Below are 53,740 nucleotides of genomic sequence, written 5' to 3'. Positions count from 1 at the left end.
GCGGCTATGTCGGGCACCGGGGTCCAGCGATCCTCGGGCGTGGCGCGCCAGGGTTCGCGCTCCAGTGCCAGCAGGGGCAGGCCGGCCAGACTTGCGGCCTCCACCGCGTGGCGGCTCATCTGGGCGGCGAAGGGATGGGTCGCGTCGATGACATGGGTGATCGCCTCGGCCTGCAGCCAGGTCACGAGGCCGCTGACGCCGCCGAAACCACCGATGCGGGCGGGCAGGGGCTGGGCCTTGGGCGCCTCGGTTCGACCGGCGTAAGAGAAGATGGCCGGAACCCCTTGATCCGCCAAGGCTTTCGCCATGGCCGAGGCTTCGGTGGTGCCGCCAAGCAGAAGGACGCGGGTCATGGCTGAGCCTTGGGTTTCGATCATCGGTGTCAACGAGGATGGACCGTCCGGCCTGACCTCCGCAAGCCGTCAGGCGCTGGACAGCGCGGAAATCGTCTTTGGCGCGCCGCGGCATCTGGCGCTTTTGGGGATCGAGGGGCAGGTCTGGCCGGTGCCGTTTTCGGTGGCTCCGGTGCTGGCGGCGCGGGGCAAACGGGTGGCGGTGCTCGCTTCGGGCGACCCGTTCTGGTACGGGGCGGGCGGGTCTTTGACCGGGCATTTGCGGGCGGATGAATGGGTCAGCTATCCTGCTCCTTCGACCTTTCAGCTGGCTGCCAACGCCTTGGGCTGGCGGCTGGAGGAGGTGCTGTGCCTGGGCCTTCATGCAGCACCGCTGACCCGGCTCCGTCCGGTTCTGGCGCGGGGGCAGCAGGTGATCTGCCTCTTGCGCGATGGGGCGGCGGTGGGAGAACTCGGCGCTTATCTTGTGGCGCAGGGCTTTGGTCAATCGACGCTTTGGGTGATGGAAGCCTTGGGGGGCGGGCGCGAGCGGATCATCAAGATCACGGTCCAAGAGGTTGGACAACAAGAATTTTTCGCCCCGGTTGCAGTGGCGGTGGATTGCGTGGGGCAGGGAATGCCCCGCGCCTCTGGCCTGCCGGACGACCTTTTTGACCATGACGGCCAGATCACCAAACGTCCGGTCCGGGCGCTGACGCTTTCGGCGCTGGCGCCGCGTGGGGGCGAGGTGCTGTGGGATCTGGGCACGGGTTCGGGCAGCGTTTCGATCGAGTTTCTGCTCGCCGCGCCGGGCAGCGTCGCCCATGCGGTCGAGGCGGACGCGACGCGGGGTGCCCGTGCCGCCGCCAATGCCGCCGCCTTTGGTCTGGCGCATCGCTGGACCCTGCACCCGGGCGCGGCCGCCGAGGTTTTGTCTGGCCTGCCCACGCCGGATGTGGTCTTCGTGGGCGGCGGCGCCTCGGAGTCGCTGCTGCAGGCGCTTTGGGCCCTGCTGCCCAGCGGCGCCCGGTTGGTGATGAACGCGGTGACGCTGGAGACGGAGGCCCTGCTTTACGCCTGGCATGGCGCGAAGGGCGGGCATCTGATGCGGATCGATCTGGCGGAAGCCGGCGCGCTGGGGGCAAAGCGCGGCTGGGAGGCGTCCCGCCTTGTGGTGCAGTGGAGTGTGGTCAGATGAGAGTTGCGGGCTTGGGCTTTCGGCGCGGCGTCTCGGCGGAGAGCCTGCGGGCGGTGCTGGCTTTGGCGGGCAAGTTCGACGTGCTGGCCACGGCCGAGGACAAACTGCGTGAACCGGGATTAATGAGGCTGGCGCAGGAGTTGGGCGTGAAAGTTCATGGCGTTTCGCGGGCCGCTTTGGCCGCGCAGGGCATCGAGGGATCGCCCCGGGTGATGACGGAATATGGCACCGGCTCGGTCTCGGAGGCTTCTGCGCTGGCGGTGGCGGGTCCGGGCGCCCGGCTGGTGATGACGCGGCGGACCGGGCCGGATGGCATGGCGGTGGTCGCGGTTGCAGAGGGTGCGGCATGACGGTGCATTTCATTGGCGCGGGGCCGGGGGCGGCGGATCTGCTGACCCTGCGCGGACGCGATCTGATCGCCGCTTCGCCGGTTTGTCTTTATGCCGGGTCTTTGGTGCCCGAGGGGGTACTGGCGCATTGCCCGCCGGGGTGCCGGATCGTCAACACGGCGGCGATGTCGCTCGATGCGATCGTGGCCGAGATTGCCGCCGCTGATGCTGCGGGGCTGGACGTTGCGCGACTCCATTCCGGGGATCTGTCGGTCTGGTCGGCGATGGGCGAGCAGCTGCGGCGCCTGCGTGCTTTGGGGATTTCTTATGACGTGACGCCGGGGGTGCCGTCTTTTGCGGCTTCGGCGGCGGCCTTGGGGGTGGAGTTGACGCTGCCTGGCCTTGCGCAAAGCGTGATCCTGACCCGGACTTCGGGCCGCGCCTCGGCGATGCCGGAGCGTGAGACTCTGGCCGCCTTTGCCGCGACCGGGGCGACGCTGGCCATACACCTGTCGGTGCATGCTTTGGCGCAGGTGGTGGCGGAACTTACACCGTACTATGGCGCGGAATGCCCGGTGGCGGTGGTCTGGCGCGCGACCTGGCCGGATCAGCGGATCGTGCGGGGGAGTTTGGCCTCGATCGAAGCCGATGTCGGGCCGGAGATCGACCGCACCGCCCTCATTCTGGTCGGCAAGGCCTTGGCGGCAGAGGGTTTTGACGAAAGCCGGCTTTACGCCGACGACTACGACCGCCGGTACCGCCCGCGCGGCACCGCACCCCGGTTTCCTGAATGACCGGCGGAGTGATCATCTCGGCCCCGGCCTCGGGCAGCGGGAAGACCTTGCTGACCTTGGGTCTGGCGCGGGCCTTCACGGCGCAGGGGTTGAAGGTGCAGTGCTTCAAGTCGGGGCCTGACTATATCGACCCGGCCTTTCATCGGGCGGCGACGGGGCGGGAGTCCTTCAACCTTGATTCCTGGGCCATGGGTTTGGGGATGGTGGCGGGGCTGCTGGGCAAGGCGGAGGGCGCGGATCTGGTCATTGCCGAGGGCTCGATGGGGCTGCATGACGGGGTGGCTTTGCCGGGTGAATGGGGGCGCGGGGCGAGTGCGGATCTGGCCTTGCATCTGGATTGGCCGGTGGTTCTGGTGATCGACGCGTCGGGGCAGGCGCAGACGGCGGGGGCGGTGGCGCTGGGGCTGCTGACCTATCGCCCGGGGTTGCGGCTGGCGGGGGTGGTCCTGAACAAGGTCGCCTCGCCGCGGCATGAGAAGCTTCTCCGCGCCGGGATCGAGGCGGCGGGCATCCGCGTGCTGGGCGCGCTGCCGCGTCTCGCCTCGGTCGAGCTGCCGGAGCGGCATCTGGGGCTGGTCCAGGCCGAGGAATTGCCGGAGCTGGATCATCTGCTGGACGAGGCGGCGCGGTTGGTCGCGGCGCATGTCGATCTGGCCGCGCTGCGGGAGGCGGCGGGTGTGATGCCCGCGCCTGCCGCACCTTTGCGCCTCACCCCGCCGGGGCAAAGGATCGCGTTGGCGCGGGATGAGGCGTTTTCCTTTATTTATCCGCATCTTGTCGATGGCTGGCGCAGGGCAGGGGCCGAGGTTCTGCCCTTTTCCCCCCTCGCCGACGAGGCCCCGCCGGAGGCTGACGTTTGCTGGCTGCCGGGTGGCTATCCGGAGCTGCATGGCGCGACCTTGGCCCATGCGGAGCGGTTTCGCGCCGGCTTGCAAGGCTTCGCAGGCCCGATCCACGGCGAATGCGGCGGCTATATGGTGCTGGGCGAGGCCTTGTTCGACAAGTCCGGGCAGCGGCACCGGATGGCGGGGCTTTTGGGCCTCGTCACCAGCTTTGAAAAGCGGCGGATGCATCTGGGGTATCGCTTGGCCACCTTGCTTGCGCCGATGCCAGGGCAGGGTACGGGGGCGCGGCTCAGGGGGCATGAGTTCCATTACTCGACCATCCTCGCCCAACCCGACGCGGCTTTGGCGCATGTGCAGGACGCCGAAGGCACCGAAGTGGCTGAAACCGGGTCGTACCGGGGCCTGGTCTCGGGGTCGTATTTCCATCTGATTGCCGGGGCATCATGAACGGGTTCGTGTCTTTCGTCTCTTCCGGCCCGGGCGACCCCGAGCTTCTGACCATCAAGGCGCTGCGCCGGATCGAGGCCGCGGATGCGGTGCTGTTCGACGATCTGTCCTCGGGGCCGATCCTGTCGCATGCCCGCGCGGGGGCCGATCTGGTGGCGGTGGGAAAAAGGGCAGGGCGCGTCTCGCCGAAGCAGGATCAGGTCAGCCGCCTGCTGGTCGATTACGCGCTGTCGGGGCAAAAGGTGGTGCGGCTGAAATCGGGTGACAGCGGGCTGTTCGGCCGGCTGGAGGAAGAGATCGAGGCCTGCCGGGCGGCGGGCGTCGGGTTCGAGATCGTGCCGGGCGTCACCTCCGCCTCGGCGGCGGCGGCGGCGGCGGGGATACCGCTTACGCGCAGGCTGACGGCGCGGCGGGTGCAGTTTGTCACCGGGCATGATGTCTCGGGCGGCTTGCCTGCGGATCTGAACCTGGCGGCCCTGGCCGATCCGCAGGCGACCACGGTAATTTTCATGGGAAAACGGACCTTTGCGGCCTTGTCTTCAAAGCTGATCGCAGCGGGTTTGCCGGGGGATACGCCAGCCCTTCTGGCCGAAAGCGTCTCGACCCCCGAGCAACGGTTGAGCCGGGCGACGGTGGAAACCCTCGGCGCGGCCTTGGCGGGGGCGAGCGATGGTCCGGCGCTGATTCTGATCGGCCCCCTGATGGAGGGGATCTGATCCCCTACCGAGGTTGGGCGCATCCCTACCAAAGATGTCGCGCAAGGGACGGATCTGCCGCTTTCGGCGCTTGACCCAAGGGGAGATTCCCTGCCAAATGAAGGGGCAAGGTGTCCCATGCACAAAGTGCCGGGACTGAAACGGGAATGCGGAAGGATGGACCCGAAGGGGCATCCCAAACCGCAACCGCCCCCGCGACTGTATGCGGCGAGCGGCCTCCAGATGCCACTGACGGGAAACCGTTGGGAAGGCGGAAGGCTGCTGTGACCCGCGAGTCAGGAGACCGGCCCTGCGTGGATGAAACAAGGGCCGTCGGGTGTGACGGCTACAGGAGATGAAGATGATGTTGACCCAAACCGCTGCCCGCTCTTCCGTGCTGATGCAGTCGATTTTCGTGGCGCTGGTTGGCGCGACGCTGGTGTTCGCGGCGGGCTTTGCCCACAGCCAGACCCTGCATGACGCCGCCCATGACGCGCGCCACTCGACCGGGTTTCCCTGCCACTGAGGCAGGCACCTTCCTGATATGAAACATTTGTTGTCCAGCGCGTTGGTCGCTGGCTTTGCGGCGGGGTTGCTTTGCGCCCTGCTGCAATATCTTTTGGTCGAACCTAAAATCCTGCTGGCCGAGCGCTATGAATCGGGCGAGCTTGTGCATTTTCAAGGTGTTGCGACTGACTCCTCACATGACCATGCCGTAAGCCCTACCGAAGCGGAACCGACGTTGCCCGCAACCGAAGAGGCTGGGCATGATCATGCGGCTGGGCACGACCATGGGGCAGGGGAAGAGACTTCTCCTGTCCAGCGCCACCTTCTGACGGTGCTTTTCACGGTGCTGGTCTATTGCGGTTATGGGCTGATCCTGGTGGCTGGTATTCAGCTGGCCGAAGGTTTGGGCCTGACACTTGGCCCGACACAGGGCCTGCTTTGGGGTCTTGCGGGCTTCATGGCCTTCCAGCTGATGCCGGCGCTTGGGCTTGAACCGGAACTGCCGGGCACGCCCGCCGCCGATCTGGATTCGCGCCAGATCTGGTGGGCCGCCACGGCCATCTGCACGCTCATCGGCCTGTGGTTCATGGCCTATGGCAGCGCTGTCTGGCAAAGGGCGCTTGGGCTTGTGGTGCTGGCGGCACCGCATGTCTGGGGCGCACCGGAGATGGAGGGCTTTGGCGGCGTGGTGCCGCCCGAACTCGCCTCGTCCTTCGCCGCGCGCTCGCTGGGCGTGGGTCTGGTGACCTGGGCGGTGCTGGGCAGTCTGGTGTTGAAATTCTGGCATCAGGAGCCGGCCAAGTGAGACATCTGACCCTGATCGGCATCGGCACCGGCAACCCTGACCATCTGACGCTTCAGGCGGTCAAGGCGCTCAATGCCGTCGATCTGGTGATGATCCCGAGAAAAGGCGACAGCAAGGCCGATCTGGCCGAGCTGCGCCGCGCGATCTGCGCCGAGGTGGTGACGAACCCCGCGGTGCAGATCGTCGAGTTTGACCTGCCGGTGCGCGATGCCGCAAACCCGAGCTATCAGACCGGCGTCAACGACTGGCACGACGCGATCGCCGCGGTCTGGCAAGCGACGATGGCCGCGCATCCGGCTGGATCGGTGGCGCTGCTGGTCTGGGGCGATCCGTCGCTTTACGACAGCACGCTGCGCATCGCGGCGCGTCTGAGCGATGTGACGGTCACCGTGGTGCCCGGCATCACCTCGATCCAGGCGCTGACCGCGGCCCATGCGATGCCGTTGAACGAGATTGGCGAGGCCGTCACCATCACCACCGGTCGCCAGCTGCTGGAGGGTTGGCCCGATGGCGCTGACACGCTGGTCATCATGCTGGATGGCAAGTGCTCCTTCCAGGCGCTTGATCCGAAAGGCATTTCCATCTGGTGGGGCGCCTATGTCGGGATGAAGGAAGAGATCATCCTTGCCGGCGATCTGGCCGAAGTCGGCCCCAGGATCATCGAAACCCGCGCTGCGGCCCGGGCATCGCATGGCTGGATCATGGATATCTATATCCTTCGCCGCAACCGCTCCTAGTTACATATTTTACATAATATAGATTATCGGATATTTACCCATAGGCGACCGACGCGCTCCCGTCCGGCACTGCATGCTGGTTTTTATCGCTATTGCGCCCCGTCGTCGCCAAGGGCTGCAGCCTCGCGCAGGAGCTGCTGGATATGGGCCCCCGCGGGTCGGTCGGCCTGCGCTTCGGACAGGATGCGCAAGGCGGCGGTGCGTTGGTTGGCGGCGACCAGCATTTGGCCGATGTCACGCAACAGATCGGCGCGCCGGTCGGCGGCATAATCGCGGCCTGCCGGGAAAAGCTGGGCGACCAGAGGCTTGCCGCCCGCGCTTGGCACCGGCGCTGCCTTGCCAAGACGCTCTGCCAGCAGCCGTTCGGCACCGGACAGCAGCACGGGCGGGATCGGCTGCGGGTTGGCGGCAAAGGGAAACGCCTCGACCGCGGGACCCTCACGCAGGATCAGGCCCTCGAACTCCAACTCGGCGGCATTGAGTGCGCTGTTCTTGGCATGGGCCAGCAGGATCGGCGCCGCGGGGCTTTCGTCGCGGCGACAGACCCGCAAGGTGATCCGCCGGGCGGTGAAAGGCTGGGGATTGGGCGCGAGCGAGTGAAAGAAGGACAGGATCTGGTTTTCCGGGATACCGGCGAAGCGAAAGTCGAAATGGCGCGTCTCGCCGGTATCACTGGTGACCTCGACCAGGGCCGAACAGGCGGTGACATTGACGGCAAAGCCGATCAGTTCCTGTGGCGTGTCAAAATCGAAGGCAATCGACTGATCCTCGGTCAGCCGGACATAGGTTTTCTGGAAGAGCGAGTTCTGCCGGGCGACCGGGCTGCCCCCTTCCGCAGGCAGGAATCGGTACGGATAGGCCCGGGTGCGCTTGAGGCTGCGCGTCTCGGGCGTGACGGTTTCCAGCACGGATTGCAGGCGGCAGGCGATGATCTCGGCCAGATCGGGGGCGACGTGGCTGGCATCGGCGAACAGCGCCCCGGCGGGACAGGTGGCGATCTGGCGCAGGGTATCAAGCACCGCATAACCGTCGAGCAGCGGGATCTTCTGCTCGGCGGCGATCTGGCGCAGCATCTGGCGCAGAAGCGCAATCTCGGGGACCTCGCTGTTGACCGGGAGGATCAGGATCACCGGGCGGATGCCGCGCTCCTTGAGGTACACCACCGCGTCGATCAGATAGCGCGCCACCCGGTCCTGCGAGATGGCGCCGGAGCGGATCAGCCAGACATCGTTCACGCTGGTTTCCAGCAAGGCCAGGCCATAGGAGGACAGGTCGTGCTGGCTCAGCACATAGGGCAGAAGGATGTTCGGGCTGCCGCCGACCGAGAAATTGTCAAAGGCGGCGATATGAGAGATCTTGCGCAGCGCCAGCAGATAGTTCTGCTTCATCAGGCTGTTGGACGTCCCAATCACCGCACATTTCATCGCTTTCCTCCAAGACCCCAGATCCTGCCCAGCGGACCCGACACAGGCCAGACCTGACAAGACGACACTGTCTGGCAAGTTGCGGGTGGGGTCAATCCGGCTGCCCTGCCCCATTGCACAGCGTCGGGGGAAGGTTTCATAATGCCGCATGGAAAATCTGGACATCTTCATGCGGCTGGGCGTCAGCCTTGGCATCGGGCTTCTGACCGGGATCGAGCGCGGCTGGGATTTGCGGGCTGGTGGTCCGGAACGGGATGCCTCGGGGATCAGGAGCTATGCGCTGGCCGGGCTGATGGGCGGGGTCAGCGGCGTTCTGGGGCAAAGTCTGGGTCCGACGGCCGGCGTGGTGCTGGTCTCTGCGGTGTTCCTGGCCTTTGCCGCGGTCTTTGCCGGGTTTGAATGGCGCGAGAGTGCGGCGAGCGGCAGCACCAGCGTGACATCGACCCTCGCCGGGCTTCTGACCTTCCTTTTGGGCGTGCTGTCAGCACTTGGCGAGATGCAGGTGTCGGTGGCGGTGGCGATCGTGGCGGCCGGGCTGATGGCGCTGCGCGAGGTGCTGCATGCTTGGGTCAAGGCACTGACCGCGGCCGAGATCCGCGGCGGTCTGATCCTGCTGGCGATGGCCTTCCTTCTGTTGCCCCTGTTGCCGGAAAAGCCGGTCGACCCCTGGGATCTGCTCAACCTGCGCGAAATCTGGGTGATGGCCACGATGATCGCCGGGGTCTCGTTCCTCGGCTATATCGCGGTGCGGGGGCTGGGGCCGCGCTGGGGCGTGCTGGTGACGGCGGCGGCGGGCGGGCTGGCCTCCTCGACTGCGACGACGGCGAGTCTGGCGCGGATGGCGGTGTCGTCCGGCACCCCTGCCCGGCTTTTGGTGGCCGGCATGCTGGTGGCGGGGATCGTCATGCAGCTGCGGGTTCTGGTGCTGGCTCTGGTGCTGCGGGCCGGGCTTTTGCCCATTCTGCTGCCGCCGATGCTGGCCGGGGTTCTAACCTCGCTGGCGATTGCGGTCTGGATGGCGCGCGCCTCTGCCGATCACCCTCCGGGCGACCAGGCCACGCCCGAGCTGGGGATCCGCAGCCCGCTGGACCTGATGGGTGCCTTGCGGATGGCCGGGGTGATTGCGGTGGTCATTCTGGTGGCAGGCCTCGTGCAGCGCCAGTTCGGCACGGCGGGGTTGTACATCGTGGCGGCGGTGTCCGGGATTGCCGATGTTGATGCGATCACCATCTCTTCGGCGCGGATGGCGGGCGACCCGCAGGCCTCGGCCACGGCGATCCTGATCGCGGTGGCGGTCAATTCCTGCTCCAAGGCGCTGATCGCGGCCTGGATCGGGCGGCCGGTGATCGGGATGCGCTTTCTGATCCCGACGCTGTTCGGCATCGCGGTGGCGGCAGGGGTCTACGTCTTCTTGCCATGAAAAAGGGCCGGAGGAGACCTCCGACCCTTCTGTCGCCTTGGCGGGGGCGAGGCCCCTGCCCGGCTTCAAGCCCTTGAAACTTAAGCCTGAACCATCTTCGCCACTTCGGCGGCGAAGTCTTCTTTCTCTTTTTCCACGCCTTCGCCGACCATCACGCGGGCGTAGCCGGTGATTTCAACGCCAGCGTCCTTGGCAGCCTGTTCCACGGTCACGTCGGGGTTGATCACGAACTGCTGACCCAGCAGGGTGTTCTCCGACAGGAAGCGCTTCATGCGGCCCGGGATGATGTTGTTGTGGATCACGGCATCGGGCTTCGGCTTGGCGGAAGAGGCGTTTTCTTCCAGCGCCTTGGCGGTTTGCACGGCCAGTTCGCGTTCAACCACGACCGGGTCGAGCGTCGCTTCCGACAGGGACAGCGGCGAGGTCGCGGCGATGTGCATCGCGAATTGCTTGCCGATTTCCTGCGCCTTGGCAGCGTCGCCCTTCAGAGCGACCAGAACGCCGATCTTGCCCATGCCGTCGGTGGCCGAGTTGTGGACATAGGACACAACCGTGTCGCCTTCCAGAACGTGCATGCGGCGCAGGGTCATGTTCTCGCCGATGCGGGCGATGGCGCCGTTGATCGCGGTCTCGACCGGCTCGCCGTTGAGGTGCGAGGCGCGCAGGACTTCGATGTTCTCACCGGTTTCCAGCGCGACGCGGGTCACTTCGCGGACCAGAGCCTGGAAGTCGGGGTTCTTGGCGACGAAGTCGGTTTCCGAGTTGATCTCGACAGCCACGCCGCGGCCATCGGACACGGCCACGCCGACAAGGCCTTCGGCGGCGACGCGGTCGGCCTTCTTGGCGGCTTTCGCCAGGCCCTTGGTGCGCAGCCAGTCGACGGCGGCTTCCATGTTGCCTTCGGTTTCAACCAGCGCCTTCTTGGCGTCCATCATGCCTGCGCCGGTGGTTTCGCGCAGCTCTTTCACCATTTGTGCGGTGACGGTCATGTTAGTCTCCATGTTCCTGAAATGGCAGCGAGCGGGATTTACCCCCGCCCGATACCAGAATTATGAAGCTGGCCCCGCAATGGCTCGCGGAGCCAAGGAAGATCAGGCTTCGGCCACGGCTTCTTCAACCGGAGCTTCGTCCAGCGCGCCGAGGTCGACACCGGCCGCACCCATCTGGGCGGTCATGCCGTCCAGCGCAGCGCGGGACACGAGGTCGCAGTACAGCGCGATGGCGCGGCTGGCGTCGTCGTTGCCGGGGATGATGAAATCCACGTCTTTGGGCGAGTTGTTGGTGTCAACGATGCCGACGACCGGGATGCCCAGCTTCTTGGCTTCGGTGATGGCCAGGGCCTCTTTGCCAACGTCGATGACGAAGAGCAGGTCCGGCGTGCCGCCCATTTCACGGATGCCGCCGAGCGAAGCTTGCAGCTTGCCCTGTTCGCGTTCCATGTTCAGACGCTCTTTCTTGGTGAGGCCTTCGGCCCCGCCAGCCAGGATCTCGTCCAGCGCCTTGAGGCGGGCGATCGAGTTCTGGATGGTTTTCCAGTTGGTCAGCGTGCCGCCGAGCCAGCGGTGGTTCATGTAGTACTGCGCGCACTTTTCAGCCGATTCAGCGATCGACTTCTGAGCTTGACGCTTGGTGCCCACGAACAGGATCCGGCCGCCCTTGGCGACGGTGTCGCGCACGGCTTTCAGCGCCGCGTCGAGCATCGGCACGGTCTGGGTCAGATCGAGGATGTGAATGCCATTGCGATCGCCGTAGATGAACTCGCCCATGCGGGGGTTCCAACGGGCGGTCTGGTGACCATAGTGAACGCCAGCTTCCAAAAGCTGACGCATGGTGAAATCGGGAAGCGCCATGTCCATTTCCTTTTCCGGTTTGCGCCGCAGCAGATGATTCAGGGTTTCCCCAACCGGTGGACCGTGAGGGATTTCTCCCCCCAAGGCCCGCATCTGCCTGTGAAGTGAGGGGCTGTTACTGCACCCTCCCCCGAGATGCAAGCGCCATGTTAGGCGGAAAACCGGGCCAGCCACAGGGCAAAGGGCGCAAGATCGGCCACGATGGCGATGAGGCTCGGCACGCAATCGGCCGTGAACAGCCAGTCCGGATGGGGCCGGTGGTCCGGCGTGCGGGCTACCAGATGCTTGCGGCACAGAAGATGGTCCCAGTCCGCGCCGGAGGGCAGGCCCTTGGGCACCTTGGCAAGATCGGGCGGGGTCAGCTCGGCCCCCTGCCCCGCGACCCTGGCCAGAAGGCGCAGGAAAGCCTCCCGTTCCTCCGGCTCGCAGAAGGCCGCGCGGATCCGGGCCAGGGCATCGGGCGGGATGCCGTAATGGCCGGCGCCAAAGCCAAAGCCGCGCTCCGACACGATCAGGTGGACGCCGGGCCCCTTGTTGAAGGTGGGTCCGGTGGACAGGATCAGATGCAGTCTTGTGTGATAGGGCGCCTTGTCCGTTGAGAACCGCACATCCCGGTTGATCCGCCGCACCGAGGCGTTGAGCTTGGGCACCGCCGTCAGCCCCAGCGCCGCCGCTGGCCCCGAAAGGGCCGCGGCAAGGTCGAGCGCGGGGCGCAGCCAGAGCGTCTCATAGGACTCGCGGTGCGCCTCGAACCAGTCACGCGCGTTGTGGGCGTGCAGGTCGGCCAGATAGGACGGCAAGGCTTTGGGCAAGGCGGGGGGCACGGCAATTCCGGTCGACACTTGCGCTCCTGTCTGCCTAGGCTGCGCGCGGCGCGGGGTGATGCAGGCAGGCGGCCCCGATGGCCGCGACGTGGCGCAGGTCGGTGCCGCAGCAGCCGCCCAGCACATGCAGGCCCGGCATCAGGTCCAGAAGGCTGCGGTAATCCTCCGCAAGGCCGGCCGGGTCGCCAGCATCGAGCGCCGTGGCGGCATCGAGCTCGGCATGGCTCAGGCGCGAGGCATTGGCGCGCAGCACGCCGATCCGCTGGACCCAGTCGCCTGTCAGAGTAGCGCGGAAATGGTCGGGATGGGCGCAGTTGATGCCGTACCACAGGGGAAAGCCCGCGGTTTCAGCGTCAGTTTCGGCAATCGCCTCGGCCAGGGTCTTGCCCGAGATCAGCCGCCCGTCGGTTTCCACCGTGAAGGAGAGGACGACCGGGCAGCCGATCTCCTGCGCGGCGCGGGCGATGCCGATCGCCTCGCCGGTCGAAGAAATCGTCATGGCCGAAACCAGATCGACGCCCGCGTCATCCAGCACGGCGATCTGGCGGGCGTGGTAATCCTGCGCCTCGTCCGGCGAAAGCACGCGGTCGGGGGCATAGGCATCGCCGTGCGGGCCCAGAACCCCGTTGATCAGGATCGCCTGTTCGGGCCGCGCGCTGCTCAGATCGCTGGCAAAGGCCACGGCGGCGCGGTTGGCGTGGTCGATCTCTTCGGGTGTCAGGCCAAGTGCCGTGGCCCAGCCCTGGCTTGCCCGCCAGGTCGCGGTGTCGAGCACAAAGCCGCTGCCCTGCGCCTTGGCCTCATCCAGCAGGGTGTCGAAATAGCGCCGGATTGCGGCACGGCCGGTGTCTTGCTGCAACAGGGGGAAGGAGGCGAATTGCGGCAGATCCAGCCCTTCCTGAAAGATCAGGACGGTTTCGATGCCGGCGTCGGTCAGCCAGATGCCGTCGCCGAACCGATGCCTGAGGATGGTGCTGCGGGTATGGGTCAAGGCGCGTCCTCCACGTCAGGCCGGCCTTGCCCTTTTGGCGCAGCGGGGCGCCCCCTTGGGCAGGCGCACGGCGGGTGACCGTTTGCAGGTGGGTGATCGCGCCAGTCTAACCGATTTTTGCCGCGGAGTCGCCTGTTCTTGCGCGGCGCAACCTTGCTTTCCGCAGCAAGGCTTGGCACCACGCGGGGATGAACACACCACCTGACATCCTCTGCATCGGCTCGGTCCTGTGGGACATCATCGGGCGCACCCCTGCGGCGCTGCGGCTGGGCGGCGACGTGCCGGGCCGCATCACGCGGCTGCCCGGCGGGGTCGCGATGAACATCGCGATGACGCTGGCCCGCTTTGGCCTGCGCCCTGCCCTGTTGACCGCGATTGGCCGCGATGCCGAGGGCGAGGAGCTTCTGGCCGCCTGCGCCCGTCTGGGGCTGGAGACGGCGCATGCCTACCGCTCCGACGATCTGCCGACCGACCGCTATATGGCGATCGAGGGCGCCAATGGCCTGATCGCCGCCGTGGCCGACGCCCATTCGCTGGAGGCCGCCGGGGCCAAGATCCTGCGGCCCCTGGCGGATGGCAGCCTCGGGTCGGAGGCCGCGCCCTGGGCAGGCCTCATCGCCCTCGACGGCAACCTGACCGAGGCGCTCTTGTCCGATATCGCGGGCTCACCGCTGTTCGCCCGCGCCGATCTGCGCATCGCCCCGGCCTCGCCCGGCAAGGCAGAACGGCTGACCCCCCTGCTGCGCCATCCCGGCGCCACGCTTTACGTCAACCTGGAAGAGGCGCGGCTTCTGTCGCATGCCGATGTGGCCACCGCCCCCGAGGCTGCCGCGGCGCTTCTGGCGCGCGGGGCCAACCGGGTGCTGGTCACCGACGGCGGCAGGCCCTGCGCCGAGGGGCGCGCCGGTTCGGGCGTCATCGCCGCCAGCCCGCCGCAGGTCATGGTCAGCCGTGTGACCGGGGCGGGCGATACCTTCATGGCCGCGCATATCGTGGCCGAAGTCCGGGGCGCGGACCCTGCTGCCGCGCTTGCTGCGGCGCTGAAGGCCGCCGCCGATTATGTCTCCAAGGAGGTCGGTTCATGACCCAACTGAATGCGCTTTTGACCCTGTCGCCCGAAGTGGCCGCAGCCCGCGCCGAGGGGCGCCCGCTGGTGGCGCTCGAATCCACCATCATCACCCATGGCATGCCCTGGCCGCAGAATGTGGAAACCGCCCGCGCGGTCGAGGCGGAGGTCCGCAAGTCCGGCGCCGTCCCCGCCACGATCGCGGTGATGGGCGGCCGTATCCATATCGGTCTGACCGCGGCGGAACTTGAGGCTCTGGGTCAGGCGAAGGATGTGATGAAGCTTTCGCGCGCCGATCTGGCCGCCTGCCTCGCCCTCGGCCGGACCGGCGCCACCACGGTGGCCGCCACGATGATCTGCGCCGAACTGGCCGGGATCGAGGTCTTCGCCACCGGCGGCATCGGCGGCGTGCACCGCGGGGCGGAGGAGAGCTTCGATGTCTCCGCCGACCTTCTGGAGTTTTCCCGCACCGCCGTGACGGTGGTGGCGGCAGGGGCAAAGGCGATCCTCGACCTGCCCAAGACGCTGGAGGTGCTGGAAACCCACGGCGTCCCGGTGATCGCCTATGGCCAGGACGATTTCCCGGCCTTCTGGTCGCGCTCCTCGGGGCTGAAGGCGCCCCTGCGGATGGATACGGCGGCCGGGATCGCCGCCGCCCAGCGGCTGCGCGGTCAACTCGGGGTCGCGGGTGGCCAGCTGGTGACCAATCCGATCCCGGTCGAGGCCGAGATCCCCCGCGCCGAGATCGGTCCGGTGATCGAGCAGGCGCTGCGCGAGGCGCGGGAGCAGGGCATCGCCGCCAAGGCCGTCACGCCATTCCTCTTGCAGCGAATCTTCGAGCTGACGGCGGGCAGATCGCTGGAGTCCAACATCGCCCTTGTGATGAACAACGCCCGCCTTGCGGCCGCTATTGCCCGGGCGCTGGTGGATATGCCTGCAAAATAGGCGCCTGGCCCGGCCCGGGGGGCGCTCGGCGGACCCGGCTGGGAGGGCTGACTGCCCTCCCAGACCCTCCCGTGGATATTTGGGTCGGGTGAAGTGAAAGCGGCGCTTCTATGGGCTGCGAAGTTGCGCTAGCAATGCCGCGGGTGCGAAGTGGCCGGGTCGCGGCCCGAGGGGGATTGCCATGTCCGAAAAGCTGACACTGCGCCGCAAGAGCCTGGTGGCGGGCCTGCGCTCCTCCTTCCTGACCGGGCTGGTCGTGGTGCTGCCGATCGCGCTGACGATCTACCTGATCTGGGCGGTGATCGGCTATCTCGACGGCTGGATCCTGCCGCTGATCCCCGAGGAGTACCATCCGCAGGAACTGACCCAGCGCTTCTTCGGCCCCGGCCATGCCTTTCCGATCCGCGGTGTCGGGGTCGTGGTGTTTCTGGCCTTCACCACCTTCATGGGCTGGGTCGCCAAGGGGCTGATCGGGCGCACCGTGCTGGGGCGGCTTGACCTGCTGGTCGACCGGATGCCCGTGGTGCGCTCGCTCTATTCGGCCCTGAAACAGGTGGCCGAGACGGTGTTCAACAAATCGGAAGCCTCCTTCGACAAGACCTGCCTGGTCGAATTCCCCCGCCCCGGGGTCTGGACGCTGGGACTGATCTCCTCGCGCCCGAAGGGGGAAATCGCCGACAAGCTCGGCCCCGATGTCATCGCCGTCTTCATCGGCCTGACACCCTTCACCTCCGGCTTTGTCGTCTTCGTGCGGCGCGAGGATGTGATCCCGCTGGACCTGCTGCCCGAAGACGCCGCCAAGCTGGTGGCCTCTGGCGGGCTGGTCTACCCGGTCCCCAAGCCCTGAGCCCTTTGCCCTCTGCCGAAATACTCCCGCGGGAGGCATCGCCTGAGCCGGTTGGCCGCAGGCCAGAGGCGAGGATAAAACTTGCGCCGCAGGCGCGCCTCTGGATCAGAGGATGGGGCTCAGAGCGCCGTCCAGCCGCCGTCGATGCTGATCGTCGTACCGGTCACCTGATCGGCTGCGGGTGAACAGAGATAGACCGCCGTGCCGCCAATCTGTTCCACGGTGGCGAACTGGCGCGAGGGTTGGCGCAGCAGCATGACTTCGCGGATCACCGTTTCGCGGTCCATGTGGTGCACTGCCATCTGGTCGGGGATCTGCGCCTCGACCAGCGGGGTCAGCACATAGCCCGGACAGATCGCATTGGCGGTGATCCCCATCCCCGCCACCTCCAGCGCCGTGGTCTTGGACAGGCCCACCACGCCGTGCTTGGCCGTCACATAGGCCGATTTGAAGGGCGAGGCCGTCAGGCCATGCGCCGAGGCCACGTTGATCACCCTTCCCCAGCCGCGCGCCTTCATCCCCGGCAGCGCCGCCGCCGTGGTGTGGAAGGCCGAGGACATGTTGATCGCGATGATGCGGTCCCACATGGCGGCCGGGAAATCCTCGATCGGGGCCACATGCTGGATCCCGGCGTTGTTGACGAGGATATCGACCGCCCCCGCCGCCGCCACCAGATCGCGGCAGGCCTGACCGTTCGACATGTCCGCCGCAATGTAGCGCACCGTCACGCCATGCCGCCGGGCCAGATCGGCGGCCAGGGCGTGATCCTCGGGTCGGTCGGTGAAGGAGTTCAACACCACATCCGCGCCCGCGCCGGCCAGAGCCTCGGCCACGCCAAGGCCGATGCCGGAATTCGAACCCGTGATGACGGCCAGTTTGCCTGCGAGGGTCATGGTCTTCTCCTGTGCTGCATTGCCGGCAGAATGCTGCAAGCGCACAGGAAATGGCAAGGCCCGGCAGCGCCCTGGGCGCGGCCCGCCCTCCCCGACCCCGGGACATAAAAAAACGCCGGCGCGAGGCCGGCGTTAAGTCGTTGAGGCAGGTTTCATACAGGCAAGAAACCTATCGAGCAGTGAGTTTGTTATAGCCCTCTTGCCATCGCGGTTCAAGCTAAAGGTTTGAAAAGGTGGCGGGCGCGCCTTAGGGTCGCGGCAATCCCCCGTCCTCTGACGGTTTGTTGAAGGAATGTCGCCGATGCCCCTCGCTGTCACTCAGGATTTCAAGGCCGCAAGCGTGGTGCGCGCCTTTGCGGCCTGCCTTGGCCTTTGGGCCCTTGCGCTGCCGATTTCGGCCGCAAGCGAGCCGCGCCATGGCATAGCTATGTATGGCGAGCCTGCCCTTCCACCCGATTTTGTGTCCATGCCCCAGGCGAATCCCGCCGCACCGCAGGGTGGAACCATGACTTTCGGCGAGCCGGGCAGTTTCGATTCGCTCAACCCCTTCATCACCAAGGGCAGCGCCCCGGCGGCGATTTCTACCCTTACGGTGGAGACACTTATGGGCCGTTCTTATGACGAGCCCTTCTCGCTGTACGGGCTTCTGGCCGAATCGATCGACACTGATGAGGCCCGCTCATACGCAGAATTTACCTTGCGTGATGGGGCGCGATTCTCGGACGGCAATCCGGTGACGGTGGAGGATGTGCTCTGGTCGATGGAGACGCTCGGCACGATCGGCAATCCGCGCTACGCGGCGGCGTGGAAAAAGGTGGCCAGCGCCACCAAGACCGGCCCGCGCTCGGTCCGCTTCACCTTCACGCAAGCCGATCGCGAGATGCCCTTGCTGCTGGGCCTGCGCCCGATCCTGGAAAAGGCGCAGTGGGAGGGCAAGGATTTCACCGCCTCCTCGCTGACCCCGGTCACCGGCTCCGGCCCCTATGTGGTGGACAAGGTCGAGGCGGGCAATTTCATCACCTTCAAGAAGAACCCCGACTGGTGGGGCAAGGATCTGCCCTTCAACAAGGGGCAGTGGAATTTCGACGGGTTCAAGTACATCTATTTCACCGACCCGACCGTGATCATCGAGGCGCTGAAGTCGGGCGACATCGACCTCTACCGCGAAACCAATGCCGCGAAATGGGCCAGTGGCTATGACTTCCCCGCCGTCCAGTCCGGCGAGGTGGTCAAGGAAGATATCCCCCACAAGCGCCCCTCGGGCATCGACGGGCTGGTCTTCAACACCCGCCGGGCGATCTTTGCCGATTGGCGGGTCCGTGAGGCGCTGATCGACGCCTTCAACTTCGAACTGGTCAACCAGACCCTCAGCGGCGGCGCCAACCCGCGCATCCAGAGCTATTTCGACAACTCCGACCTCTCGGGCCATGTGGCCGATCCCGCCAGCCCCAAGGTCGCGGCCTTGCTGGAACCCTACAAGGACAGTCTCCTGCCCGGCGCGTTGGAGGGCTATGCCCTGCCCGTCTCAGACGGGTCGGAGGCCAACCGTGCCAATCTGCGCAAGGCGACCAAGCTTCTGGAGGCGGCGGGCTGGACCATTCAGGACGGCGTGCTGAAGGATGCCGCGGGCAAGGCCTTCACCTTCGAGATTCTGCTGGCCAATGGCGAAAGCGACACGATCTCGGCCGTGAACATCTATATCGAGGCGCTGAAGAACCTCGGCATCGCGGCTTCGGTCACGCTGGTCGATTCGACCCAGTACAAGCAGCGCACCAACAGCTACAATTTCGACATGACGCATTACATCCGCTCGCTGTCGCTGAGCCCGGGCAATGAGCAGACGCTCTACTGGGGCTCGGCGGGGGTTGCGACGGAAGGTTCGCGCAACTGGATGGGCGTCGCCTCGCCCGCGGTGGACGGGCTGATCGCGACCATGGTCACATCAAAAGACCGCGAGGATTTCACCACGGCCGTCCAGGCTCTTGACCGGGTACTGACCACGGGCAGATATGTGATTCCGTTCTGGTACTCCGATGTCGCCCATCTGGCGCACAAGAAGGACCTGCACCATCCCGCCTATGTGGCCCTCTATGGCGACTGGCTGGGTTTCCTGCCGGATCTCTGGTGGTATCAGAAGTAAGAAACCAAAAAACAAGACCATGAGGCAGACCATGAAGAAACTGATGATCATCGCCCTTCTGACGGCGCTTGCCGGCTGCAACACCATCTCGGGCTTCGGCCAGGATATTTCCTCGGGCGCCAACCGGGTCGGCAGCTGGTTGGGCGGCTGAAGCGCCTTCCCCGTTCCCCCTTCATTGGTCCATAAATATCCCACGGGGTACGCAGCAGTTTGGTGCGTATCACCGAAGAAACTGCGGAGTGGGGGGTGTGAACCCCCCCGCTTCCACGGCGGGTGCAGGGCGGCTCAGGTCAGCGACGTGACCCAGAGGATGGTCGCATCCTCTTCCGACAGGCTGATCACATTATGCCCCATGGTCGCGTCGTAATAGGCGCTGTCGCCGCGGCGCAGGTCGACGGGTTCGTAGAACTCGGTAAAAAGTCGGACGACCCCGGTCAGGACATAGAGGAATTCCTCGCCCTCGTGGCGGACCCAGCCTTCGAAATCCTCCATCGACCGGGCCCGGATCGTGGCGCGGTAGGGCAGCATCTGCTTGCGCGACAACCCTCCCGCCAGCAGTTCATGTTCATAGGTCGCCGTCGCATGGGCCTGGCCGGTGCCCGACTTCGTCACCGCCATCCGGCCCGAGACCTGGGCCTTGGCCGCCGGCGTGAACAGTTGCGGCACCGAGATATTCAACCCCTCGGCCAGTTTGCGCACCGCGTCATAGGTCGGCGACATCTGGCCGTTTTCGATCTTGGACAGGGTGGAGCGCGCGAGGCCGGCCTGGGTTGCGGCCTGATCCAGCGTCCAGCCGCGCGCCTTGCGCAGCTCGCGCACGCGGTGGCCCAGGTTCAAAGGCTCGGGCGGCGGCTCGGCGGATGGCTCGGCGCCACCGGCTTGCCGGGCAATGCGGATCAGGCGTTTGGGGTCAGCATTGGTCATATCCTGACTTAACCCTTGCGCTCTTTCGCCGCAACCGGAACAAAGTCGTCATGTTTTGCGAGTGTTAGCGCAAAACCAATGTTGCCAGCCGCAGCCTCTCCACCGATAAAGACCGCGACATACATTGCGAGGGAGCCCCAGATGCGCACCACCCGGATCGTTCAGAAGATCCTGTCCAATTACGAAGGCGAAACCCCCGGCGTGAAGGCAAACCTTGCCCGCATCCTCAGCGAGGGCAAGCTCGGCGGCACCGGCAAGATGATCATCCTTCCGGTCGATCAGGGCTTTGAACACGGCCCGGCGCGGTCCTTCTCGGTCAATCCGGCGGCCTATGACCCGCATTACCACTATCAGATGGCGATCGACGCGGGCCTGTCGGCCTATGCCGCCCCGATCGGCCCGCTGGAGGCTGGCGCCGATACTTTCGCCGGCCAGATCCCGACGATCCTGAAGGTGAACTCGTCGAACTCGCTGATGCCGGGCAAGGCGCCGAAGACGCAGGCCATCACCGCTTCGGTCGATGACGCCCTGCGTCTGGGCTGTTCGGCCATCGGTTTCACGATCTATCCGGCCTCTTCGGTCAGCCTCGAGATGTTCTCGGACATCGCCGAGATGCGGCGCGAGGCGGCGGCCAAGGGCATCGCCTCGGTGATCTGGTCCTATCCGCGCGGCGAAGACCTCGACAAGGATGGCGAAACCGCCGCTGACGTGACCGCCTATGCCGCCCATATCGCGGCACTGCTGGGTGCGCATATCATCAAGGTCAAGCTTTCGACCGCCGTGCTGAGCCAGCCCGAGGCGAAGAAGGCCTTTGAAGCCGGCAAGATCCCCCTGGCCACCCAGGCCGACCGGGTGCGCGAATGCGTGCGCTCCTCGTTCGACGGGCGCCGGCTGATCGTGTTTTCGGGCGGTGCGGCCAAGGGCACGGACTCGGTGCTGGATGACGCCCGCGCGATCCGCGACGGCGGCGGCAACGGCTCGATCATCGGGCGCAACAGCTTCCAGCGTCCGCGCGCCGAGGCGCTGGCCCTGCTGCAAAGCCTGATCGACATCTACAAGGGCAAGGCCGACTGAAACAGGCTGTGGCCGCTTGACCGCAAGGCGCGGGTCCGGGGAGGATGCTTCCCGGACCCTTTTGATTCTGTGAGAGATTTATGCGGTTTTTTCTGACGGCGCTTTTGCCCCTCTTGGCCCTGCCCTGCCTGGCCGACACGACCAGCCCCCCGATGGAGGCGGAGCAACTGCCGCCCGGCTATCCGCCGAAGATGGGTGAGGTCACCCTGACCGGCCCCGAGGGGACGACGGTTTTTACCACCTATGATTTCTCGGTGGGCGCCTTTGACGCCTCGGCCTGGTTTGACAGCCAGGGCGAGAAGCCGCATTTCACGCTCAGCGCCTATCCCGACGCAAACCCCGATGCCGAGGTGGGCAAGCTGTGGCTGACCACGCTGTTTGACGCGGCGCCCAAATCCGGGTCGAAGGGGCTTTACACGCTGGTCGAGATCCCTGCGACCAAGGACCGCGAGGGCCCGCGCCTGAGTTCGGCCGCGCGCAAGGCCACGGTCACGCTTGACAGCTTCACCAAGGAAGACCCTGCCGCCACCTCCGGCTATGGCCATGTCACGGGGCATTTCACCGCGCGGCTTTGTCCGGTGGACCATAGCCCGGCGGTACGGGTGCCGGGCGGCGCCTGCCATGATGTCAGCGGGACCTTTGACACAAAGGTGCAGTATCAGCCCTGAGCCGGGTGCAGAAATGCCTTGGATTTCCGGCCTCTGCATGGCATTCTGCAGGCAAGCCCCGGCAAAAGGGGCATGAGGCAGCAGATGAACAGCACCATATTCCCCCTGACTTCAAGCCGCCCGCGTCTGGGCAGCATGATGTACTTCGCCCTCGCCGCGACCTTGGGCGCCTATTTCACCTTTGCTGCCGTGCAGGGCGATTATGGCGTGCTGCGGCAGGCGCAGACCGCGGACGAGATGCAGGATCTGACCGCCGAGCGCGACAAGCTGCTGGCCGATCTGAACGGCTACAAGAACCTGACGCTGCGTCTGTCGGACGATTACCTCGACATGACCCTGCTGGATGAGCAGGTCCGCTCGGTGCTGGGCTATGTCCGCGCAGATGAGATCGTGATCCGCTAAACAGTCCCCGATCCGGCCCTTCGCGGGCTGCATGGCAGGCATGCGCCGGGTTTTCCCCCGGGTGCAAAATAGCATTTTGCGTTATTTCACCGATGATGTATAAGTGGTTTAACGCTAAACTATCTTTCGCCTGCGAGGGGGGACCGGCCTTGGCCACAAAGAAAGAACCAGCTAAATCAAATGTCTCGAAGGACGAACTGCTGAAGTTCTACCGCGAGATGCTGTCGATCCGCCGATTCGAGGAAAAGGCGGGCCAGCTTTACGGGATGGGCCTGATTGGCGGCTTCTGCCACCTGTACATCGGCCAGGAAGCCGTCGTGGTGGGCCTTGAGGCCTGCACCAAGGAAGGCGACAAGCGCATCACTTCCTACCGCGACCACGGCCACATGCTGGCCTGCGGCATGGATGCCAAAGGCGTCATGGCCGAACTGACCGGGCGCGAGGGGGGATACTCCAAGGGCAAGGGCGGCTCGATGCACATGTTCTCGAAAGAGAAGCATTTCTACGGCGGCCACGGCATCGTGGGCGCACAGGTGCCGCTGGGCGCCGGTCTGGCCTTGGCCGACAAATATCTCGGCAATGACAATGTGACCTTCACCTATTTCGGTGACGGTGCCGCCAACCAGGGCCAGGTCTACGAGACCTACAACATGGCCGAACTCTGGTCGCTGCCGGTGATCTTCGTCATCGAGAACAACCAGTATGCGATGGGCACGAGCGTCAAGCGTTCGACCAAGTCGGGCACCTTCTTTGGCCGCGGCGCCGCCTACGGCATTCCGGGCGAACAGGTCGACGGCATGGACGTGCTGGCCGTCAAGGCTGCGGGCGAGAAGGCCGTGGCGCACTGCCGCGCCGGCAACGGGCCCTATATCCTTGAGATGATGACCTATCGCTACCGGGGCCACTCGATGTCGGACCCGGCGAAGTATCGGACGCGGGAAGAAGTTGATAAAATCCGCTCGGAAAAAGACGCCATCGAACATGTGCGCGATCTGTTGATCAATGCGGGCCTGGCCTCGGACGAGGATCTGAAGGCGATCGACCGCGAGATCAAGGAAACCATCAACGCGGCGACCGAATTCGCCAAAGACAGCCCCGAGCCGGCCCTGACCGAGCTTTGGACTGACATCTACGCCTGAGGGGGGAACACAATGGCTACTGAAGTATTGATGCCGGCGCTGTCGCCCACGATGGAAGAGGGCACGCTGGCGAAATGGCTGGTCAAGGTGGGCGATGTGGTCAAATCGGGCCAGATCCTCGCCGAGATCGAGACCGACAAGGCGACGATGGAATTCGAAGCCGTCGATGAAGGCCGGGTCGGCGCCCTGCTGGTTGCCGAAGGCACCGCGGGCGTGAAGGTCAACACGCCGATCCTGGTCATGTCCGAAGAGGGCGAGACCGTGGCGGCCAAGGCTGCTCCCGCCGAGGCGCCGGTTGCTGCCGCGCCGGTGGCTGCTGTGGCGGCGCCGGCGGCTGCGGCCCCGGCAGCGCCGGTCGCTGTCGTTTCCAAAGCCTCGGCCGATTGGCCCGAGGGCACGCCGATGAAGACGATGACCGTGCGCGAAGCCTTGCGCGAGGCCATGGCCGAAGAGATGCGCGCCAACCCGACCGTCATGCTGATGGGCGAGGAAGTGGGCGAATATCAGGGCGCCTACAAGATCTCTCAAGGTCTGCTGGACGAGTTCGGCCCGAAGCGCGTGGTTGATACCCCGATCACCGAGATGGGCTTCACCGGCATCGCCGTCGGGGCGTCGTGGGGCGGTCTGAACCCGATCGTGGAGTTCATGACCTGGAACTTCGCGATGCAAGCCATTGACCACATTCTCAATTCCGCGGCGAAGACCAACTACATGTCGGGCGGCCAGATGGGCGCGCCGATCGTGTTCCGCGGAACGAATGGGGCTGCAGCACGGGTCGGTGCACAGCACAGCCAGGATTACGCCGCCTGGTATGCGGCCATTCCGGGCCTGAAAGTCGTGATGCCCTATTCGGCAGCCGATGCGAAGGGTCTGCTGAAAACCGCGATCCGCGACCGCAACCCCGTGGTCTTCCTCGAGAACGAGATCATGTATGGGCAAAGCTTCGAAGTGCCCGACCTGCCCGATTTCACCATCCCCTTCGGCAAGGCGAGGATCTGGCGCGAGGGCACCGATGTGACCATCGTCTCCTTCGGGATCGGGATGAAGTATGCGCTGGAAGCGGCGGATATCCTTGCGAAAGACGGGATTTCGGCTGAGGTGATCGACCTGCGCACCCTGCGTCCGATCGACTATGACACGGTGCTGGCTTCGGTGATGAAGACCAACCGTTGCGTGACGGTGGAGGAAGGTTTCCCGGTGGCTTCCATCGGCGACCACATGGCCTCGACCATCATGCAGCGCGCCTTTGATTATCTGGACGCGCCGGTGGTGACCTGCACGGGGAAAGACGTGCCGATGCCCTATGCGGCCAATCTTGAGAAGCTCGCCCTGGTGACGACCGCCGAAGTGGTCGCCGCTGTCAAATCCGTCTGCTATCGCTGAGGTGCATTATGGCTGTTGAAATCCTGATGCCCGCGCTGTCCCCCACGATGGAGGAGGGCACGCTGGCGAAGTGGTTGGTCAAGGTCGGGGATGTGGTCAAATCGGGCCAGATCCTTGCCGAGATCGAGACCGACAAGGCGACGATGGAGTTTGAAGCCGTCGATGAAGGCATCGTCGGCTCGATCCTCGTGCCCGAGGGCACGGCGGGCGTGAAGGTGAACACCGCGATTGCCGTGATGCTGGACGAGGGCGAAAGCCTGTCCGACAAGCCGAAGGCGGCGGCTGCCCCTGTGGCAGCGGCGGCTCCGGTTGCGGCGGCAGCTCCTGTGGCTGCGGTTGCAGCGGCGGCACCGGCGGCGGCCAAGGTCGAGGGGGCGCGCGTCTTCGCCTCGCCCCTCGCACGTCGTCTGGCGGCGGAAAAGGGTCTGGATCTGACCAAGGTTGCAGGCACTGGCCCGCATGGCCGCATCGTGAAAGTGGATGTCGAGGGCGCGCAAGCGGCTCCGGCAGCGGCGGCAGCCCCTGCCCCGGTTGCGGCAGCAGCAGCGCCCGCCCCGGCCAAGGCGGGCATGCCCACCGGCATGTCGGCGGAAACCGTGATGAAGATGTATGCCGACCGCGAGTATACCGAGGTTCCCTTGGACGGCATGCGCCGCACCATCGCGGCCCGGTTGACCGAGGCCAAGCAGACCATCCCGCATTTCTATCTGCGCCGCGAAGTGCGTCTTGACGCGCTGATGGCCTTCCGCGAGCAACTGAACAAGGGCCTTGAAAGCCGTGGCGTGAAGCTGAGCGTCAACGACTTCATCATCAAGGCTTGTGCTATTGCCCTGCAAGCCGTGCCCAATGCCAATGCGGTCTGGGCCGGCGATCGGATTCTGAAGCTGAAACCCTCGGACGTGGCGGTTGCGGTGGCGATCGAGGGCGGCCTCTTCACCCCGGTCCTGCGCGATGCCGACAAGAAGACCCTGTCGGTGCTTTCGGCCGAGATGAAGGACCTCGCGACGCGCGCGAAGACCAAGAAGCTCGCACCCCATGAATATCAGGGTGGCAGCTTTGCGATCTCGAATCTGGGCATGATGGGGGTCGAGAACTTCGACGCCGTGATCAACCCGCCGCATGGCGCCATTCTGGCGGTGGGCGCGGGGATCAAGAAACCTGTGGTGCTGAAGGATGGCAGCCTTGGTGTGGCGACGGTGATGTCGATGACCTTGTCGGTGGATCACCGGGTGATCGACGGCGCCTTGGGGGCAGAGTTCCTCAAAGTCGTGGTCGAGGCCCTGGAAAACCCGATCACCATGCTGGCCTGATTGGCTTAGGGCGGGACAAACCCGCCCTTTGGCCTCCGGACATTAAAAAACGGCCGGAGCTTGCGCTCCGGCCGTTTGTCAATTCAGAGGGTTTCAGATCGCGGTCGCTTCAGATCTCATCCGCGATCAGCTGGTCCATGGTGATCGAGGGTTGCGAACAGCCCGCCTCGCCGATCACCTTGGCCGGCACACCCGCCACGGTCTTGTTGTGCGGCACGTCATGCAGCACAACGGAACCCGCGGCGATTCGGCTGCAGTAGCCGACGTTGATATTGCCCAGAACCTTGGCCCCGGCCCCGATCAGCACGCCATTGCCGATCTTCGGATGGCGGTCGCCGTCCTCCTTGCCGGTGCCGCCGAGGGTCACCGAATGCAGCATCGAGACATTGTCGCCGACCACCGCCGTCTCGCCGATCACGATGGCATGGGCGTGGTCGATCATGATGCCCTTGCCGATCCGCGCCGCCGGGTGGATGTCGACCGAGAAGACCTCGGACACCCGCATCTGGACGAAATAGGCCATGTCCTCGCGGCCATGGCTCCAGAGCCAATGGCCGATGCGATAGGCCTGAATCGCATGGAACCCCTTGAAGAACAGGATCGGCTGGATGAAGCGATGGCAGGCCGGGTCGCGGTCGAAGACGGCCATGATGTCGGCGCGGGCAGACTGGCCAAGTTCGGGCTCGTCCTCATAGGCCTGATCCGCGATCTCGCGCAGGATCTGCTCGCTCATCTCGCTGGAGGCGAGCTTTTGCGAAAAGCGATAGGCCAAGGCACGTTCCAGGCTGGAATGGTGCAGAAGGCTGGCATGGATCAGCCCACCCAGCAAAGGCTCACATCGGATCGCCTCGGCGGCCTCTTCGCGGACGCGCTGCCAGACCGGGTCGATGGACGTAAATTTCGCTTTGACTTCGGGCATGATCTCACCTCATCGGGGACCCAGATTAGCACAGGAGTTCGCGGCAAGACAGCCCCGAGAAATGCACGGTCGCCAGGGCGTTTCTGGCGACCGAAAGCTGTCTCAAGCCATGGTGACCCGGGCAAAGGGCCCCGGACCGAACCGCATGGAGACCTGCGCCACGGCCAGAGTGACACCGGCGGTCGCCCCGTCTGCGGCCTGCATCGCGGGGGTATAGGCCCAGGCTTGCGTCGTGGCGTATTCCTGGCGCAGCTGCGTGGCGCCTTGCCATACCTCGATCTGATAGAGCTCGCTTTCCTCGCCGAGCGGCACCTCGACGCCGAGCCAGCTGTCGCCGTCGATCCGGGTGCGCCGGATCCAGCGGAGAACGATCGTGCCACCCAGGGCGCCCGAGGATTCGAGGTGCGAGACCGAATAGGGCCGCAGCCCGATGCCGTTGAACGCCAGGGTTTCGGCGACGATGCGCGGGTCGGCATAGCCCCGGTCGGCCTGGCCAACCCGGTAGTTGCGGCTCAAGCCCCGGGCCGAGGCGGAGAGGTCAATCTGCGGCACCGCCCGGTCGAACAGGACGAAATAGCTGCCGACCGGCCAGAAGGCCGGCATCACCCCGTCGCTGCCCGACTGGCCGCGCAAACGCAGGCGGATATCATAGGTGTTCGGGCCCACCAGATCGGCCTGCATGAACTGGAAGACCTCCCAGCTTTCGGTCGAGCCGTCGCCGATCACCGCGACATTGGCGCCGTTCAGCACATCGCTTTCCGAGGCCGAGGACAGCTGCCCGCTCGACAGTTTGACCCGCAGGGCCGGGCCTGCATCCCAGCGGCCCGAGGCATAGGCGGTCAGGGCGGTCTGCGTGACGCCCAGCACCGCCGGGATCTCGATCTCGCGGTTCAGGCTGAAGCCAGCCTCGCTGCTGGAACTCCAGACGCCCACGCGGCCGGGCCAGGGACTGGCGGTGGTGGCGATATGGGGCGATTGCGGATCCTCGCTGCCCGACAGGAGGGGCAAGTCCATGAACAGGGGAAACACCGGCATCGCCACGGCGGGAGAGGCGCGCAGGGTGCGCAGGTCGATGTCATCGGCGAGCAGATAGGCGCCCGGCTCGACCCGGACCGCGTCGACCAGAAGGGCGTCGCCGTTCTCCATCCGGTCGATGCGATAGCTGACCCCCTCCAGATCCACCACATCGCCCGAACCCAGGGCCAGCGCCGATTTTGGCAGGGCAAAGCGCACGGCATCGCGCGCCACCCGCGCCTCGACCAGCCAGCGTTCGGCGACAGCGCGGGCCTCGGCATTGGTCAACTGCAGCGAAACCTCGCTTTGCGAGACAGCGGGCGAGGTTTCATCGGGGAAGACCGCTTCGGCGGTGTGCACCTCGAAGTCGCTTTCCGCCTCGACATAGGTCAGGCGGATGCGGCCAGAGGTCTCGGCCTCGGAACTGCGGGCGGTTTCGATGCCGCCGGCGATCTCGGACACCAGGGCGAATTGGTCGGCCGGCCAGCTGGCATCGGCCACGCCGTCGCGAATTGAAAAGCGCAGGACCCCCTCGCGTTCGGCCGCATCCAAGGCGAAGGAGGTCATCAGGGGCTGCAGGGCGCTGCGGGCGGAGCCGACATCGGTGACGACATAGCCGCGCACCACGCCGTAAGCCCCGGATGTTTCGGTGCCATCGTCCAACCCGGCATCCGCGCAAATGTCGGCAATCACGGCGGCCAGCGGCTGGCTGGAGCTGCGCCCGTTCAGCCAATGGCCGCGGAAGTAGTTGTCGGCGTCGCCCCAGGTCTGTTGGTTGCCGGGAAACTCGGGGAAGGGCCGCGCGTCCCAGGCCCAGACATGGCTGCGCGAAAGGTCGATCATCGCCCCGGAATAGAGCGCGGCCTCCGGGTTATGCGCCGGATCGGACCAGTAGTCATGCATGGCCCGCAGGTACTGCATCTGGATGAAGTCGTCGCGCCGCCCGTTCGAGGCGCGGGGCAGACCGGATTCCGAAGATCGCACGTCAAGAAAGCGGTTCGGTTCGTTGCTGCCCTTGTCCAGCGCGGCACAGCCGTATTCGGTGAAGCGGATCGGCTTGGAGCCCGGCACCCAGGCAGTCGCCACGGCCTGCCGGACGCCCGCGATGCGGTTGTAATGCGCATGGCTCCACCAGCCGGCGAAGTCCTTGCTGCGATAGACCCAAGGCTCGCCATAGCTCAGATCCTGAATCGGGCGACGCAACTGGCTTTGCACGCCGACGGGCGAGTCGTAATACCAGTCATAGCCCTCGCCGCCCGCCACATTGGCCTTGAGGTAGTCAAGGTTGTAGATCGAACCCCAGGAGGCATCGGCATGGCTCGTCCCATCGCGCCAGTCCGACAGCGGCATGTAATTGTCGACACCGACGAAGTCGATATTGGCATCCGCCCATAGGGGATCGAGGTGGAAATAGAGGTTGCCATCCGCCTGATAGCCGAAATATTCCGACCAATCAGCCGCATAGCTGATCTTGGTGGCACTGCCCAGAATGGCGCGGACATCGGCGGCCAGGGTCTTGAGCGCCGCCACCATCGGGAAACTGTCCGCAGCCCCGCGGATTTGCGTCAGGCCGCGCAGCTCGGACCCGATGCAGAAGGCATCGACACCCCCGGCCAGCGCGCAAAGCTTGGCATAGTGCAGAATGAAGCGGCGAAAGCTCCATTCCGTCGGGCCGGAATAGACGACAGCGCCCGAAACCACCGAGAAATGCGCCGGCTGCGCCGTACCCATGAAGGCCGCGACCTCCGCCGCCGCCGCTCCACTGCGATCGGGGCTGCCCGAACGCCCCGGCGCCTTTGACAGGGTGATCCGCCCGCGCCAGGGCAAGGCGGGCTGCGTGGTGGCGTCAGACCAGGGGTCGGGCAAGCTTTTGCCGAGGGTCTGATCCATAAGGATGAAGGGATAAAACATCACCTCCTTGCCCGAGGCGCGGATCGCCGCGATCGCCTCGATCACCGATTGGTCGGTCGGCGTGCCGCCATAGATCGCGCGGCCATCGAACGCAGGCACGACCTGCGCCAGGCTCCGCGTCAGGCCTGAGACCTGCCACGGCATCTCGACCGCTTCGGCAGTGTTCTGATCCACCTTGGGCTGGATGGTGCAGAGCCCGCAGCGCAGATCGCCGCCAAACCAGCTGGTCACGAGGGAGACCGAGCCGACCCGCGGCAGCTCCTCGCCCAGTTGCGTCAGGGACATGGCGAAATCGGCCTTGCCCTCGACCGTATGGACATTGGCCGACCGGCTCACACCCGGCCCGTCGTTGAAGGTCACCGGCGTCGTGGCCAAGGCATATTCGCCAGTGCCCGGGATCAGCGCCACGGCTTGCACCGTGCCCGCGATATCGCCGACACCCAGTGCGTCCGGCACCCGGCGCAGCACCTCGAAGGTGAACTGCGGCACCCGGTTGCCGAAGCGCGACAGGTCCAGATCCTCGATCACCACATAGGCGATGCCACGGTAGCTGGGCGCCTGCCCCGCGACCTCGACCGCCTCGATCTTGGGATCGGGCAGCTGGGTCTCGCTGCCCGGGTAAAAGCGCAGGTCCATGCTGGAGAGTGCGATTTCGATCCCGTCGGCCCAGACCCGGCCCAGCCGCTGCGCCTCACCCTGACAAAGTGCTATGGCAAGGCTGACCGAGTAGCTGAAGCTGGTGACCGAGGGCCGGGGCGAGCCCTTGCCGCCGCCGCTGCGGTTGGCGGTTTCCAGAAAGCGGGTGGCCCAGATGATCTGCCCCGCCACCCGCATCCGGCCCCAGACCCGGGCAACCGGCGCGCCGTCACTGGCGCCGGTCAGCTGAAAGCGCTCGACCCGTCCGGTCTCGATCGGTTCCGATCCGGCACCCAGAATGCGCTGGTCGATCGAGCGGCCAATCGTGGCGCCCACTGCCCGGCCGATCACCGCGCCGGACAAGCCCAGAACCGTGCCGCCAAAACCGGAGCCGATCGCAGCCCCCGCCGCCGACAGAAGGATGGTGGCCATGCGTCATGCTCCTTTGGGAAACTTGAAACGGCCGGCGATCCGCCGGGCCCAGGGCGCCGAAAGGGCGTTTTCCACCACGCCATGCCCGGAATAGGCGTGGATGAAGGTGGGGTGCGCGCCGACTTCGGCCACGATGCCCACATGTTTGGCCACAAAACCCTGCCGCATCCGAAAGACGATGACATCGCCCGAGGCGGCCTCGCTGAGCGGCTTTTCGACCAGCCAGAGCCGCGCCGCCGCCAGCATGGCCTCGCAGGAGGTCGGCTCCGACCAATCCTGCGTATAGGCCGGCACCGCCTGCGGCTCGGCGCCGTAAAGCGCCCGCCAGATGCCGCGAAGCAGCCCCAGACAATCGGTGCCCGCCCCGCAAAGCGAGGCCTGGTGCAGATAGGGCGTCCCGAGCCAGCGCCGCGCCTCGGCCACAGCCTCCAGAGCCTTGGTCATTTGAACAGGCTTCCCCCGTCATTGGCCTGGCCCGAGACTGGATAGGAGGTCATCCAATCCTCACCCGGAATATGAGGAAAGCCGCGGAAATTTGTGAAATTGCTGAACTTTGTCTGGCAGGTCGCTGCAACCTTGTCGCAGCCTGCCTCCAGCCGGATCACATCGCCCACCACGGGGGCCTGCGGGAAGTCCACCCAAAGCTCGATCCGGCGCGTCAGGCCATCCTGGCGGTCGAACTTGATCAGACCGACCAGCCCGGCCGCAGCCCCCGATTGCACCCGGGCACGACCGCGTTGAAACCAGGCATCGGCAATGCCAGTCTGGGTCGCAATCCGGTAGACCCCGGGCGCGTCGATCGCCAGCACCGGCGTGGCCACTGAAAACCCCGTCTGGTTCAGATCGAAGCGACAATGCCCGTCACCCAGCACCGCCGAGCAGGTCTTTTGGTAGGCCTTGCCCTGGACCTGATTCAACGCCTCGGAAAGCCCGCGCAGCTCGGCGCGGAAGGCGCCGGCGGACCGCGTCACTTCGCCGAAAAAGCCGCGAAACTGGACAAGGCGCTGGCTGACATCCTGCCAGTTCACCATCCAGTTCTGCACCTCTGCCCCGTCAAAACGACCGGCCAGCAGATCGGCCTCGCTGACTGAGGCGTCGCTCAAAGCGCCAAGCGCCTCGGTGTTGTCAACCGACAGGCCGGTGCTTTGCTGCAAGGCGCGCGCGGTCATGCCGCTGGCCGCCTTGAAGGTGATCCCGTCAAAGGCCAGATCGCGGTCGTGGTCGGTGAAGCCCAGCAGGGTGCCGTCCCTGCGCGTCACCGACCAGCATTGGCAGACCGTGGTGGTGCCGGTGCCAAGGTGGCTGAGAAGATCCTCGCGTCCCGAGCTCACAGCCGCACCTCGATCACCGGCACGGCGGGAATTTCGCCGGCATGAAAGGTCGCAACCGAGGTGCTGATCCGGTCGGTGTCAAAGCGCACCGGCACGTCGAACTCGCAGCCTGCGGTCACCGAAAGCCCACTCGCCGGGGGCAGGTTGAAAGTGATCAGCCCGGTGGCCGTGTCGACGTTGAAATCGCTGCCCAGAACCCGCGCCACACCGTTGACGGCGACAAGCACCGTGCCCGCCACCGGCTTGACCAGACTGCGGGTGTAAGTCTGGCTGCCCGAACTGTAGGTCTTGATCAGCTGAAAGCTGGTCCTGACCCCATTCCCCACACCAAGCACCTGATCCGTCGCACTGACCGTGGCCGAGGGGCGGCAAGTCTTGTAGTCGCTCCAATCCTTCCAGCGAAAGCCGTAAAGCTGGCCGGAGCGCGCCTCGAAGAAGGCGATCAGCACCTCCAGATCGTCCAGCGAACGCATTCCCGCCCCCGCATCATAGCGGCGGCGCGACTCCTGCCAGGGCGAGTTGCGCTCTTCAAAACCATTGACCAGCGTGACGATCTCGGTCCGCCGCTCCGGCCCGCCAGAGGAGCCAAAGCTTTGTTTGATCGGGTATCTTACCTCGTGAAAGCTCATGTCATGTCCTCAGCGGTTGCGCTGGCCACGGGCAAGCGCCCGCATGGCCTGAGCGGCGATCTGGCTCTGGCTGCGTTGAAAGCCTGCGACATCGGGGGTCGAGATGTTCATCACCACCGTCACCCCCTGCCCGCCTCCTGCGGCGCGCACCCCAAGCTTGCCATCCGGGCCGCGCGTCAGCGGCATGATCGCCTCCGGCCCCGCCTCGCCCATCAGCCCGCTGCCGCCCCGCATCGGGAATTGCGTCGGCGCCGAGACGACGCCGCCTTGGGCAAAGGGCATCACCCTGCCCTGCACAAAGGCCCCGCCATTGGCAAAACCAAGCCCCTTGCCCAGAACCGAGTTGAGCCCGCCCGCCAGGAACCCGCCGAAGGCGTTTGTGACCGGCTTCAGCGCGGTGTTGAAGACGGTATCCGCCATGCTTTTGGCAATGCCCTGCAGGGCATCACTCAGCTTCATCCCGTCAAAGACCACGCCGTCGAACGCCCGACGCAAGCCACCGCTGAAGCCAAGCGCCAGCGAGTTCACCTCGCGCCCGGTGAAAACCAGGCTGTCCTGCATCTTGCTCAGTTCCGATTCAAAGCTGGAAACCAGGCCGACCGTGCCACCCAGCGTGGCTTCAAGGGCGGCGATCTGGTCCGTCAGATCCGCGATATCCGTCATCGGCTTTTGCCTTTCTGCCATCGGGGAAAGCGGCCGCCAGCTCTTCCAGCCGCGCCCGCGTCAGCGCCGGGGCGGTGTTCTCCGCCCCCAGCATGATTTTGAGCTCGATGGGCGTCAGGCGCCAAAAGGCTTCCGGTGTCAGGCGCAGTTCGAAAAGCCCGGCCCGCAGCAGCCCCGGCCAGTCGATCTGGGTCATGCCTCCCCCGGCACCGCGAAGGCCCGCGCCAGAAGCTGGGCTGCGACCTGCGCCGCCATCATCGGCCCGCCGCCGATCTCGACCCGCAGAAGATCCGCCGCCGTGCCCTGCCAGCCGCCGCCGCGCAGACCCGCCACCACCAGCGCCAGCACATCCCGCGTCGAAAAGCGCTGCGCTTCGAACCGGCTGATCAGATCGACCAGCGAGCCGGTCTCCAGCGCCGCCTCCAGCTCGGCCAGAGCGCCGAGCGTCAACTTCGCGACATGCGGCACCCCGTCGAGGCTCAGCGTCACCTCACCGGCATAAGGATTGCCCATCAGATCGCCGTGAAGGTCAGCGACCCGGCCGAGGCGAGCGACATGTCATAGGTCGCCTCGCCGTTGTAGGTGCCCGAATACTCGATCGAGGTGATCTGGAACGCACCCTGGACGATGCCGAAGCTCGGGATGACCACCTGAAACTGCGGCATCTCGGCGTCAAAGAAGATCTGGCGCGCTCGTGCGTCGGTATTGGCATCGCGAAAGACGCCCGAACCCGAGATCGCCGCCGACTTCACCCCGGCCCCGGCCAGCAGCTCGCGCCAGCCGCCCGTGCTTTCCAGCGTCGTCACGTCCACCGTCTCGGCATTGAAGTTCAGCCGCGTGGCACGCAAGCCCGCCACGGTGACAAAGCTTCCGGTGCCGGTCTGATCGACCTTGATCAGCAGGTCCTTGCCGTTTTGCACAGCCATCTCGTCTCTCCATCTGGATAGTGTTGCCAAGGGTCCGGGTGCGGGCCCTCAAAAGTCGATCCGCGCCCGGAAGGTCAGATCAATCCGGCGGTTGTCGCCAACGTTCAGCCGCTTGGCTGCGGCCCGCACGAAGGTCAGGTCCACCAAACTGCCAGTGGCCAGCGTCAAGGTCGCCCCCACCAGAGCCTCGGACACCCGCGCCGCCGCCGTCTTGGCCGGCATGAACCCCTGGGCGTCACTGATGACCGAGATCTGGAACAGATGCTCTGCCCCCGAAGCCGATTTGTCGCTCTGGTCATTCACCGTTTCCGGGCCCAAAAGCACGAAGGTGCCCTTGCCCGTCTGCGCCGGCAAAGCATCCACGACCGAGACGCCGGACAAGGCCGACCACCCGGCCAGGCGCTGATAGACCGCCGCCTGCAAGGCTGCGGCTGCGGCATAGCTCATTGCGGCATCTCCTCTTGGGCAAAGCAGGTCAGGTAAAGACCCGAGGCATCGCGCTCGGTCACCGCCTTGATCAGAAACACCCGCGTGCCATCGGTCAGCCGCTGATCCGGCCGCGGCCGGGCGGGCGAGCCCACCGGCGCGCCATGCACCGTGATCCGGTAGGGCACGCGCGACAGGCTGACCTCGACCCCCGCTGTGTCGCTGCCGGCGCCCGGCATCACCTCGGCCCAGAGGATGCCCTGCTGGACCCAGGCCAGCGTGAAGCCCCCCGCGCCATCCGCCACCTGGCTGGGGCTTTCCAGCGCCAGCCTGCGGTTGAGTTTCACCGTCATGCCGCCCCCCCGCCCAGGACGCGCACCGTGCGCCATTTCTCGATCAGGGCCTGCACCGGCGCGGGAAGCCCGGCAGGCAGGCCGCTGAAATCATTGCGCTGTTCGTAATACTGGCCCGCCAGCAGAAAGACCGCCTGTTGCAGATCCGGCGGCACCGCCGTCCAGGCAGCGCCGAAGCCGGCATCGAACAGCACTTCGACCCGGCCATCGGTCGGCACATTCGGGAAAAGATACCCCACCGCCGCCAGCTTCGGGCGCTGCAGATCCACCACCAGCCGATAGGTCGAGGCGGCCAGAACCGTTGCCACATTGGCCGCCGTGTAAAGCGTGACCGAAGCGATCGCCGCCACCGGCGCCACCGGCAGGGCCTGTTCGGACTTGTCGCGCCAATCCTCCAGCACCAGCTTGAAGCGGCGCTGCATCAGGGCCTTGCCGGTCCGCCCCTCGATCGCGGCCAGCGCCGCGCGCAGAAAGCTCTCGATCAAACTGTCCTGCATGTTGCCATCGGAAAACCCGGTGCCCAGCCGCAGGTGATCTTTCAGCGCCTGCACCGGCAGCGCGGCGCTCGAGACACTGGTTTCTTCGGTCAACATCATGGTTCTCTCCAAACTTGCGCCGTAAGGGGCGCGCGCCGGGCCGCCGTCTGCCCCGCGCGCGCCTGAGTGGCCCGGCCTTTGCCCCAAAGGCCGGGCAGGTCGTCCTTACGAAACTGCGACTTTCAGAAGCTTGATCGCCGCAAAGTCGGTCACATCGCCGCCGACGCGCTTGGAGGCGTAGAACAGCACGTTGGGCTTGGCCGAGAAGGGGTCGCGCAGGATGCGCAGGTCCGGACGCTCGGCAATGGTGTAGCCGGCGTTGAAATCGCCAAAGGCGATCGGATAGGTGTTTGCCGCGATATCCGGCATGTCCTCAAGGATAACAACGCGGTAGCCCATCAGGGTCGAGGGCTGGCCGGCCTGCAACCCATCCATCCACATGAACCGCCCGGTCGAGTCCTTGATCTTGCGGACAGCACCTGCGGTTTTGGAGTTCATGATGAACGTCGCATTGGCGCGGTAGTCGGCCGGCAGCGAATAGATCAGCGTCACGATGCAGTCGATCGGGTTGGTCGTGGCAAAGTCCGCCGCAGCGCCGGTCGGGATGTAGCCCAGATTGCCCCAGCTCCAGGAGGCATTGGCCACCTTGGTCGGCAGCATGATGCCTTTGGGCTGGTCGGTGCCGGTGCCGTTGACGAAGGCCGAGGCCTCGGCGCGGATGAAGCGGGTAGCGATCTTCTGGCTCAGCCAGGCCTCCACGTCGAAGGCCGCATCATCCAGCAGACGCTGGCTGGCCTTGGGCATGGCCGAAAGGTCGTTCAGCTTGATCGAGATGCGGTTGATGTTGGGCGTGGTGTTTTCGGCGACCGCCGAGGCCTCGGCCTGCCAGGCCGAACCGACGTCCGAGTTGTCGACGATCACGTCGTAAGAGGTGGCGTCTATCTGCACCACATTGGCCAGCGCCCGCAGCGAAGTCGTCGAAGACAGCATCGACTGGATCATCTCCGACATCTGCGGGTTCAACAGGTAACCACCGTCCGAGTTGACGGCGGTCGACATGGCCTTGCCTTCCAGCGTCAGGCCACGCAGCCCGTCATCATCGCCGGTGCGCAGATAGGCGGCCATCGCCTTCTTGTGGGGCATGTCCATCTCGGCAGCGGCCGAAAGATTGGGGCGGGCATAGGTCATGGTCTTGCGGTCCAACATGGTCAGTCGCTCTTCCTGTTTTTGAAAGGAGGTTTTCACTTCGTCCTGAAAGCCCTTGAAGGCGTTCAGGAATCCGGCCATCGCGGATTTCACTTCCGCACTGGGGTGGGCAGAGGACATATCTTCCCCGGCCCGAGCCTTGATCTCGGTCATATCGTCTTCCTCAGGTTGGTCGTGAACGGCCGCGCTAGGTGCGCCCGGCCAGGGATTGGCGGGCGTCGTCGAAAGCCGCCGCCAGTTCTGCCCAGATGTCCCCGTCAAGGACGTCGCCCTTGGAAGCCACCCGCGCTTCGGGAAGCATCGGAAAGGTCACGAGCGAGACCTCCCAAAGCTCCAGCTCGGACAAGAGGCGCTGCCCCTTGCCGTCGCGTTCCGCCTTGACGGTGCGGTAGCCGATCGACAACCCGTCGATCGCCCCCGCTGTCAGCAGGGCCGCCGCTTCCCGGCCCTTTTCAATCTCGGTCAGGATGCGGCCCTTGACGTAAAGCCCCGTGGCATCCTCGCGCACCTCGTCCCAGACCCCGATCGGCTGGGTCGGGTCATGTTGCCACAGCATCTTGATGCCGCGTCCCGCCGCAGCCATGGCGCGCAGGCTTACAGCGTAAGCTCCCTTCTGCACGGTATCGCCGCCCTGATCCTTGCGGCCAAACAGGCTCGCATAGCCCGAGATCACCGTGCCATCGGTCACCTGCAGGGCAGGTCCCTCCGGCTGGTGAAATTTGCGCTCGGGCGCGCCCGGTATCATCCACATCCGATCCCTCATTTCGTTGCCGCCGCAATGATTGCCTCGGCCATCTGGCTCAGCAGAAAGGCCGCGACACCGTAAACCCCGATCCAGATGCGCTTCTCCAGCCGCTCCAGCACGGAATCGATCTGCATCAACCGAAAGTCGAGCGCCGCCCAACGCTCCTCGGCCACGCGTTCATTGGCTTCCAGCCGGGCCGAAGTGGCATCAAAGCTTTCGTAAAGAAACCTCGACCCCTCAGGCGCGCGCCGGCTGGTCATGCGCTGCCACCAACCTCCAGCGGCGGCAGGCCGAGAAGCACGCGCTTCTCATCCGCCGTCAGGAAATCCGCAGCACCCACCCGCGCCCACAGCTGGTCGCGTTCCGAGGCCAGCGCCGGCACCTGTTCCAGATCCGGCCGCAGCTCGATCTGCTCCCCGGTAAAGCCCGAAAGCCACTGGCTCAGCGCCGCCGTCACCCTTGTGGCCAAAGGCAGGACGGTCAGCCGGAAGAAGGCGCGATTGGCCTCCTGATAATTGGCGTAAGTCGCATCGCCGGGAATGCCGATCAGCATCGGCGGCACCCCGTAAGCAATCGCAATCTCCCGCGCCGCCGCCTGCTTGGTCTCGTGAAACTCCATGTCCGAGGGCGAGAATCCCATCGGCTTCCAGTCAAGCCCGCCCTCCAAGAGCATCGGCCGCCCGGCATTGCGCGCCCCCTGATGGTGCGCCTCGATCTCGCCCACCAGCCGGTCATACTGGTCCGCCGACAGCGTCCCCGCCCCATCCGCACCCTTGTAAACCATCGCCCCCGAGGGCCGCGCCGCATTGTCCAAGAGCGCCTTCGACCAGGCCGAGGCGGAACCATGCACATCCACCGCGACCGCCGCCGCCTGCATCGGCGACAGCCCGTAATGGTCGTCCTGCGGGTTGAAGTTCTTGATGTGGCAGATCGGCGAATAGCTCTCGCTCACGCTGAAACGATGCGTCCGCCCCCCAACGACATAATCATAGGCCACCGGCCAGCCATCCGCCCCCGGCACCACGTTCATCCGGTCCGAGCGCAACACATGCAGCTCCCCAGGCAGGCTTTCCGCCCCCGGCACCGCCTCGACATAGGCATTGCCGGTGAGCAGCAGAAACCCATAGATCGCCTCGAACAACTCGGCGCGGCCCTGCGCCCCATTGGGTTGGCGGATCAGGTCCAGAAGCGGATGCAGATCATAGCGCCGCCCGGAATCCTGCAAGATCAAGGGCAAGGCCGCCGCCGCCTCGGCAATCACCTTGACCGCGCGAAACCCGATCGGATTGCCCAGAAACCCCGTCTTGATCAGGCTCACCGCATCGCGCGGGCTCCAGGCCACCCGCCCCGAGGAGCCCCAGGCCACAACCCGCCCCACCGCCGAGGCCTTTTTCTCCGCCGCCAGACCCGCCGCCACTTCAGGCACCGCCCCCGGCGTGCGCCGCAGGAAATCGAAGACCATTCTGCCTCTCCTTTGTTCCGTTCGGGCATGACCCTGCCCCCCGCAAAGGCCAAGGCCCGCGGCATCACCGTCCAGCCCGCAAAAGCGCGCCGCTTTCATTTCATTGGTCCATAAATATCCCGGGGGTGCGGGGGCTGGCCCCCGCTCCGCCCTTACAGCCCGCGCACCTGCGGCCGCTTGGCGGCACCCGCATCCAGGATCAGGTCGGTCAGGGCCCAGACCAAAGCGTCCATCCGGTCGGGCGAGCCTTTGCCCTGAAACCCCATCCTTGTCATCTGGCACATCTGCTCTTCCAGCTTGCCCAGGCCCCGCACATGGGAAACCCGGCCCTGCTCGTACAGGGCCGCCACCGGCTCGGCGCGCACCAGCTTGCCCTTGGTCGCCGTCACCCGGCGGAACGCGACCAGCGGGTCGACCGAGCGGACCACCTGCTCCACCATGTCGCCGCCCTGGTTGACCTCCACCACCATCCGGTCGGCCTTGTGCCGGTCCATCGCCGCCACCGCCGCCCGCGCCCATTGGTCAGGCGAGGCGCCCGCGACCGAGGCATCCTCCAGAACCACCGCACGCCAATCCTGCGGCGGGCCCTCGGTGAAGGCCCCCACCACCACGATGCCGCATTCGTCCGAGCCCTTGGTGCCCGTCACCGGCGGATCGACCGCCACGACGATCCGGCTCAGATGCGGGATCTTGTCGGCCTCGACCCGGTGATCATCCAGCGCCATCCGGCTCCAGAGCGCACCGTCGAGATCCTCGACCAATTGCCCATCCAGTTCCTGCAAGCCGATGCTCTGCCCGGCATAACGCGCCGTGACCTCGGCGAGGAAGGACTTCGCCAGATAGGCCTTGTTTGCCGCCGTCGGTGCATGGGTCGTGACCGTCGAAGGGTTCTTCAGGATCGCCTTCAGCACCTCGACATTCTGCGGCGTCGTCGTGACCACCTGCTGCGGGTGATCGCCCAGCCGCAAGGCGAATTGCAGCATGTCCCAGGTGTCCTGACCCTTCTTCCACTTGGCGAGTTCATCCACCCAGGCCGCATCGAACTGCGGGCCACGGAGCGAGTCCGGGTCATGCGCCGAAAACACCTGCGCCACCGCGCCATTCGGCCAGGTCAGCTGGCGGCGCGTCCCGTTCCACTCCGGCTTGCGGTCGGGGGGCGAGCAGGACAGGATGCCGCTGTCGCCAAATACCATGACCTCGCGGACCTGATCCACCGTCTCGCCGACCAGCGCCACCCGTCTGGCGCGGCCCGGATCCAAGGGCAAGGCGCCCTCGACCTGGGCGCGCACCCATTCTGCCCCGGCCCTTGTCTTGCCCGCGCCGCGGCCCCCCATGATGACCCAGGTCTTCCAGACCCCATCGGGCGGCAACTGGTGCGGCAGGGCCCAGAACTCGAACATCCAGGGCAGCGCCAATAGAGCGTTCTCGCTCAGGCCACCCAGAAATGCGTCAACCTGGTCCTGCGTCGCGGAGGCGAGCCAGCCTGCGCCCGATCTCATCCCTTGCGGCGTGAAAATCGAGTGCTCGGGTTCCGACAGTCCCGGAAACCTGTTTGCGGAGTTTATCAAAACGGCTCCTCTCTTCCTGAACCAGTTCGAAAGCGTCTTTGACAGTGCGGGTCAAAGCCGGCGTGGCTTTGGCCTCGTCCAGTTTTCCGGCCCTGATCTTCTGAACGGCACGGGCGAGTTCCTCGGCCGCCTCGCGCAGAAGACTTTCGGTGAATTCCGTCAGATCGACGGGTGCCTCATCTCCAGCGGAGAAATGTATGGTCATGCCTGCTCAACCTTGCCCCTCCGGTTGGCCGGGAAATGAAAAAGCGGCCACCGGGTTGCCCCTGTGCCGCTTGCTCACCTCTTCCAGCATGTAAAATGTATAGCTTGGACCGTTCGCAAAGTCAAACGAAAAATCCAATGGTATCAGGTACTTACCGTGCGGTTGCTTAACCTTTCGTTAAGGTTTCAGTTCCCGGCCGGCGCAGGCGTGGCGCTGCCGTCCACCGCACCCGTCTCGGGCCCCGCCCCGGTGCCCGTGGAATCCTGCACGCCCGCAGCCTCAAGGGCGCGCCATTTGGCCACGTTCTTGTTGTGCTCGGCCAGGGTGGCCGCAAAGGCGTGGCCCCCGGTGCCATCGGCCACGAAGTAAAGCAGATCCGTGCTTTCCGGCTTCAGCGCCGCCTCGATCGCGGCCCGGCCCGGGTTGCAGATCGGGGTCGAGGGCATCCCGGTGATGACATAGGTGTTCCACGGGGTTTCCTTGCGCAGCTCGCTTTGACGCAAGCCGCGCCCCAGCACGCCCTGCCCCTTGGTCACGCCGTAAATCACCGTCGGGTCGGTCTGCAGCTTCATCCCCTGCGCCAGCCGGTTCAGGAAGACCGAGGCCACCTTGGAGCGTTCCGCATCCACCCCGGTTTCCTTCTCGACGATCGAGGCCATGATCAGCGCCTCCTGCGGGGTCTTGTAGGGCAGACCCTCGGCGCGCGCGGCCCACAGCTCGGCCAGGATCGCGCTTTGCTGCTTGGTCATCTCGGCCAGCAAGGCCGCGCGATCCCCGCCCTTGTCGATCTCGTAGGACTGCGGGGCCAGCGTGCCCTCAGCCGGAACCGTCTTGATCTCGCCCGCCATGAAATCGGCGGCCTTCAGGGCCTCGACCACCTGCCACGAGGTGACCCCTTCCGACAGCGTGACGCGGTAGCGAAGATCGGCATCCGCCTCGGCATCGGTATAGACCTTGGGCGCAGGCCCGGCCGAGGGGTCGAACTTCGCCACCTCGCCATAACCGCCCGTCGCCGGATCATAGGCGCGCAGCACGACTTCCGGCCCGTTGACCCCGATCCGGAAGTTGACATCCTGCCCACAGCTCGACTGCCCCGAAGTGGTCAGCATCGCCACCACCTCCTCCATCGAGGCGGCGGGCGGCAAAAGATAGGAGCCGAACTTCAGCTTGGTGCTCTTGTCGGAATATTCCGCGCCGATGCGGAAGATCATCGCATCGCTGACCGCCCCCTGCTGTTGCAGGGCGGCGCTGACGACGCTGATCGTGGCGCCCTTGCCGACCTTGAAGCAGATGGCCTGCGCCAGCGGGCCGGGAGAGACATATTTCTGCTGCCCCCAGGTGATGATGCCGGCGATCATCACGAAGACGACGATGAACAGCGTCAGCGCATTGGAGGCAAGCGAGCGCCACATGTCAGGCCGGAACCTTTCCCAGAACGAGGCTGGCATTGGTGCCGCCAAACCCGAAAGAGTTAGACAGCGCCACGTCGATCTTGCGCTTCACCGCCGCATTGGCCGCAAGGTCCAGCGTCGGGGTGACGGCGGGATTGTCGAGGTTGATCGTCGGCGGCGCCACCTGATCGCGGATCGCCAGCGCGCAGAAGATCGCCTCCACCGCCCCCGCAGCCCCCAGAAGGTGCCCGATCGAGGATTTGGTCGAAGACATCGTGACACCCGGGGCCGAATTGCCCAACAGCCGCTCCACCGCGCCCAGTTCGATCGTGTCGGCCATGGTCGAGGTGCCATGCGCGTTGATATAGTCGATGTCGCCCGGCACCAGCCCGGCCCGCTTCAACGCCATCTGCATGGCGCGGAAGCCGCCATCGCCATCTTCCGCCGGGGCGGTGATGTGGTGCGCGTCGCCCGACAGGCCATAGCCCAGCACCTCGGCATAGATCTTGGCGCCACGCGCCACGGCATGTTCGTATTCTTCCAGCACCACGACGCCGGCGCCCTCGCCCATCACGAACCCGTCCCGGTCGGCGTCATAGGGCCGCGAGGCCTTGGCCGGGTCATCCGCCCGCTTGGTCGACAAGGCGCGGCAGGCGTTGAACCCGGCGATCCCGATCTCCGAGATCGGGCTTTCGGCACCGCCCGCCACCATCACATCGGCATCGCCCCACTGGATCAGCCGCGCCGCATCGCCGATGGCATGCGCCCCGGTCGAACAGGCGGTGACCACCGCATGGTTTGGCCCCTTGAAGCCGAAGCGGATCGAGACCTGGCCCGAGATCAGGTTGATCAGGCTGCCGGTGATGAAAAACGGCGAAACCCGCTTGGTGCCGCGCTCCTTGATCAGGACCGCCGTCTCGGCGATCGAGGTCAACCCACCAATGCCAGAGCCGATCATCACGCCGGTGCGGCAGCGCTCTTCCTCGTTGGCCGGAACCCAGCCGCTGTCCTGCACGGCCTGCACGGCGGCGGTCATGCCATAGATGATGAAGTCATCGACCTTGCGCTGGTCCTTGGGCTCCATCCAGTCATCGGGATTGAAGGTGCCGTCGCTGCCATCGCCGCGCGGAATTTCGCAGGCATATTGGGTCTGCACATTGACCGGATCAAAGCGGGTGATCGCGCCCGCCCCGGATTGCCCCGCCAGAAGGCGGCTCCACGTTGCTTCGACGCCGCAGGCCAGCGGAGTGACCATGCCCATTCCCGTGATGACAACCCGACGCACCCAAGCCTCCATGCCCGTTGAAAAAGTGCCGAACCGGGGTCTTTGCCCGGGTCAACCGGCCCCGGTGATACACGCCCCGCCCCGGGCCTGCAACCGCCGTGGACCCGATGCCCGCCGCCTCGGCCAATGCGCGTCACCGGAAAACCGCCTTCTGGCGCAGATGTGAAAAAGCGTTACATTCCGATTTGCAGGCTTGACCAAATCTCCTCTGGCGCTATTTGTGTGAATGAACGTTCATTCTCCCCGGATAAACCCATGCAGCTTGCCGTCCCGCCGACCCCTGGCAGCCTGACTACTGGCAGCCCCGCCGACATCCGCTCTGGCGAAATTCTGGCGGCGGTCCGGCAGACCTTTGTCGACAAAGGCTTCGACGGCGCCTCGATGCAGGATCTGGCGCGCGCGGCCGGGATGAGCGTCGGGAATTTCTACCGCTATTTCCCCTCCAAAGTGGCGATCATCCAGGCGATGATCCTGCGCGACGCCGCCGATATCGAGCGCAGCTTTGCCGAGGTGCTGGCCAGCCCCGATCCGATGGCGGCGCTGCGCGCCGGCATCACCGAGCGGATCACCAACAAGGGCTGCGACAAGGACACCGAACTTTGGGCCGAGATCGAGGCCGCCTCGCGCCGCTCGCCCGAGATCGCCGGCGCCGGGCACCAGCTGGAAATGCAGGTCATCTCCAATCTGGTCACGGTCTTTGCCGCCGCGACCGGCCTTGCCGCGGCAGAGGCGGAGCGCCGCTTTTCTGCGGCGGCGGCCTTCCTCTTCGTGCTGATCAAGGCGGGGTCCTGCCTGTCCTGCGCCGCCCCGATGGAACAGGTTGCCGTGCGCGCCATGTTGTTGCGCACCATCGACCAGACCCTGGACGACATTTCGGCCGGTACACCGGCCACGTCCCAGACCCTGCCCGCCCAACCAGAGGCATCCGCGCCTCTGGCCGCCGAATGACCCTGCCAGACTTGCCGAACCGATAAATCTGCGCCCACCAAGATCTCGACCAGACCCCGTTAAGTCCTCGACGCATTATTCCGAAAGTCAGCCCATGCGCCCAACCGATTTCCGCTCCGCCGCTCCTCGGCCCGCCGGCCCGACCTCCCGCCGGGGCGCCCTGATCCTGACCGCCGCGCTGGCGGTGCTGGCACCCTGCGCCCTGCAATCGGAAACCGCGGCACCCGCAGCCACGGCGGCAGAGGCGGCACCGGCGGGCACAGACAGCGCAAAGATCGTCCTCCCGGCGATCAGCGTGACTCCGGTGGTGGCGCGCCGGATCGAGGATCACGTCCTGGGCTCGGGCCTCATCACGGCGGTGCAGATGGTCATGGTCCCCCCCCTGATCGAGGGCCAGCCGATCGAGACCCTTTCCGCCGAAGTGGGCGATACCGTCAAGGCCGGACAAGTTCTGGCCACCCTGTCCACCGCCACGCTGACCCTGCAGCAAAGCCAGCTGCAGGCCTCGCTCGCCTCGGCCAAGGCGACCCTGGCCGAGGCGCAGCGCACCGCGGACCGCACTGCGGCGCTATTGGCCCAGGGCACGGCGTCCAATGCCAGCAATGACACCGCACAGGCCACCCTGACCTCGGCCAAGGCGCAGGTCGCCTCGGTTCAGGCGCAGCTCGACACCGTGGCCCTGCAGATCAGCCGCGCGGCGGTGGTGGCCCCGGTGTCCGGCCTGATCACGGCGCGCAATGCCCAGATCGGGGCCATGGCCACTGCCGCAGGCCAGCCCCTGTTCGAGATCATGCGCGACGGCGCGTTGGAGCTGCGCATCGACCTTTCCGAGGCCGACCTGCCCCGGGTGCAACCCGGCCAGACCGCCACCGTCACCCTCGCCAGTGGCGAGGCGCCCCTGACCGGCAAGATCTCACTGGTCGAGCCCACCGTTGACGTCACCTCGCGCCTCGGCCGCGCCCGCCTGACGCTGGACGCGCCCGAACGGGTCCGCGCCGGCATGTATGCCGAGGCCGATATCCTGATCACCGGCCATGACGCGCTGGTGGTGCCGGTGACCGCGGTCAACGCCGACGGCGCGACCTCCAGTGTGATGCTGGTCCGCGACGGCGTGGTGCACAGCGAGGTTGTCACCACCGGCATCCGCCAGGCCGGCTGGGTCGAGATCCTGAGCGGCCTTGCCGCCGGCGACCAGATCGTCGCCAAGGCCGGCGCCTTCGTGACCGAGGGTGACAGGATCAACCCGATCGCCGTACCTGCCGTTCCCCCGACCTCCTCTGGCATGAATTGAGGGCGCGCCGATGAACTTCTCCGCCTGGTCGATCCGAAACCCCGTGGCGCCGATCCTCGCCTTTGTCATGCTCATGTTCCTAGGCTATCAAAGCTTCAACGCCCTGCCGATCACCCGCTTCCCCAATATCGACGTGCCGCTGATCTCCATCTCGGCCAGCCAGCCGGGGGCCGCGCCGGCCGAGCTGGAGACCCAGGTTACCAAGGTGATCGAGGATGCCGTGGCCGGCATCACCGGGGTCAAGAACGTGACCTCGACCATCCTCGACGGCAGTTCCGTCACCGGGGTCGAGTTCCGCATGGAAGTTCCGACCGACAAGGCCTTGCAGGACGTCAAGGACGCGGTGGACCGGATCAAGGCCGACCTGCCGCCGGATATCGAGACGCCCACCGTCACCAAGATCGACGTCGAGGGTCAGGCGATCATGACCTTCGCGGTCTCTTCGCCGAACATGACCTTTGAAGAGCTGTCCTTCTTCGTCGATGACGTGGTCAAGCGCAACCTGCAAGGCCAGCCCGGTGTCGGCAAGGTCGACCGCTTCGGCGGGGCCGACCGCGAAATCCGGATCACGCTGGACCCGGTAAAGCTCGGCAGTTTCGGCGTGACCGCGCAATCGGTCAGCCAGCAGCTGAAGATCACCAACACCAACCAGGGCGGCGGCCGCGCCGATCTGGGCGCCGGCGAACAGGCGATCCGCACCATGGGCGACGCCGCCAGCGTGGCCAAGCTGGCCGCCACGCCCATCGCCCTGCCCTCGGGCCGCCATGTCGTGCTCTCCGACCTCGGCACCGTGACCGACACCAGCGAGGAGTTGCGCAGCTTCTCGCGGCTGGGCGATGATCAGGTCGTGGCTTTCGCCGTGTTCCGCGCCAAGGGCGCTTCCGAGGTCTCGGTCGCCAACACCGTCAATGCCAAACTCGACGAGGTCCGCAAAGCCCATCCCGAGGCCACGATCAAGATGATCGACGACTCGGTCTTCTACACCGAAGGCAACTACGAGGCCGCGCTGCACACCCTGCTGGAAGGCGCGCTTCTGGCCGTCATCGTGGTCATGGTCTTCCTGCGCAACTGGCGCGCCACGCTGATCTCGGCCATCGCCCTGCCCCTCTCGGCGATCCCGACCTTCTGGGTCATGGACCTTCTGGGCTTCTCGCTCAACCTCGTGTCCTTCCTGTCGCTGACGCTGGCCACCGGCATCCTGGTGGACGACGCGATTGTGGAGATCGAGAACATCGCCCGCCACATCCGCATGGGCAAAACCCCGTTCCGTGCCGCCATCGAGGCGGCGGACGAGATCGGCCTTGCCGTCATCGCCACCACATCGACCATCATCGCGGTCTTCGTGCCGGTCTCCTTCATGCCCGGCATCCCGGGCCAGTATTTCCGCCAGTTCGGCATCACGGTCGCCGTCGCCGTGGCGTTTTCTCTGCTTGTGGCACGATTGATCACGCCCATGATGGCGGCCTATCTGATGACCTCTGCCGATGCGGGCACCGAACACGACAACCGCGACGGTTGGATCATGAAGGGCTACATCCGCTTCGTCACCGCAACCACCGGTACATGGCATCTGGGCCGCCTGCCCATCGGGCGCTACTATCTGACCCTGGTGGTGGCGATCATCGCGGTGATCTTCTCTGTCTTTCTGATGTCGAAGGTCCCCGGCTCCTTCATCCCGCCCGAGGATGCCAGCCGCGTCACCATCTCGGTCGAACTGCCACCGGGGTCCACCCTGGCCGAGACCGACCGCTCGACCCATGCGATCTACGAGGCGATCAAGGACATTCCCTATATCGACAAGGTGGTGATCCTGGGCGGCTCCTCGCCCAAAGGCGATCTGGACGTGCGCCGCGCCACGGTGACGGTGACCCTGCAAAAGCTCGACCAGAGCCTGCTTCTGAAGCTCAGCCAGCTTGGCCGCCGCATCCCGGTGATCGGCGGGCTGGTGCCCGAGATCAAGGACACCGGCCGCCCGGTGCCGCAGGAACAGATCGAGGTCGAGATTTTCAAGCGTCTCGCCACGATCCCCGATATCCGCGCCCTGAAGCTGGACGACCGGGGCGCGCGGGCCGTGACCTTCTCGGTCCTCGCCGATAACGAGGCCGATCTGGACGGCGCGGTCAAGATGCTGCTGGCGGCGACGCAGGGCAATCCCAACCTCGCCAATGTCTCGGTCGAAGGCGCCCTGCCGCGCCCCGAGTTGCAGATCACCCCGCGCGCGGATGAGGCGGCGCGGCTGGGGGTGACCTCGCAGCAGATCGCCGCCGCCGTGCGGGTCGCGACCATCGGCGATTATGACGCGTCCCTTGCCAAGATCTCGCTCGACAACCGGCTGATCCGGATGCGGGTGCGGCTGAACGACAGCAGCCGCGAGAACCTGCTCAGGATCGCCAATCTGAAGGTGGTCACGAATACCGGCACCATGGTGCCGCTGTCCTCTGTTGCCGACATCCGTCTGGGCGAGGGTCCGGCCACCATCAAGCGCCTGAACCGCGCCAAGCTGGCCGAGATCGGTGCCGACCTCCCGATCGGCGTGGTGCTGGATACCGCCACCAAAGCTTTCAACGACGCGGCGGCGACGGTCACCCTGCCCGGCACCGCCCGCCTGCAAGCCGGCGGCGACGCCGAGATCCAGGCCGAGCTTTTCGGCTCGTTCATCAAGTCGATGCTGCTGGGTCTGATGCTGATGCTCTCGGTGCTGATCCTGTTGTTCCGCTCGGCGATCCAGCCCTTCACCATCCTCTTCTCGCTGCCCCTGGCGATTGGCGGCGTGGCGACGGCGCTACTGCTCACCGGTTCGGCGCTGTCAATGCCGGTGCTGATCGGCTTCCTGATGCTGATGGGGATCGTGGCCAAGAACGCGATCCTGCTCATCGACTTCGCCATCGAGATGCGGGCGCGGGGTCTGGAACGCGCCAAGGCCGTGGTCGAGGCCGGCCACAAGCGTGCGCGGCCCATCGTGATGACCTCGATCGCGATGTCGGCGGGCATGCTGCCCTCGGCGCTTGGCGTCGGCGAAGGCGGTGCCTTCCGCGCGCCGATGGCCACGGCGGTGATCGGCGGCATCATCGTGTCGACCATCCTGAGCCTGGTGATCGTGCCTTCGTTCTACCTGATCATGGACGACCTGAGCTGGCTTCTGGGCAAGGTCTTCGGTCGTATGGTGGGCCAGAAAGAGGTCGAGGAGGCCGAGGCCTCGCCCGAGGTCCTGGCCGAACGCATCGCCCTTCTGGCCGCCGACCAGGCCGACCTGCGCGAAAAGGTCGCCGACCTGACCCCACCGCCGCAGCACAGCCGCCCCGGTCTGGCGGCCGAATAGCCTGCGGCGCCGCGAACCTCCGGCTAGATGGGCATATTGCCCATCCTACAATCGAGCCGGTCTCCGGTAGGATGGGCAATATGCCCATCTTCGGGTGCCCGTGGCTTCCTCGGCGACCGGGCGCACCCGTCTCGCCCCCTGGCGCGGCCTACGACCGCTGCCGCGCAATGACGCCCATGACCGCGGCCAGAAGCTGCGCCGCGAGCAGGGCGCCCTGGCCGTCGATGTCGCGCTCGGGCATCAGCTCCACCATGTCAAAGCCTGCAATCCGGGCCTTCTCGGCGACGCCGCCAACCAGTTCCATCACCTGCCAATAGCTCATGCCGCCCGCGGTGCGCCCGATGGCCGCCGGCATCACGCCGGGGTCGAGCGCATCGACATCGAGGCAGATGATCACCTCGGACCCCGGTTCCACCAGATCCACCGCGCGCCAGACGCCGTCGCGCGCCACCTCGCCGCCCGGTACAAACTCCACCCCCCAGTCCAGCGCATCCTGCACATCGCTGACCCGGGCCGAGCCGATGCCGCGCTGGCCGATCTGGATGATCCGCTCGACATGGCCCATCTCTGACGCCCGCCGCATGGTCGAGGACAGGCCCAGCCTTTCGCCCTGCACCTCGTCGCGCCAGTCGATATGGGCGTCGATCTGCAGGATGGTGAAGCGGCGGGTGCCGGTGCCGAAAGCCTCCAGCATCGGGATCGGCAGGCTGTCATCGCCACCGACCAAGATCGGCACGGCGCCCGCGGCCAGGATCTGCCCGATGGCGGTGAAGATCCGCGCCCGGTTGCCTGCGGCATCTTCGGGGTCTTGCGGCAGATCGCCCGCATCCAGCGCCACCACGCCCTCGGGCAGCACCGGGCCGCCAAGGTCAAAGTTCATATGGCCGAGAGCCGCGCCATAGGCCACGCCCGCCGCCCTGATCGCCTGCGGCCCGGTCGCGCAGTAAAACCCCGATGAGGCATAGGGCGTGCAGCCCGAGGCCCCGATCAGCACGATATCCGCCGCCACATTGGCCAGATCCCGGCACTCGGGCAGGCCGAAGAACGTGCCCGCGGCCCCGGCTCCAAACATTTCACCCAGACTGGCCATGACACGCTCCCCTGTTTGCGGGGGAAGAGTGCCAGAAGCACCGCCCTTGGCAACCCGAAAGCGCACCAGACAAGGGCCAGACGCAACCTCTGCGATTGTTCTGGCCAAGATGCGGGCAAAGAGCCTGGCATGCCGACTGACCGGACGCTGCATTTTGGGCCGGCGCGTCACTTCTCCATGATTTCAGGGAGGTCACCTTGACCACGCTTGCCACCGCCGACACCATCGGCCCGGGAACTCTGTTTTCCCTCCACAATTCCACGACCTTGCTGGAGGCGAGCGGCGTCACCATCGCCTCGGACACTGCCGCCGCCATCGTCGGCAATGGCAGCGGGATCCGGATGCTGATCAACGGCACCATCATAGGCGATCGAGCCTGGCGACCAGACGGGCGGCCGCAATGACCTGACGATCGGTACCACCGGCGTCGTCAGCGGCGGCAGCCTTGGCGGCATCATGCTGTTCAACAGCGGCAGCCATCTGAACAACCTGGGCGAGGTCTCGGGCGTCTTTGCCGGGGTCTGGGTCGCCTCCAACCCCGGCGCACCGGTGGTTCTGGTCAATGCCGGCACCATGAGCGGCGGCGACGAGGCAATCTTCATCAGTGGCGCGCAAACCACCGTGCTGACCAACACCGGCACGATTCTGGGCGGGGCGGCGGGCTCTTCCGGTTCGGCCGACAATTCCACCTCGCCGGATACGATCCATAACCGCAGCCCGATCCTCGGCGATATCCATTTCTCGCTCGGCGCCGATCTTTACGACGGGCGCGGCGGCAGCAACGAAGGCACCGTCTTTGGCGAGGCCGGCGACGACGGCTTCATCGCGGGTCTGGCGGTCGAAAGCTTTGATGGCGGCGCGGGCAAGGACACGCAGGCGGGCTGACGCTGGTGGCCGATCTGCAAGCCCATGCCACGCTGGGCTTTGCCGATATCGTCCTGATCTGACCCCCGCGCGGCCCGCCCCTCAGGGCGCGGGCCGCAGCAGCCAGATCGCATCGCGGGCCGACTGCCCGCCGAAAAGCTCGGGCAGGTCAAACCGCTCCAGCAGGGTCAGGGCGTAGCTTGCGCCGTAAAGCCGCGCGACCTCGCCCGCGTCGATCGAAAACGGCGGACCCTGGCGCTGGCTCTGGTCATATTCAAAACAGTTGAGGAATTGCGGCGCCCGCCCGCTCAGCGCGATCAGCTGGGCGGCATAGCCCGCCCGCATCGGCTCCGGCAGGGCGACGAGGGCCGCCCGGTCATAGATCGCATCGACCGGGCCGAGGTCGGCGGCGGTCAGGGCAAACATGTCGCCCGCGAAGATATCAATCGTCAGATCCCCGGCCCGCGCGCTGTAGCGGCGCTGGGTGCCGATCGGAGTGATCTCGGGCACCAGCCCCAGTTCCTCGAACAGTTGTCCCACCGCCAATTCGCTCAACTCCGCGCCGGCAACGCGGTAGCCCTGCGMCAGGAACCAGGCAATGTCGCGCGTCTTGCCGCAGAAGGGCAGAAAGACCCGCGCGCCCGGCGCCAGCTCCATCGCGGCAAAGTGGCGCACCATGGCGTCATTGGGCTTGCCTTCGTGAAAGCGGATCTGAGCGCGCTCCCAGACCTTGAGCCAGAAATCGGCGTCCATGCGGGCCTCCCTTGCAGAAGGTCAGACTACCCCGCGCCCGCAGGCACCGCAAAAGCAAAAGGCACCCCGGAGGGTGCCTTTTCCGTCACAGTCGTTTGACTGATCGGGATACTGACGGATCAGGATGCCTTGGTGATGAAGCCCACCGCGTCGCCAAAAGTCTGGATGGTTTCGGCAGCGTCATCGGGGATCTCGATCCCGAATTCTTCTTCGAAAGCCATGACCAGCTCGACGGTGTCGAGGCTGTCTGCCCCCAGATCGTCGATGAACGAGGCGTTCTCGGTGACCTTGTCGGCTTCCACACCCAGATGCTCGACGACGATCTTCTTAACGCGATCAGCGATGTCGCTCATATCTTTTCCTCTGTCGTTGGGGTTTCCCCCGTTCGTTTATGCCCCGAAAGGCGTTTCACCCGGATCGGGCTCCCCGGATCGGGGCACCGGATATTTCTACCCGGTAAATCCTGCCGCGCCTATAGCAAGGGTCGCGACACAAGGCAAACCAAATCCAAACCGCTTCCGGTTCAGATCATCGCCATGCCGCCATTGACGTGCAGCGTGGCTCCCGTGACATAGCCAGCCTCGGGCGAGGCCAAGTAAAGCACGGCTGCGGCGATTTCGGAAGATGCTCCCATCCGTCCGGCCGGAATAGCGGTCAGAATCCGGGCCTTCTGCTCGTCATTGAGCTTGTCGGTCATCGCGGTGGCGATAAAGCCGGGGGCGACGCAGTTGACCGTGATGTTGCGGCTGGCCACTTCGGCGGCCAGGCTCTTGGACATGCCCACCATGCCCGCCTTGGAGGCGGCATAGTTGCCCTGCCCCGGATTGCCCGTGGCGCCGACCACCGAGGAGATGTTGACGATCCGCCCCCAGCGCGCCTTCATCATGCCGCGGAGCACGCCCCGGCAGAGCCGGAAGGTCGAGGTCAGGTTGATGTCGAGCACCGTCTGCCACTCCTCATCCGACATCCGCATGAAGAGGTTGTCCTTGGTCACCCCGGCATTGTTGACCAGAATATCGACCGACCCCATCGCAGCCGCAGCCGCCTTGGGCAAAGCTTCCACCGCCGCCGCATCGCCCAGGTTGCAAGGCAGCACATGGGCGCGCGCGCCCAGTTCAGCCGCCAGCGCCTCCAAAGGCTCCACCCGCGTGCCCGACAGGGCCAACGTGGCGCCTGCGCCATGCAGAACCCGGGCGATATCCGCCCCGATGCCGCCCGAAGCGCCGGTGATCAGCGCCGTCTTTCCCGTCAGATCAAACATGTCTTTCCCTTTCCTGGGCTTTCAACCCGAAACCTGTGCGCGCGCGCCCCGAAAGCACGATTCCCCCTGGCGCGCGCCTGAATTTGCCCCGCCGGTCAGACGACCCCATGCAGCGCCATCCACGACCCGGCCAGAATCAGAAACACCGCGCTGGTCCGCTCGATCCCCCGGATATGCCCGCGCGAAAACCAGTCCCGCGCCCGCGCCGCCACCAAAAGATAGCCAATGTCGCTCAGCGCCGCCAGCGTGGCGAAGATGAGGCCGAGGGTCAGCCCCTCGCGGCCCGCCGGGGCCGCCCCGGTCAGGAACGAGGGGATCAGCACCCCGAAGACCATGATCATCTTGGGATTGGTCAGGGTCACGACAAAGCCTTGCAGGCCCAGACCCGCCGCCGATTTGCGCGCCGCGGCCGGCGCCGCCGCCCGGGCCGCCAGACGGCCATTGGCCGCCAGCAGCCGCAAGGCCAGCCAGATCATGTAGGCCGCCGCCGCATAGCGCAACAGATCGAACCACAGGCCCAGATGGTGCAGCACCGCCTCCATCCCCCAACCCGCCAGCGCCAGCCAAAGCCCGATGCCCGCCTGCGC

58 protein-coding genes and 1 riboswitch (2 of these 59 cut by a window edge) are annotated in these 53,740 nt (G+C 65.9%); of the genes, 25 read left to right on the top strand and 33 right to left on the bottom strand.

Annotated elements, in window-relative coordinates; translation table 11 throughout:
* On the bottom strand, positions 1 to 353 hold the 5' portion of the coding sequence (locus AC1DVR_RS12365) for a cobalt-precorrin-6A reductase (RefSeq protein ID WP_478000878.1). The gene continues 397 nt to the left of window position 1, outside the view; the window shows 353 of its 750 coding nt (coding positions 1–353); its start codon is at positions 351 to 353; the stop codon falls past the left edge of the window.
* On the opposite strand from AC1DVR_RS12365, the gene cbiE reads away from it, so the two are divergent.
* The 8 genes from cbiE to cobF all read left to right on the top strand — a co-directional run bounded on the left by cbiE (position 352) and on the right by cobF (position 6,689).
* A complete protein-coding gene (cbiE, locus tag AC1DVR_RS12360) occupies positions 352 to 1,530 on the top strand; it encodes a precorrin-6y C5,15-methyltransferase (decarboxylating) subunit CbiE (protein WP_478000877.1) in 1,179 nt (392 codons plus the stop codon). The genes AC1DVR_RS12365 and cbiE overlap by 2 nt on opposite strands.
* Positions 1,527 to 1,880, top strand: a complete 354-nt coding sequence (locus AC1DVR_RS12355) for a cobalamin biosynthesis protein (protein ID WP_478000876.1) — start codon at positions 1,527 to 1,529, stop codon at positions 1,878 to 1,880. Before cbiE ends, AC1DVR_RS12355 begins: the two co-directional genes overlap by 4 nt.
* On the top strand, positions 1,877 to 2,653 hold the full coding sequence (cobM, locus tag AC1DVR_RS12350; RefSeq protein ID WP_478000875.1) for a precorrin-4 C(11)-methyltransferase: 777 nt from the start codon (positions 1,877 to 1,879) through the stop codon (positions 2,651 to 2,653). Before AC1DVR_RS12355 ends, cobM begins: the two co-directional genes overlap by 4 nt.
* A complete protein-coding gene (locus AC1DVR_RS12345; protein ID WP_478000874.1) occupies positions 2,650 to 3,945 on the top strand; it encodes a cobyrinate a,c-diamide synthase in 1,296 nt (431 codons plus the stop codon). Before cobM ends, AC1DVR_RS12345 begins: the two co-directional genes overlap by 4 nt.
* A complete protein-coding gene (gene cobA / locus AC1DVR_RS12340; protein ID WP_478000873.1) occupies positions 3,942 to 4,661 on the top strand; it encodes a uroporphyrinogen-III C-methyltransferase in 720 nt (239 codons plus the stop codon). The genes AC1DVR_RS12345 and cobA overlap by 4 nt, the downstream gene beginning before the upstream one ends.
* Before the next feature lie 91 nt (positions 4,662 to 4,752).
* A riboswitch (cobalamin riboswitch) is annotated at positions 4,753 to 4,967 on the top strand.
* 34 nt (positions 4,968 to 5,001) lie between these two features.
* Positions 5,002 to 5,166, top strand: a complete 165-nt coding sequence (locus tag AC1DVR_RS12335) for a CbtB domain-containing protein (protein WP_478000872.1) — start codon at positions 5,002 to 5,004, stop codon at positions 5,164 to 5,166.
* Positions 5,167 to 5,196: 30 nt separating this feature from the next.
* Positions 5,197 to 5,952 carry a CbtA family protein gene (locus tag AC1DVR_RS12330; RefSeq protein ID WP_478000871.1) on the top strand — a complete coding sequence of 252 codons (756 nt, stop codon included), beginning with the start codon at positions 5,197 to 5,199 and terminating at the stop codon, positions 5,950 to 5,952.
* Positions 5,949 to 6,689: a precorrin-6A synthase (deacetylating) gene (gene cobF, locus AC1DVR_RS12325; RefSeq protein WP_478000870.1), complete on the top strand. Its 741-nt coding sequence runs from the start codon at positions 5,949 to 5,951 to the stop codon at positions 6,687 to 6,689. Before AC1DVR_RS12330 ends, cobF begins: the two co-directional genes overlap by 4 nt.
* An 89-nt stretch (positions 6,690 to 6,778) precedes the next feature.
* Here the strand turns inward: cobF and AC1DVR_RS12320 are convergent, their stop codons facing one another.
* Positions 6,779 to 8,113, bottom strand: coding sequence for a hypothetical protein (locus AC1DVR_RS12320; protein WP_478000869.1), 1,335 nt, complete (start codon positions 8,111 to 8,113; stop codon positions 6,779 to 6,781).
* Positions 8,114 to 8,261: 148 nt separating this feature from the next.
* Between AC1DVR_RS12320 and AC1DVR_RS12315 the strand changes: the two genes are divergently transcribed.
* Entirely contained in the window at positions 8,262 to 9,533 is a 1,272-nt protein-coding gene (locus AC1DVR_RS12315; protein ID WP_478000868.1) for an MgtC/SapB family protein, read from the top strand.
* A gap of 80 nt (positions 9,534 to 9,613) precedes the next feature.
* Here the strand turns inward: AC1DVR_RS12315 and tsf are convergent, their stop codons facing one another.
* The 4 genes from tsf to AC1DVR_RS12295 form a co-directional block, all read right to left on the bottom strand.
* Positions 9,614 to 10,522, bottom strand: coding sequence for a translation elongation factor Ts (tsf, locus tag AC1DVR_RS12310; RefSeq protein WP_478000867.1), 909 nt, complete (start codon positions 10,520 to 10,522; stop codon positions 9,614 to 9,616).
* A 102-nt stretch (positions 10,523 to 10,624) separates the two neighbouring features.
* Complete coding sequence (gene rpsB, locus AC1DVR_RS12305; protein WP_478000866.1) at positions 10,625 to 11,389, bottom strand: 30S ribosomal protein S2; 765 nt, start codon at positions 11,387 to 11,389, stop codon at positions 10,625 to 10,627.
* A 143-nt stretch (positions 11,390 to 11,532) separates the two neighbouring features.
* Positions 11,533 to 12,225, bottom strand: coding sequence for a DUF2461 family protein (locus tag AC1DVR_RS12300; RefSeq protein ID WP_478000865.1), 693 nt, complete (start codon positions 12,223 to 12,225; stop codon positions 11,533 to 11,535).
* 16 nt (positions 12,226 to 12,241) lie between these two features.
* The gene (locus tag AC1DVR_RS12295) at positions 12,242 to 13,198 is read right to left on the bottom strand and encodes a homocysteine S-methyltransferase family protein (RefSeq protein WP_478000864.1); all 957 of its coding nucleotides are present in this window, start codon (positions 13,196 to 13,198) and stop codon (positions 12,242 to 12,244) included.
* 188 nt (positions 13,199 to 13,386) lie between these two features.
* Between AC1DVR_RS12295 and AC1DVR_RS12290 the strand changes: the two genes are divergently transcribed.
* The 3 genes from AC1DVR_RS12290 to AC1DVR_RS12280 all read left to right on the top strand — a co-directional run bounded on the left by AC1DVR_RS12290 (position 13,387) and on the right by AC1DVR_RS12280 (position 16,056).
* On the top strand, positions 13,387 to 14,283 hold the full coding sequence (locus tag AC1DVR_RS12290; RefSeq protein WP_478000863.1) for a PfkB family carbohydrate kinase: 897 nt from the start codon (positions 13,387 to 13,389) through the stop codon (positions 14,281 to 14,283).
* The gene (locus AC1DVR_RS12285) at positions 14,280 to 15,209 is read left to right on the top strand and encodes a pseudouridine-5'-phosphate glycosidase (RefSeq protein WP_478000862.1); all 930 of its coding nucleotides are present in this window, start codon (positions 14,280 to 14,282) and stop codon (positions 15,207 to 15,209) included. The genes AC1DVR_RS12290 and AC1DVR_RS12285 overlap by 4 nt, the downstream gene beginning before the upstream one ends.
* Before the next feature lie 181 nt (positions 15,210 to 15,390).
* Complete coding sequence (locus AC1DVR_RS12280; RefSeq protein WP_478000861.1) at positions 15,391 to 16,056, top strand: DUF502 domain-containing protein; 666 nt, start codon at positions 15,391 to 15,393, stop codon at positions 16,054 to 16,056.
* Positions 16,057 to 16,175: 119 nt separating this feature from the next.
* On the opposite strand, the gene AC1DVR_RS12275 is transcribed toward AC1DVR_RS12280, so the two are convergent.
* Positions 16,176 to 16,949, bottom strand: a complete 774-nt coding sequence (locus AC1DVR_RS12275; protein WP_478000860.1) for a 3-hydroxybutyrate dehydrogenase — start codon at positions 16,947 to 16,949, stop codon at positions 16,176 to 16,178.
* Positions 16,950 to 17,250: 301 nt separating this feature from the next.
* On the opposite strand from AC1DVR_RS12275, the gene AC1DVR_RS12270 reads away from it, so the two are divergent.
* Positions 17,251 to 19,089, top strand: a complete 1,839-nt coding sequence (locus tag AC1DVR_RS12270) for an extracellular solute-binding protein (RefSeq protein ID WP_478000859.1) — start codon at positions 17,251 to 17,253, stop codon at positions 19,087 to 19,089.
* 31 nt (positions 19,090 to 19,120) lie between these two features.
* On the top strand, positions 19,121 to 19,240 hold the full coding sequence (locus AC1DVR_RS12265) for an entericidin (protein ID WP_478000858.1): 120 nt from the start codon (positions 19,121 to 19,123) through the stop codon (positions 19,238 to 19,240).
* A gap of 134 nt (positions 19,241 to 19,374) precedes the next feature.
* On the opposite strand, the gene AC1DVR_RS12260 is transcribed toward AC1DVR_RS12265, so the two are convergent.
* Positions 19,375 to 20,013: a helix-turn-helix domain-containing protein gene (locus AC1DVR_RS12260; protein WP_478000857.1), complete on the bottom strand. Its 639-nt coding sequence runs from the start codon at positions 20,011 to 20,013 to the stop codon at positions 19,375 to 19,377.
* Positions 20,014 to 20,154: 141 nt separating this feature from the next.
* Here AC1DVR_RS12260 and AC1DVR_RS12255 point away from each other — a divergent pair, with 141 nt between their 5' ends.
* The 6 genes from AC1DVR_RS12255 to AC1DVR_RS12230 all read left to right on the top strand — a co-directional run bounded on the left by AC1DVR_RS12255 (position 20,155) and on the right by AC1DVR_RS12230 (position 25,989).
* Complete coding sequence (locus tag AC1DVR_RS12255) at positions 20,155 to 21,087, top strand: class I fructose-bisphosphate aldolase (RefSeq protein WP_478000856.1); 933 nt, start codon at positions 20,155 to 20,157, stop codon at positions 21,085 to 21,087.
* An 80-nt stretch (positions 21,088 to 21,167) separates the two neighbouring features.
* A complete protein-coding gene (locus AC1DVR_RS12250) occupies positions 21,168 to 21,755 on the top strand; it encodes a hypothetical protein (RefSeq protein WP_478000855.1) in 588 nt (195 codons plus the stop codon).
* An 84-nt stretch (positions 21,756 to 21,839) separates the two neighbouring features.
* Complete coding sequence (locus AC1DVR_RS12245) at positions 21,840 to 22,157, top strand: FtsB family cell division protein (protein WP_478000854.1); 318 nt, start codon at positions 21,840 to 21,842, stop codon at positions 22,155 to 22,157.
* 149 nt (positions 22,158 to 22,306) lie between these two features.
* Positions 22,307 to 23,296: a pyruvate dehydrogenase (acetyl-transferring) E1 component subunit alpha gene (gene pdhA / locus AC1DVR_RS12240; RefSeq protein WP_478000853.1), complete on the top strand. Its 990-nt coding sequence runs from the start codon at positions 22,307 to 22,309 to the stop codon at positions 23,294 to 23,296.
* A gap of 12 nt (positions 23,297 to 23,308) precedes the next feature.
* Positions 23,309 to 24,679, top strand: a complete 1,371-nt coding sequence (locus AC1DVR_RS12235; protein ID WP_478000852.1) for a pyruvate dehydrogenase complex E1 component subunit beta — start codon at positions 23,309 to 23,311, stop codon at positions 24,677 to 24,679.
* A gap of 8 nt (positions 24,680 to 24,687) precedes the next feature.
* Positions 24,688 to 25,989 (top strand): pyruvate dehydrogenase complex dihydrolipoamide acetyltransferase, encoded by a 1,302-nt coding sequence (locus AC1DVR_RS12230; RefSeq protein ID WP_478000851.1) that lies wholly within the window; start codon positions 24,688 to 24,690, stop codon positions 25,987 to 25,989.
* Between the two features lie 109 nt (positions 25,990 to 26,098).
* Here AC1DVR_RS12230 and cysE read toward each other — a convergent pair whose 3' ends face one another.
* The 20 genes from cysE to fabF form a co-directional block, all read right to left on the bottom strand.
* Positions 26,099 to 26,908 (bottom strand): serine O-acetyltransferase, encoded by an 810-nt coding sequence (cysE, locus tag AC1DVR_RS12225; RefSeq protein ID WP_478000850.1) that lies wholly within the window; start codon positions 26,906 to 26,908, stop codon positions 26,099 to 26,101.
* Positions 26,909 to 27,010: 102 nt separating this feature from the next.
* Positions 27,011 to 30,901, bottom strand: coding sequence for a baseplate multidomain protein megatron (locus AC1DVR_RS12220; protein ID WP_478000849.1), 3,891 nt, complete (start codon positions 30,899 to 30,901; stop codon positions 27,011 to 27,013).
* Positions 30,902 to 30,904: 3 nt separating this feature from the next.
* Entirely contained in the window at positions 30,905 to 31,345 is a 441-nt protein-coding gene (locus tag AC1DVR_RS12215) for an NlpC/P60 family protein (RefSeq protein WP_478000848.1), read from the bottom strand.
* Positions 31,342 to 32,232, bottom strand: coding sequence for a DUF2163 domain-containing protein (locus tag AC1DVR_RS12210; RefSeq protein WP_478000847.1), 891 nt, complete (start codon positions 32,230 to 32,232; stop codon positions 31,342 to 31,344). The genes AC1DVR_RS12215 and AC1DVR_RS12210 overlap by 4 nt, the downstream gene beginning before the upstream one ends.
* Positions 32,229 to 32,861, bottom strand: a complete 633-nt coding sequence (locus AC1DVR_RS12205; protein ID WP_478000846.1) for a phage distal tail protein, Rcc01695 family — start codon at positions 32,859 to 32,861, stop codon at positions 32,229 to 32,231. The genes AC1DVR_RS12210 and AC1DVR_RS12205 overlap by 4 nt, the downstream gene beginning before the upstream one ends.
* A 9-nt stretch (positions 32,862 to 32,870) precedes the next feature.
* The gene (locus tag AC1DVR_RS12200) at positions 32,871 to 33,524 is read right to left on the bottom strand and encodes a phage tail tape measure protein (RefSeq protein WP_478000845.1); all 654 of its coding nucleotides are present in this window, start codon (positions 33,522 to 33,524) and stop codon (positions 32,871 to 32,873) included.
* Positions 33,481 to 33,720 (bottom strand): rcc01693 family protein, encoded by a 240-nt coding sequence (locus AC1DVR_RS12195; protein WP_478000844.1) that lies wholly within the window; start codon positions 33,718 to 33,720, stop codon positions 33,481 to 33,483. The genes AC1DVR_RS12200 and AC1DVR_RS12195 overlap by 44 nt, the downstream gene beginning before the upstream one ends.
* Positions 33,717 to 34,037, bottom strand: a complete 321-nt coding sequence (locus tag AC1DVR_RS12190) for a gene transfer agent family protein (protein WP_478000843.1) — start codon at positions 34,035 to 34,037, stop codon at positions 33,717 to 33,719. The genes AC1DVR_RS12195 and AC1DVR_RS12190 overlap by 4 nt, the downstream gene beginning before the upstream one ends.
* Positions 34,037 to 34,450, bottom strand: coding sequence for a phage major tail protein, TP901-1 family (locus tag AC1DVR_RS12185; protein WP_478000842.1), 414 nt, complete (start codon positions 34,448 to 34,450; stop codon positions 34,037 to 34,039). The genes AC1DVR_RS12190 and AC1DVR_RS12185 overlap by 1 nt, the downstream gene beginning before the upstream one ends.
* 48 nt (positions 34,451 to 34,498) lie before the next feature.
* Positions 34,499 to 34,897, bottom strand: coding sequence for a DUF3168 domain-containing protein (locus AC1DVR_RS12180; RefSeq protein ID WP_478000841.1), 399 nt, complete (start codon positions 34,895 to 34,897; stop codon positions 34,499 to 34,501).
* Entirely contained in the window at positions 34,894 to 35,229 is a 336-nt protein-coding gene (locus AC1DVR_RS12175) for a head-tail adaptor protein (RefSeq protein WP_478000840.1), read from the bottom strand. Before AC1DVR_RS12175 ends, AC1DVR_RS12180 begins: the two co-directional genes overlap by 4 nt.
* Positions 35,226 to 35,825: a head-tail connector protein gene (locus tag AC1DVR_RS12170; RefSeq protein WP_478000839.1), complete on the bottom strand. Its 600-nt coding sequence runs from the start codon at positions 35,823 to 35,825 to the stop codon at positions 35,226 to 35,228. The genes AC1DVR_RS12175 and AC1DVR_RS12170 overlap by 4 nt, the downstream gene beginning before the upstream one ends.
* A 105-nt stretch (positions 35,826 to 35,930) precedes the next feature.
* Positions 35,931 to 37,124, bottom strand: coding sequence for a phage major capsid protein (locus AC1DVR_RS12165; protein ID WP_478000838.1), 1,194 nt, complete (start codon positions 37,122 to 37,124; stop codon positions 35,931 to 35,933).
* Positions 37,125 to 37,158: 34 nt separating this feature from the next.
* The gene (locus AC1DVR_RS12160) at positions 37,159 to 37,722 is read right to left on the bottom strand and encodes an HK97 family phage prohead protease (RefSeq protein ID WP_478000837.1); all 564 of its coding nucleotides are present in this window, start codon (positions 37,720 to 37,722) and stop codon (positions 37,159 to 37,161) included.
* Between the two features lie 8 nt (positions 37,723 to 37,730).
* On the bottom strand, positions 37,731 to 37,976 hold the full coding sequence (locus AC1DVR_RS12155; protein ID WP_478000836.1) for a GTA head formation protein, RCAP_rcc01685 family: 246 nt from the start codon (positions 37,974 to 37,976) through the stop codon (positions 37,731 to 37,733).
* On the bottom strand, positions 37,973 to 39,178 hold the full coding sequence (locus AC1DVR_RS12150; RefSeq protein ID WP_478000835.1) for a phage portal protein: 1,206 nt from the start codon (positions 39,176 to 39,178) through the stop codon (positions 37,973 to 37,975). The genes AC1DVR_RS12155 and AC1DVR_RS12150 overlap by 4 nt, the downstream gene beginning before the upstream one ends.
* Before the next feature lie 152 nt (positions 39,179 to 39,330).
* Entirely contained in the window at positions 39,331 to 40,677 is a 1,347-nt protein-coding gene (locus tag AC1DVR_RS12145; protein WP_478000834.1) for a DNA-packaging protein, read from the bottom strand.
* A complete protein-coding gene (locus AC1DVR_RS12140) occupies positions 40,628 to 40,951 on the bottom strand; it encodes a hypothetical protein (protein ID WP_478000833.1) in 324 nt (107 codons plus the stop codon). Before AC1DVR_RS12140 ends, AC1DVR_RS12145 begins: the two co-directional genes overlap by 50 nt.
* Positions 40,952 to 41,136: 185 nt before the next feature.
* A complete protein-coding gene (gene mltG / locus AC1DVR_RS12135; protein WP_478000832.1) occupies positions 41,137 to 42,363 on the bottom strand; it encodes an endolytic transglycosylase MltG in 1,227 nt (408 codons plus the stop codon).
* Position 42,364: 1 nt separating this feature from the next.
* The gene (gene fabF / locus AC1DVR_RS12130) at positions 42,365 to 43,627 is read right to left on the bottom strand and encodes a beta-ketoacyl-ACP synthase II (RefSeq protein WP_478000831.1); all 1,263 of its coding nucleotides are present in this window, start codon (positions 43,625 to 43,627) and stop codon (positions 42,365 to 42,367) included.
* Positions 43,628 to 43,882: 255 nt separating this feature from the next.
* On the opposite strand from fabF, the gene AC1DVR_RS12125 reads away from it, so the two are divergent.
* The 3 genes from AC1DVR_RS12125 to AC1DVR_RS12115 all read left to right on the top strand — a co-directional run bounded on the left by AC1DVR_RS12125 (position 43,883) and on the right by AC1DVR_RS12115 (position 49,185).
* Positions 43,883 to 44,575, top strand: coding sequence for a TetR/AcrR family transcriptional regulator (locus AC1DVR_RS12125; RefSeq protein ID WP_478000830.1), 693 nt, complete (start codon positions 43,883 to 43,885; stop codon positions 44,573 to 44,575).
* Positions 44,576 to 44,669: 94 nt separating this feature from the next.
* The gene (locus tag AC1DVR_RS12120; protein ID WP_478000829.1) at positions 44,670 to 45,866 is read left to right on the top strand and encodes an efflux RND transporter periplasmic adaptor subunit; all 1,197 of its coding nucleotides are present in this window, start codon (positions 44,670 to 44,672) and stop codon (positions 45,864 to 45,866) included.
* A 10-nt stretch (positions 45,867 to 45,876) separates the two neighbouring features.
* Complete coding sequence (locus AC1DVR_RS12115) at positions 45,877 to 49,185, top strand: efflux RND transporter permease subunit (RefSeq protein WP_478000828.1); 3,309 nt, start codon at positions 45,877 to 45,879, stop codon at positions 49,183 to 49,185.
* A gap of 148 nt (positions 49,186 to 49,333) precedes the next feature.
* On the opposite strand, the gene AC1DVR_RS12110 is transcribed toward AC1DVR_RS12115, so the two are convergent.
* Positions 49,334 to 50,275 (bottom strand): arginase family protein, encoded by a 942-nt coding sequence (locus AC1DVR_RS12110; RefSeq protein ID WP_478000827.1) that lies wholly within the window; start codon positions 50,273 to 50,275, stop codon positions 49,334 to 49,336.
* A gap of 197 nt (positions 50,276 to 50,472) precedes the next feature.
* Between AC1DVR_RS12110 and AC1DVR_RS12105 the strand changes: the two genes are divergently transcribed.
* Complete coding sequence (locus AC1DVR_RS12105; RefSeq protein ID WP_478000826.1) at positions 50,473 to 50,679, top strand: hypothetical protein; 207 nt, start codon at positions 50,473 to 50,475, stop codon at positions 50,677 to 50,679.
* Positions 50,680 to 50,731: 52 nt separating this feature from the next.
* Positions 50,732 to 51,160 (top strand): hypothetical protein, encoded by a 429-nt coding sequence (locus AC1DVR_RS12100; RefSeq protein WP_478000825.1) that lies wholly within the window; start codon positions 50,732 to 50,734, stop codon positions 51,158 to 51,160.
* Between the two features lie 81 nt (positions 51,161 to 51,241).
* On the opposite strand, the gene AC1DVR_RS12095 is transcribed toward AC1DVR_RS12100, so the two are convergent.
* The 4 genes from AC1DVR_RS12095 to AC1DVR_RS12080 all read right to left on the bottom strand — a co-directional run.
* Positions 51,242 to 51,892 (bottom strand): thiopurine S-methyltransferase, encoded by a 651-nt coding sequence (locus tag AC1DVR_RS12095; RefSeq protein ID WP_478000824.1) that lies wholly within the window; start codon positions 51,890 to 51,892, stop codon positions 51,242 to 51,244.
* A 119-nt stretch (positions 51,893 to 52,011) separates the two neighbouring features.
* On the bottom strand, positions 52,012 to 52,245 hold the full coding sequence (locus AC1DVR_RS12090; protein ID WP_478000823.1) for an acyl carrier protein: 234 nt from the start codon (positions 52,243 to 52,245) through the stop codon (positions 52,012 to 52,014).
* Positions 52,246 to 52,415: 170 nt separating this feature from the next.
* Positions 52,416 to 53,153, bottom strand: a complete 738-nt coding sequence (gene fabG / locus AC1DVR_RS12085) for a 3-oxoacyl-[acyl-carrier-protein] reductase (protein ID WP_478000822.1) — start codon at positions 53,151 to 53,153, stop codon at positions 52,416 to 52,418.
* A 95-nt stretch (positions 53,154 to 53,248) separates the two neighbouring features.
* On the bottom strand, positions 53,249 to 53,740 hold the 3' portion of the coding sequence (locus AC1DVR_RS12080) for a LysE family translocator (protein ID WP_478000821.1). Its footprint extends 135 nt past the window's final position; 492 of the gene's 627 nt are visible here — the last part of the coding sequence; its start codon lies off the right edge, out of view; the stop codon is at positions 53,249 to 53,251.

The sequence above is a fragment of the Rhodobacter sp. P2_H5 genome (assembly GCF_056403335.1).
The sequence above is the reverse complement of the archived record's forward strand: the minus strand, read 5'-3'. Positions and strand labels throughout refer to the sequence as shown.

What these genes read in the sequence shown, in the direction of transcription:
- AC1DVR_RS12090 (WP_478000823.1), bottom strand. Translation starts at nt 52,245, where the DNA reads ATGAGCGACATCGCTGATCGCGTTAAGAAGATCGTCGTCGAGCATCTG.
- AC1DVR_RS12320 (WP_478000869.1), bottom strand. Translation starts at nt 8,113, where the DNA reads ATGAAATGTGCGGTGATTGGGACGTCCAACAGCCTGATGAAGCAGAAC.
- AC1DVR_RS12110 (WP_478000827.1), bottom strand. Translation starts at nt 50,275, where the DNA reads ATGGCCAGTCTGGGTGAAATGTTTGGAGCCGGGGCCGCGGGCACGTTC.
- AC1DVR_RS12245 (WP_478000854.1), top strand. Translation starts at nt 21,840, where the DNA reads ATGAACAGCACCATATTCCCCCTGACTTCAAGCCGCCCGCGTCTGGGC.
- AC1DVR_RS12115 (WP_478000828.1), top strand. Translation starts at nt 45,877, where the DNA reads ATGAACTTCTCCGCCTGGTCGATCCGAAACCCCGTGGCGCCGATCCTC.
- AC1DVR_RS12150 (WP_478000835.1), bottom strand. Translation starts at nt 39,178, where the DNA reads ATGGTCTTCGATTTCCTGCGGCGCACGCCGGGGGCGGTGCCTGAAGTG.
- cysE (WP_478000850.1), bottom strand. Translation starts at nt 26,908, where the DNA reads ATGCCCGAAGTCAAAGCGAAATTTACGTCCATCGACCCGGTCTGGCAG.
- AC1DVR_RS12175 (WP_478000840.1), bottom strand. Translation starts at nt 35,229, where the DNA reads ATGACGGTGAAACTCAACCGCAGGCTGGCGCTGGAAAGCCCCAGCCAG.
- AC1DVR_RS12200 (WP_478000845.1), bottom strand. Translation starts at nt 33,524, where the DNA reads ATGACGGATATCGCGGATCTGACGGACCAGATCGCCGCCCTTGAAGCC.
- tsf (WP_478000867.1), bottom strand. Translation starts at nt 10,522, where the DNA reads ATGACCGTCACCGCACAAATGGTGAAAGAGCTGCGCGAAACCACCGGC.
- AC1DVR_RS12265 (WP_478000858.1), top strand. Translation starts at nt 19,121, where the DNA reads ATGAAGAAACTGATGATCATCGCCCTTCTGACGGCGCTTGCCGGCTGC.
- AC1DVR_RS12100 (WP_478000825.1), top strand. Translation starts at nt 50,732, where the DNA reads ATGCTGTTCAACAGCGGCAGCCATCTGAACAACCTGGGCGAGGTCTCG.
- AC1DVR_RS12220 (WP_478000849.1), bottom strand. Translation starts at nt 30,901, where the DNA reads ATGGCCACCATCCTTCTGTCGGCGGCGGGGGCTGCGATCGGCTCCGGT.
- AC1DVR_RS12215 (WP_478000848.1), bottom strand. Translation starts at nt 31,345, where the DNA reads ATGACCAAGGCTCTGGAGGCTGTGGCCGAGGCGCGGCGCTGGCTCGGG.
- AC1DVR_RS12270 (WP_478000859.1), top strand. Translation starts at nt 17,251, where the DNA reads ATGCCCCTCGCTGTCACTCAGGATTTCAAGGCCGCAAGCGTGGTGCGC.
- AC1DVR_RS12250 (WP_478000855.1), top strand. Translation starts at nt 21,168, where the DNA reads ATGCGGTTTTTTCTGACGGCGCTTTTGCCCCTCTTGGCCCTGCCCTGC.
- AC1DVR_RS12290 (WP_478000863.1), top strand. Translation starts at nt 13,387, where the DNA reads ATGAACACACCACCTGACATCCTCTGCATCGGCTCGGTCCTGTGGGAC.
- AC1DVR_RS12125 (WP_478000830.1), top strand. Translation starts at nt 43,883, where the DNA reads ATGCAGCTTGCCGTCCCGCCGACCCCTGGCAGCCTGACTACTGGCAGC.
- AC1DVR_RS12155 (WP_478000836.1), bottom strand. Translation starts at nt 37,976, where the DNA reads ATGACCAGCCGGCGCGCGCCTGAGGGGTCGAGGTTTCTTTACGAAAGC.
- AC1DVR_RS12165 (WP_478000838.1), bottom strand. Translation starts at nt 37,124, where the DNA reads ATGACCGAGATCAAGGCTCGGGCCGGGGAAGATATGTCCTCTGCCCAC.
- AC1DVR_RS12230 (WP_478000851.1), top strand. Translation starts at nt 24,688, where the DNA reads ATGGCTGTTGAAATCCTGATGCCCGCGCTGTCCCCCACGATGGAGGAG.
- AC1DVR_RS12335 (WP_478000872.1), top strand. Translation starts at nt 5,002, where the DNA reads ATGATGTTGACCCAAACCGCTGCCCGCTCTTCCGTGCTGATGCAGTCG.
- AC1DVR_RS12170 (WP_478000839.1), bottom strand. Translation starts at nt 35,825, where the DNA reads ATGATGTTGACCGAAGAAACCAGTGTCTCGAGCGCCGCGCTGCCGGTG.
- cobM (WP_478000875.1), top strand. Translation starts at nt 1,877, where the DNA reads ATGACGGTGCATTTCATTGGCGCGGGGCCGGGGGCGGCGGATCTGCTG.
- AC1DVR_RS12120 (WP_478000829.1), top strand. Translation starts at nt 44,670, where the DNA reads ATGCGCCCAACCGATTTCCGCTCCGCCGCTCCTCGGCCCGCCGGCCCG.
- cbiE (WP_478000877.1), top strand. Translation starts at nt 352, where the DNA reads ATGGCTGAGCCTTGGGTTTCGATCATCGGTGTCAACGAGGATGGACCG.
- AC1DVR_RS12195 (WP_478000844.1), bottom strand. Translation starts at nt 33,720, where the DNA reads ATGACCCAGATCGACTGGCCGGGGCTGCTGCGGGCCGGGCTTTTCGAA.
- AC1DVR_RS12315 (WP_478000868.1), top strand. Translation starts at nt 8,262, where the DNA reads ATGGAAAATCTGGACATCTTCATGCGGCTGGGCGTCAGCCTTGGCATC.
- AC1DVR_RS12260 (WP_478000857.1), bottom strand. Translation starts at nt 20,013, where the DNA reads ATGACCAATGCTGACCCCAAACGCCTGATCCGCATTGCCCGGCAAGCC.
- mltG (WP_478000832.1), bottom strand. Translation starts at nt 42,363, where the DNA reads ATGTGGCGCTCGCTTGCCTCCAATGCGCTGACGCTGTTCATCGTCGTC.
- AC1DVR_RS12190 (WP_478000843.1), bottom strand. Translation starts at nt 34,037, where the DNA reads ATGGGCAATCCTTATGCCGGTGAGGTGACGCTGAGCCTCGACGGGGTG.
- AC1DVR_RS12280 (WP_478000861.1), top strand. Translation starts at nt 15,391, where the DNA reads ATGTCCGAAAAGCTGACACTGCGCCGCAAGAGCCTGGTGGCGGGCCTG.
- AC1DVR_RS12180 (WP_478000841.1), bottom strand. Translation starts at nt 34,897, where the DNA reads ATGAGCTATGCCGCAGCCGCAGCCTTGCAGGCGGCGGTCTATCAGCGC.
- AC1DVR_RS12285 (WP_478000862.1), top strand. Translation starts at nt 14,280, where the DNA reads ATGACCCAACTGAATGCGCTTTTGACCCTGTCGCCCGAAGTGGCCGCA.
- AC1DVR_RS12275 (WP_478000860.1), bottom strand. Translation starts at nt 16,949, where the DNA reads ATGACCCTCGCAGGCAAACTGGCCGTCATCACGGGTTCGAATTCCGGC.
- AC1DVR_RS12255 (WP_478000856.1), top strand. Translation starts at nt 20,155, where the DNA reads ATGCGCACCACCCGGATCGTTCAGAAGATCCTGTCCAATTACGAAGGC.
- AC1DVR_RS12185 (WP_478000842.1), bottom strand. Translation starts at nt 34,450, where the DNA reads ATGGCTGTGCAAAACGGCAAGGACCTGCTGATCAAGGTCGATCAGACC.
- AC1DVR_RS12345 (WP_478000874.1), top strand. Translation starts at nt 2,650, where the DNA reads ATGACCGGCGGAGTGATCATCTCGGCCCCGGCCTCGGGCAGCGGGAAG.
- fabG (WP_478000822.1), bottom strand. Translation starts at nt 53,153, where the DNA reads ATGTTTGATCTGACGGGAAAGACGGCGCTGATCACCGGCGCTTCGGGC.
- AC1DVR_RS12355 (WP_478000876.1), top strand. Translation starts at nt 1,527, where the DNA reads ATGAGAGTTGCGGGCTTGGGCTTTCGGCGCGGCGTCTCGGCGGAGAGC.
- AC1DVR_RS12235 (WP_478000852.1), top strand. Translation starts at nt 23,309, where the DNA reads ATGGCTACTGAAGTATTGATGCCGGCGCTGTCGCCCACGATGGAAGAG.
- AC1DVR_RS12160 (WP_478000837.1), bottom strand. Translation starts at nt 37,722, where the DNA reads ATGTGGATGATACCGGGCGCGCCCGAGCGCAAATTTCACCAGCCGGAG.
- AC1DVR_RS12145 (WP_478000834.1), bottom strand. Translation starts at nt 40,677, where the DNA reads ATGAGATCGGGCGCAGGCTGGCTCGCCTCCGCGACGCAGGACCAGGTT.
- cobA (WP_478000873.1), top strand. Translation starts at nt 3,942, where the DNA reads ATGAACGGGTTCGTGTCTTTCGTCTCTTCCGGCCCGGGCGACCCCGAG.
- rpsB (WP_478000866.1), bottom strand. Translation starts at nt 11,389, where the DNA reads ATGGACATGGCGCTTCCCGATTTCACCATGCGTCAGCTTTTGGAAGCT.
- AC1DVR_RS12140 (WP_478000833.1), bottom strand. Translation starts at nt 40,951, where the DNA reads ATGACCATACATTTCTCCGCTGGAGATGAGGCACCCGTCGATCTGACG.
- AC1DVR_RS12205 (WP_478000846.1), bottom strand. Translation starts at nt 32,861, where the DNA reads ATGAGCTTTCACGAGGTAAGATACCCGATCAAACAAAGCTTTGGCTCC.